Raw genomic sequence first — 57,671 nt, forward strand, 5'->3', positions numbered from 1 at the left:
AATAGGGCCTTGGGATCGATGCTTTCGTTTTCGCTGAGCATTTCCACATCGAGGCTGAAGAGCTGGCTGATGTTTTCCTGGCCGCGCAATTCACGGAAATGCAGTTCATCGCCCAATGGCGTATGGATGGTGACTCGGCGTGTCATTGTATGAACCGCCCTGGGGGCGGCCTCCCGTCTCTTGGTGAGCGGGGATCATAGACAAGCCGATGGCTATAGGGCAATCAAATGCAGGGTCAGATACATCCTGTAAATGTAAGCAATTTCCCATCTTGGATACAGGCATGTATTTGAATGGCATGCCACCCATTGATCTTCAATGCCATTCAACCCTCCATCGCGCCTTGAATTTCGCCTTGAACTGCGAATGCACTGCGCGTGCTCACACTCCCAAATACCGTTCCCACAGCGCTCTGTCCCCATCCAGCGCGGCCGAGTCTCCGCTCCATACGACCTTGCCGCGCTCCAGGATGAGGTGGCGGTCGGCCAGGCCCAGCAGGCGCTCCACGTATTTGTCGATGACCAGGATGGTCTGGCCAGCGGCGCGCAGTTGGGCCAGGCAGGACCAGATCTCTTCGCGGATGCGGGGGGCCAGGCCCTCGGTGGCTTCGTCCAGGATGAGCAGGCGCGGGTTGGTGACCAGGGCGCGGCCTATGGCCAGCATTTGCTGTTCACCACCCGACAGTTGGTTGCCCATGTTGGAGGCGCGCTCGCCCAGGCGGGGGAACAGGGCGAACACGCGCTCGGGCGACCAGGGCTGTGCCGCGCCGGGACTGCCCGAATTGCGATGTGCCACAAAGGCCGTCAGGTGCTCGCGCACCGTGAGGTTGGGAAAGCACTGGCGGCCTTCGGGCACGATGGCCACGCCGGCGCGGGCGATGCGGTCGGTGGCCCAGCCGGCGATGTCCTGCCCGGCAAACACCATGCGGCCGGCGCGCAGCGGCAGCTGGCCCAGCAGCGTGCGAAGCAGCGTGGTCTTGCCCATGCCGTTGCGGCCCAGCAGGGTGACGACCTGGCCTGCCTCGATGCGCAGGTCCACGCCGAACAGCACCTGGCTGGGTCCGTAGCCGCTTTGCACGGCCTGCATTTCGAGCATCACGCGCCCTCCTTCACTTCTTCGTCTCCCAGGTAGGCCTGGCGCACATCGGCGTTGCCACGTATCTCGCCGGGCGTGCCGGTGGCGATGATGCGGCCGTAGACCAGCACGGAGATGCGGTCGGCCAGGCGGAACACGGCCTGCATGTCGTGCTCCACCAGCAGCATGGCGGCGCGGCCGCGCAGGGATTCGATCAGCTCGGTCAGGCGCAGTGTTTCATCAGGCCCCATGCCGGCCATGGGCTCGTCCAGCAGCAGCACGCCGGGCCGCGCGGCCAGGGCCAGCGCGAACTCCAGCTTGCGCTGCTCGCCGTGCGGCAGCGTGCCTGCGGAGCGCTGCAGCAGGCTGGCGTCGATGGCGCATTCACGCGCCAGCTCGCGCGCCTGCTCGTACAGCGCAGCCTCGGCCGCGCGCGGGCGCCAGAAGCGGAAACTGCTGCCGGCATGCGCCTGCACGGCCAGCACCAGGTTGTCCAGCACGCTGGACTGCTTGAAGATGTTGGTGATCTGGAACGACCGCGACAGCCCCGCCGCCACGCGCTGGTGGGCGTTGAGTGCGCTCACGTCGCGCCCGGCCAGTGCCAGGGTGCCGGCGTCGGCCGCCAGCGTGCCCGACAGCAGATGGATGAGCGTGGACTTGCCCGCGCCATTGGGGCCGATCAGCGCATGGATCTCGCCAGGCGCCAGCGACAGCGAGACATGGTCGGTGGCCAGCAGCGCGCCAAAGCGGCGCACCAGGCCCTTGGCCTCCAGGGCCGGGGTGGGGATGGAGATAGGTGTGGCCGCGCCGCTCATGCCTGCCTCCCGCGTGCGGACCACAGGCCCGTCAGGCCGCGTGGCGCGCCGAACACCACGCACAGCAGCAGCAGGCCCAGCGGCAGGTGCCAGTACTCGGTCCACATGCGAAGCACTTCCTCCAGCGTCAGCATGACGACGGCGCCGGCCACGCCGCCCCAGCGCAGGCCCACGCCACCGACCAGCACCATGATCAGCAGGTTGGCCGACTGGGTCCAGTGCATGAGGCTGGGCGAGATGAACAGGTTGTGGTTGGCTAGCAGCGCGCCCGCCAGCCCCGCCACCGCGCCGCTGAGAACGAAGGCCACGAGCTTCAGGCGGTAGACCGGGTAGCCCAGCGACTCCATGCGCGACTCGTTCTCGCGCACGCCCTGCAGCGCCTTGCCGAAGCGCGAATCCACCAGCCGGCCGAACAAGGCCATCAGTACCGCGAACAGCGCCAGCACCACGTAGTAGAAAGAAACGTCGTGGCCCAGGTCCAGCCCGGGCAGCACGGAATGGCCGGGCAGGTTCAGCCCGTCCTCGCCGCCGTACTGGCGCAGCGAGATGAAGATATAGAACAGCATCTGCGCAAAGGCCAGCGTGATCATGATGAAGTACACGCCGCGCGTGCGCAGCGACACGGCGCCCGTGGCGGCGGCCAGCAGCCCGGCCAGCAGCGCGGCGGCAGGCCAGGCGACCAGGGCCGAGGTCACACCGTTCATGGCCAGGATGCCCACCGCATAGGCCCCCGCACCGAAGAAGGCCGCGTGCCCCAGGGCCACCATGCCGCCATAGCCCAGGATGAGGTTCAGGCTGGTGGCGGCCAGCGCGTAGATCAGCACGCGGCGCACGAAGGAGATGTAGAAGTCCAGCCCCAGTGCAGGCGCCACCAGCGGGAACACCGCCAGCGCCAGCAGGGCCAGCGCGGTCCAGGCGAATGTGCCGCGGAATCTGCTGTGTTCCATGCTCAGCCTCGCGCAGGGAAAAGGCCGGAAGGACGGTACACCAGCACCACCGCCATCAGCACGTAGATGGAAATCGCCGCCAGCGTGGGCCCCACGCTGGACGCCACGGCCGGGGAGAACACCTGGCGCAGCAGCATGGGCAGGAAGGCCCGCCCCGCCGTATCCACCATGCCCACCAGCAAGGCACCCACCAGGGCGCCGCGTATGGAGCCTATGCCGCCGATGACGATGCACACCAGCACCAGGATCAGGATGTCCTCGCCCATGCCCACCTGCACCGAGGTGATGGGTCCCAGCAGCGCGCCCGCCACCGCCGCCAGCATGGCGCCCAGCGTGAACACGCCCAGGAACAGCAGCGGCACGCGCACGCCCATCAGCGTGGCCATCTGGCGGTTGGAGGCGCCTGCCCGCACCAGCACGCCGGCGCGCGTGCGCGTCACGAACCAATACAGGCCCAACGCGGCGGCCAGGCCGAAGACGATGATCATCAGCCGGTAGGCCGGGTACATGAGATCGGGCAGCAGCTGCACGGGCCCGGACAGCGCAGCCGGCATGTTCAGCATCACGGGCGCCGGGCCCCAGACCATCTTGACCAGGTCATTGGCGATGAGGATGACCGCATAGCTGCCCAGCACCTGGGCCAGGTGGTCCCGCACGGCAAGGCGCCGTATCAGCACCAGCTCCAGCACCACACCCGCCACGCCCGTGGCCACGGCCGCCACCAGCACCGCCGCCGTGAACGAGCCCGTGCGCTGCAGGGTCTCGGCCGCCACATAGGCGCCCGCCATGTACAGCGAGCCATGGGCCAGGTTCATGATGTCCATGATGCCGAACACCAGGGTCAGCCCGGCCGCGATCAGAAACAGCATCAGCCCGAACTGCAGGCCATTGAGCAATTGCTCCAAGAGCAGCGTCCACGTCATCCACACGCCCCCTGCCGCGGGCGCATCGGCCCGCGCGCGGTCAACAAATCATCCGGCTTTGAAAATCAAGATCAAGGCACGCCGCGCCCGACGGGGGCGCGGCGGCGGGGTCACATCTTGCAGTCGTTGACGTAGACGTCCTGATATTTATCGAACACCTTGCCCACCAGCTTGTTGGTGATGCGGCCGCTGCCATCCTTCTCGATCACGCGCTGGTAGTAGGCCTGGATGGGGTAGTGGTTCTTGCCGTACGTGAAGGGGCCGCGCACCGAGGCGTAGTCGGCCTTCTCCAGCGCCTTGACGATGGCCTGGCGGTCCGAGGCCTTGCCGCCGGCCTGCTTGACCGCCGCATCCATGGCCATGATCACGTCATAGGCCTGGGCCGCGTAGACCGAGGGGTTGCGGCCCTTGTACTCCTTGCGGAAGGCCTCGACGAAGGCCTTGTTCTGCGGCACGTCCAGGTCATGCGCCCACTGCGCGGTGTTGACCATGCCCAGCATGGGCTCGCCCACGGCCTGGATCACGTCCTCGTCGGCCGAGAAGCCCGGGCCGATCAGCTTGACGCTTTGCGACAGCCCCGTGGACACGAACTGCTTGACGAAGTTGATGCCCATGCCGCCCGGCAGGAAGATGTAGACCGCATCGGGCTTGGCCGCGCGGATCTGGGCCAGCTCGGCCGCGTAGTCGATCTGGCCCAGCTTGGTGTAGACCTCTTCGCCGGGCGCGGTCTTGTAGCCGCGCTTGAAGCCGACCAGCGCATCCTTGCCGGCCGGATAGTCGGGCGCCATGATGAACATCTTCTTGAAGCCACGGTCGGCGGCCAGCTTGCCGGCTGCCTCGTGGAAGGCATCGTTCTGGTAGGACGTGCCGAACCAGAACGCATTGCACTGCGCGCCCGCGAACTGGCTGGGGCCGGGATTGTTGGACAGGTAGGGCACCTTGGCGCCGAACAGCGCCGGGCCCACGGCCAGGGCCACGTTGGAGCCGATGGGGCCGGTGAAGAAATCCACCTTGTCGCGCTGTATGTAGCGCGTGACCAGCTGGCGCGCCTGGTCGGGGTTGCCGCCCATGTCGGTCTGCAGGAACTCGGCCGGCTGGCCGCCCAGCTTGCTGCCCAGCTGCTTGATGGCGAGGTTGAAGCCATCGCGCGCCTCGGCGCCCAGCGCGGCAAACGGCCCGGAAATATCGTTGGCGATACCGACCTTGATGGTGTCCGCCTGCGCGAGCGCGGGAACAAAGGCAGGGGCCAGGGCCGCTGCGGCCAGGAAGGGGGTGAGGAAACGCATGCTGCTGTGCTCCTTGCGCGGGCCGCGCGGATGGCAATCGGTGGTGAGGCAGTCTTCCGTCACGCTGGACGGGAAACTCTGTAAGGGCTGGAACGGTTGGCGCGGGTCTTAGTTTAGGTTTAAAGTATTTTGCAGAACAAGTCTGGGACTTGTACCAATACCTGCCATACAAACCATTTCGCGCCATCTCCGTTCCAATGCCCGCACTCTACCGTCACTACGACCGCGCCGGACTCGATGTCCAGTACAACGCCCGCGCGACGGTACCCGACATCACCCCCATCATCAAGGCCTATGCCGACGACAGCCGGGCTGCGCGCCAGAGCCTGCCCTGCGCGCTGAACGTGGCCTATGGCGAGCATGCCGACGAGCTGCTGGACATTTTCCCGGCAGCAACCGGGGCGGCAGGCGCCCCTGTTCTCTTCTTCATCCATGGCGGGTACTGGCGGCTGCTGTCCAAGGACGACTCCAGCAGCATGGCGCCCACCTTCACGCGCGCCGGCGCCGTGGTGGTGGCCCTGAACTATTCGCTGGCGCCCGCCGTCACGCTGGACCGCATCGTGGACCAGACACGCCGCGCCCTGGCCTGGGTGCATGCGCACATCGCCCGCTACGGCGGCGACCCGGGCCGCATCCATGTCTGCGGCAGCTCGGCCGGCGGCCACCTGGCGGGCATGCTGCTGGCCGGCGGCTGGCATGCGGACTACGGCGTGCCCGAGGACGTGGTGCGCGGCGCCGCACCGCTGTCGGGCCTGTTCGACCTGCGCCCGCTGGTGCACACCCACATCAACGAATGGATGCGCCTGAGCGAGCAGGACGCCATTCGCAACAGCCCCGCCCTCCTGCCGCACGGCGCGGCCTGCCCGCTCATCGTCAGCTACGGCGAGAGCGAGACCGATGAATTCAAGCGCCAGAGCGACGACTACCTGGCCGCCTGGAACCAGCGCTGTGGCCCCGGTCCATCGTCAGGCCAGTACGTGGCCATGCCCGGCACCAACCATTTCGACATCGTGCTCACCCTGAACGACCCGGCCAGCCCGCTGACGCGCGCCATCCTCGCGCAGATGGGCTTGAGCGCCCCCACACCGCAGAACCAGCCATGACCCACGCTCCCGACCTGGAGTCGCGCGCCGCGCCCGACGACCACCATGCGCTGCGCCTGTGGCTGCGCATGCTCACCTGCTGCAACCTCATCGAAGGCGAGATCCGCAACCGCCTGCGCAGCGAATTCGACACCACCCTGCCCCGCTTCGACCTCATGGCCCAGCTGCAGCGCGCGCCCGAGGGTATGAAGATGGGCGAGCTGTCGCGCCACATGATGGTGACCAACGGCAACATCACCGGCATCACCGACCAGTTGGAGAAGGAGGGCCTGGTGGTGCGCACCAAGGTAGAGTCCGACCGGCGCAGCTCCGTGCTGCACCTCACCCCGCTGGGCCGCAAGACCTTTGCGCGCATGGCCAAGGCGCATGAGTCCTGGGTCATGGGCATGTTCGGCGACATGCCGCAGGCCAGCCGCAACGACCTGTACCAAGCGCTGGGCGACCTCAAGCAGCAGGTGGTGGCCCACCGCTCGCCCACGGACTGAGCGCACGCAGACCCACCCCCATTCAGCCCTGCACGCAGTTGCGCCCTGCGGCCTTGGCGCGGTACAGCGCACGGTCGGCCGCTTCCACCAGCGCCACGGCGGCACCTTGGGTGGAGCCGTGGGTAGTGCCTTGTGTAGCGCTTTGTGTAGCGCCTTGAGTCGCGCCAGCCTCACCGCACTGCGCTGTCGCCACGCCGATGCTGGCCGTCACATGGCCGAAGCGGCTGCTGCGGTGCTCCAGGCCCAGGCCCTCGATGCGCGCACGCAGCCGCTCGGCCACCTGCAGCCCGCCGGCATGGTCCGTATTGGGAAGCACCACGGCCAGCTCCTCCCCGCCGTAGCGCGCCGCCATGTCGCCGGGCCGCTGCACGGCCTGGGCCAGGGCGCGACACACTGTCTGCAGGCAGGCATCGCCCGCCACATGGCCGTAGGCGTCGTTGTAGCCCTTGAAATGGTCCAGATCGATCAGCAGCAGCGACAGCGGCGTGCCCTCGCGCACGGCGCGCCGTGCCTCGCGCTCCAGCACCTCGTCGAAGCGGCGCCGGTTGGCCAGGCCCGTGAGCTGGTCCTGGGCGGCCAGCACCTCCAGCCGGCGGTTGGCCTGCAGCAATTCCTCGCGCGCGCTGACCAGGGAGCATTCGGCACGCGAGCGCAGCCGCATCGCCGCCGTCAGCCGCCAGCCGATCAGCGCAATCGCCAGAAACAGCCCCAGCACCACGGCCAGCGTCAGCTGCGCCTGGCGCTGCCAGGAACTGAGCGCCTCGTCGCGGCCCAGGGCCACCGTGGTCACCAGCGGATAGCGCTCGCTGCGCAGGAAGGCATAGATTCTTTCCGTGCCATCCAGGCCCGAGCGGAACGACGCCGTGCCCGACATCGCCCCCGCATAGTGGCGCAGGAAATTGGGCGACTGCGAGAAGTCCCGGCCCAGGTCCTGCTCACGGAAGGGGTGGCGCACCAGCAGTTGCCCGCCCGGCGTGCTCAGTGAAATGGCGCCCTGCTCGCCGATGTCGATCTTGCCGAACAGCCGCAGGAAATTTTCCACACCCAGCGTCACCACGACCACGCCGGCAAACTGGCCCTCGCTGTCGGTATAGCGCCGGCTGATGGTGATCACCCATTCGCTTGTGGAGCGGCTGCGGATCGGCGGCCCGATGTAGATGCCTGACGACGGGTCGTCGCGGTGGTGCGTGAAGAAGTCGCGGTCCGCGCTTTGCGTTCCTGGGGGAAACGTCCCCTTGGACGACATCAGCCAGCGCCCCTGCGCGTCCACGACCAGCAGCTCGTTGAGCTGGTTCAGCAGCTGCTCCTGGCGGTTGACCAGATGCAGCACGCGCTCCAGGTGCGCGGCACCGGCGCCATCCAGCTCCAGCCTTTCGGCAATGCCCAGCAGCAGCATGGAGCTTTGGGTGATCACGCCTTCGGAATAGGTATTCAGCGTCTGCGCCAGATTGCGGTTGACGGTATCCACCTCGGCCAGCGTGCGCTGGCGTGCAGCCACCAACTGCCACACCGTGGCCGCCGACACCGACACGAACACCACGGCCAGCAGCCAGCCCACCAGGCGGGTATCGCGTTTGACGGGCCGACCGCTGCGGCTGCGGCAGGCCCTTGTCCACCAATCCCTCTTCGTCACATGCACCTGCGCCATCTCGGCGGTCTCGCCGCCGTCCGATCTTGGGGTTTTCTGCGTCCGGGTTCAACGCCAGTGCAGCTTCCTTCCGCAAGCGATTCCCGTCCTCGACCCAGGTCGAGCCGGAAAAACCCGCGAACCCGGTATTGTCCCCGGCTTCGGAAAAATCGGCCGGCAGGGTTGGGATTGGGGGGTGCTGCCGGCAGTTTCAGGCTGAATGCGGATGGCAGGCCTGTGATCACAGGCCTTATCGTCAAGGCATGGGTGATCAGCCAGGGCCGTCGCTCGCGGCAGCAAGAAGCGGCACCAAGACATCACCGATCGGGGTCGGAACCCCGCGCGCCCGGCCGCGGCGCGCGATAACGCCGTTGCGGATATCCCATTCGAGCGGGCGGCCTGCTTCGCGATCCGCCAGTATGGACGTGCCCAGGTCGGCAGGGGATGCCTGGAACTTGTCGAGGATCGCCTGCGGAACCTCATCGCCCAGTTCAGCACCTTCGGCGCGTGCCACGGCCAGGCACTCCTGCAGATAGCCCAGTGTGAGCTTGGAGATGTCGTGCCGGCCGTACATGCCCGAGCGGCGATGCGTGAGCGCCATGAGCCCGGCCGCCGCGTTCTGCAGCAGCTTTTGCCAGGCCAGAGATCTGAAATTCGAAACCAGGTCTACCAGGCACCGGGAGCCTTGCAGTGCCTGCGCAACCACGAGGGAGGCCGCTTCGTCAGGCAGGCTGATCCGAGCATCGCTGCGCAGGAGCACCGACCCATCGGATTGCGCCTGCGCAGGGAACCACACGACTGCAGGAACGACTCGCCCCTGAGGGCACAGCGCAGTGACACTCTCCAACTGCTCGACCCCGTTTTGCAGGACACACACGACGGTTTGCGGGCCGCTCAACGCCGCAAGCCATTGCGCAGTGGCAGCGGTCTGAGTCGCTTTGACCGCGAGAAAAACGAGGTCCACCGGGCGTGCAATCTGTGCTGGATCCGTTCTCACCGGCCCGGGAACAACGATGCGAACACCGCTACCTTGCAGCACCAGGCTGTCGCGCGGCGTACGGCCGCAAAGCATGGGCGTGCGGCCGACTTCGTGCAACGCAGCAGCGACGGTGGTCCCGATCGCACCGGGCCCCAGGACAGCGATTCTTGTATGGACTTGTTGATTCACTGAAGCGGATTCCTCGAAACGGATGCTCGGCGCCGGCCTCGACACCTGAAAAGGACAATTATGGAGTGCCACGGGCGCAGTGGAGGGCTGCTCTTGGCTGTGCGTGCATAGGTGCAATGCATCTTGATAGTTTCTCAGTATTCATCCCGGCAAAATACACGTCAGTGGACTTTTTCACTGGGCATGCAATATGATTTGACGAACATTGCAGTATTCCGTAACGATTGACGCATATCCGGCTTTGATATTCCGTGCCTTTTGGCGAATTGCTCGACCGCCGCTGTGTCAAAACGCGTAGTCTGGATGAAGTCCAGGGCTTCGGCATCCGTATTCAAAAACCGCGCGACCGGAGGAATGCTCAAAAGCCATTTCAGCAATCGGAGCGAAATATGATGCTTTGGGGACTTTATTCCAAGAGGTTGTGCCACCTCTGCCAGGAGTTCTCGCAAGTTGGGACTTTGGTCGTCAAGCGCCAGAAGCTCCTGACCGGCCATGGAAGGATCAAAAGCGCAAGCCGAAACCAGCTCGACCAGATAATCCACAGTGACCAATGGCAACCAGTGCTCTGCGCTACCGGGCACTGCAGCCAGTTTTCCCTGTGCCAGATTGCGTATCAGATCCACCAGAGGCTGGCTGCAAGGTATATGTCCCGTGCGGCTATGACCACAGACCGTTGCGGGGTGCACGACGGTCATTTTCCCTCCCTTGGCAGCCATGAACTCCAGGGTCGCGAAATGCGCCTCCAGTTTGCTCCCCTCGTAAGCGCCGACACGCCGATAGACGGCAGGCCAATGAGTCCTTTCCGGATGGCCGGGATCAATTCCGATGCGCTGCAGATGTTCATTGTTCTTCAGCATATAGCCGCCGATCATCACCAGCCGGCTATCTTGCTGCGCTGCCAACAACGCCACGCGCTTTGCACCTTCCACATTCACTGCACGCGAATGCTCCATTGAAAGGCCCCACGCGAAGTGGGCGCCCAGGTGGAACACAACTTCGGCCTGCCGCAAAGCCTCTCGATCGGAAAGACTCAAGCCGAGGCTCTCCTGCTCCAGATCGCCAGCCACGGCAAAGACCCGGTTTGCGACACCTCCCAGATTGTCGACCTGCTCCCGCAATTGCGCCAGGCGCTCCGGGCGACGCATCAGCACCCGAATCGTGTGACCTTTTGCGCTCAGGCATGACACCAGATGCAGGCCGATGAAGCCGGTCCCTCCCGTAACAAAGCACTCCACGCTCATTTTTCTGCTCCTTGGCACGATGAAAAATCGAGTGTAGACTGTCGACCCAACTCTATAGTCAAGCGTTTTTTCATGAATATCGGCGAACTCGAGGTCCGCAGCGGCGCCAGCCGCCATACCCTGCGCTACTACGAGAAGATCGGCCTTATCGCACCATTGCGGCGAAACAACAATTACCGTGTTTACACACCACAAACCCTGCAGGATCTTGGATTTATCCAGCGCGCACAAAGCATGGGATTTTCTCTTGCGGAAATAGGCGAAATTCTGGACGCTCAGAGAAACAAGTCAATCGATTGTGCCGAGGGTGCCAAGTTGATTGAAAAGAAAATGCTGGAAATCAGAAAGAAAATCACTGAGCTCAAAAGCATTTATCGGTATTTGGACGAGGAGCGTGCAAATCTCGAGGCCAGTGCTGCCCAGCAACTTGAGCTTCAGCGACTCAACAACGCCTTGAAGTGAGCTGTCGGCATCCAGACAACAGCGGCAATCGCTGCATGGCTGCTCCCGGCATCACCCGAGTACATCCGCGCAGCCTGGACAGAAAACGCATCTGCCGCGCCAAGGCATGGCGCAGCCATTCATCCACGGCTATGCTCAATACCTTTGCCGTTGCGCAGCCGGCGCCCGCCCTGCAACGGACCTTGACTGTTCAGGACCTCCCATGCACATCGAACCCGGCGTCGTCAGCCCCGAAAAAATCGCCCTCAGTTATGTCACCGCCGCAGCGGCCTTCGGCCTGACCGCCGCCCTGGCACGGCAAAGCCTGCGCGACAACGGCGGCTGGCTCGCGCTGCTGGCCCGCAGTGTCATCACCACCGCGCTGGTGTTCAGCTTCTTCGAGGTGTTTCCGCACGAGCCGGTCGGCGTGTCCGAGGTCCATCTGATCCTGGGCTCGACCTTGCTGCTGATGTTCGGCGCGGGAGCTGCGGCCATCGGCCTGGCGTTCGGCCTGCTGGTGCAGGGCCTGTTCTTTGCCCCCTTCGACCTGCCGCAGTACGGCATGAACGTCACCACCTTGCTGGTGCCGCTGTATGCGGTGAACCAACTGGCGGGCCGGCTGATTCCCGCCGGCACGGCCTATGTGGACATCAGCTACAGGCAGGCCCTGGCCCTGTCCACCACCTACCAGGGCGGCATTGTCCTGTGGGTCGCGTTCTGGGCCATCTACGGCCACGGTGCCAGCCTGGCAACCTTGACCGAGGTGGCAAGCTTCGGTGCTGCCTACATGTGCGTCGTGCTGGTGGAACCCCTGGTGGACCTGGCGGTGCTGTGGCTGGCCAAGCGCCTGGCGACCTTCACCCAAGGGCCGCTTTTCAATACCCGCCTGCACGCCGTTGCCGTCTGACAGGGCCGGCTCCCCCGGTCACGGTTGACGCCCCATAGGGCATCTTGCCCCGGTGCTCCCGCCTTGCCGCCCCCGGGCCACCATGGCAAAGCGGGGAGCGGCAGGTGCATGGACGGCCCCGCGCGCAGCCGTGGCCGCTTCCTTTTGGTCCAGAATGACCAGGTCCCTCTTCATCAGCCTGCCGGCAAGCAAGCTCGGCAAATCCACCGCCTTCCACAAGGCCCCGGGCTTCCAACAGAGCCCGCAGCCCAGCAGTGAAGACGGCTTCGCCATGGTCTGGAGCGGCGGGATGCCTGCGCAGTGCAAGGACCCGGCGTTCGCCTCCGCGACGTGGCCTTGGCAACGCGGCCGACGCCGGAATCGCTGCAGCCGGGTGATCGGGCAAGCCTGAAAACCCGCTTCCTGCGACAATCCGCCCCGCTCGCTTTGCTCCACTGCATCGCGACGGCACGGACCGTCGCCGCATTGCTCCTTGTCTGGCGGCTCTCACAAGGAGCGCGCCTGCGCCGATACCTCCATCGCCCATGGCTCTCGACCCCTTCACCCTGCTCGTTCTCACCACGGCCATGGCGGCCGCTTCGGCGCTGTATCTGGCTGCGGAATGGAGCAGCGTGCGCGAACGCTCGCTGCTGCTGTGGAGCGCGGGGTTCGCCATCATCGTCGTGGGCTGCGTGCTGGCCCTGCTGCGTTCCAGCGGCCATGTGCTGCTGGGCATCTGGTTTCCCAACGGCCTGCTGATCGCCGCCCACTGGCTGTTCCTGGCCGGGGTCGCCGGATTCATGCGCGTGCGGCTGTCGCACTTCTGGTGGCTGCTGGCCGTCGTCTGGCTGGCCATGCTGTTTCTGCCAGACGGGCCCTGGTGGTCCAAGGCGATGCTGGGCATCCAGTCGCTGCTGATCGCCATCACCACCTTGCGCGCCGGCCTGCTGCTGCGCCCGCATGGCGGCGCGCTGGGCATGGGCGCGGCGCAGTTGAGTTTCGTGCTGCTGGCCCACGGCCTGTTCTACCTCGCCAAGGCAGGATCGACCGTGGCGCTGGACGCCTTCGTCAACCTGGGCAGTTTCCGCGGCACGGTGATCCTGATCTCGCTGGTGGAGGGCGTGATGGCGATCATGCTGCTGGCCATGTCCATGACCGGGACGGAGCGCCATCGCCGCGAGGAGCGCATCGCGCAGATTGCCGCCCGCGATCCGCTGACCTCCCTGGACAACCGCCGCGCGCTCTATCTGCGCGCACCGGCGCTGCTGGCACAAGCCTCGCCGGCCCGCCCCGGCGCCCTGCTGCTGATCGACATCGACCACTTCAAGCAGGTCAATGACCTGCACGGCCACGATGCCGGCGACCGCCTGCTGGTGACGCTGAGCGACCTCATCCGCAGCGTGCTGCCTCGCGGCGCACTGGCCGCGCGGCTGGGCGGGGATGAGTTCGTGATCCTGCTGCACAACGTCTGCGGCACGGCCGCGCAGGCGCTGGGCCAGGACTTGCGCGAGGCGTTTGTGCAGCAGGCGCGCGCGATGTTCGCGACGCCGCAGCCCGTGTCCCTGAGCATCGGTGCGGCCTTGTTCGACCAGCCCGGAACAGAGCTGTCCCACTGGCTCAAGCAGGCCGACGAGGCCCTCTATGCATCGAAGCGCAAGGGACGGGACCGGATGGAACTCGCCCCGCTTGCGCCAGGGCGGCCCCACGGATGATCTGCTTGCCGCAGGTGGGCCGCTTGCGTGCGCTTGCAGGTCACATCTGCCGCTGATAGGGGTCCGGGCCGGTTCAGTCCGGGTCGTTTTGGCGCCTCAAGGCGTCAATGCAAAGTCCACCGCAGCCTCGGCATGCAAGGCCGTGGTGTCCAGCACGGGCACGGGGCAATGCGCCTGCTGCACCAGCAGGCTGATTTCCGTGCAGCCCAGCACCATGGCCTGGGCGCCCTGCCCGGCCAGCTGCGCCATGATGCGCTGATAGGTGCGCCGCGACTCTTCCCGTATCCGGCCTGCGCACAGTTCCTCGTAGATGATGCGGTGCACTTCGGCGCGGTCCGCCTCCTGCGGCACCATCACCTCCAGCCCCTGCTGCTGCAGGCGCTCGCGCATGAAGGGCTGCTCCATGGTGAAGCGGGTGCCCAGCAGCCCCAGCCTGCGGTGGCCTGCCGCCCGGGCCGCATCGGCCACCGGGTCGGCAATGTGCAGAAAAGGGATGCGCACCGCTGCCGCAATGCGGTCTGCCAGCTTGTGCATGGTGTTGGTGCACAGCAGCACCCCATCCGCCCCGCCATCCTGCAGCCGCCGCGCGGCATCTTCCAGCAAGGCAGCTGCGTCATCCCAGCGGCCTTCATGCTGGGCCAGCTCGATGGGGCCAAAATCCACGCTGTACATGAGCAGTTTTGCAGAGCGCAGCGGACCCAGCCGGTCGCGCACGCCCTGGTTGATGAGCCGGTAGTACTCGGCGCTGGACTCCCAGCTCATGCCCCCGATGAGACCGATGATGCGGTGAATTTCCGTGTGGTTCGCGTTCATGCCTTCAGTGTGGGCAGCGCCCGGTTTCCCGTCTATCAAGAAATTTCAGTTCAAGACACAAGGCGCCAGGGTGATGAAAGTTCAGGAACTACCGGGATTCGAGGTGCAGCTGCTGGGCCGCGCGGCCTATAGCAGCCATGACCCGACCCGCCTTCATTCGCTGGGCATTGCGCTGGAGCGCCAGCAAGGCGTGCATGCCATTGGCAGCGACCGCCGCGTGGACTTCGACACATGGCCCGGCACGGTGGCACGCACGCCACCGGGGGTGGATGTGTTTTCCGAATCGGCCACGGGCGGCGAGTACCTGGTGGTTCGCTGTACCCCTGCGCAATGGGAGCAATGGCTGGACGACGCAGTGCCTGACACCGAAGCCCGGCGCGTTGTACACCCTGGCCAGCGCGCCGCCTTGCAGATTGCGCACCAGCTGCGGCAACTGCTGCTTTGCCCCGAGACGAACACCCTGGCAATAGAGCAGGCAGCCCTGCACTTCATGGCCCGGCAATGCGTCGATGCGAGGGATGTGCCCCATGCGCCCATCCCGCGCATCGATGCATTGCGCCCGGTGTATCGGCCGGTTCTGGAGCGCATGGCGGCCGAGTTTGCACAGCCGTTGAGCATTTCCCAGCTGGCCCGGATGACCCGTCGCACCCCGCTGCGTTTTCTGCGTGAGTTTTCCCAGCTGCTTGGCATGACTCCGCATGCCTATCTTGTGGAGACCCGCATACAGGCGGCCCGCTCCATGATGCGGGCGGATGCCGATTCGCTGGCCTGTATCGCCCACGATTGCGGCTTCAGCCATCAATCGCACATGGGAGCCGCGTTTCGCAAACATCTGGGGCTGACGCCCAGCCAGTACCTGGCCCGCATTCGCCATACGGCCAGGCAGTGACCGATGGAGCACCTGGAACCGTCACGCCCGGGGCATGCGGCATGACCGGTGTTCCAGACGGTGCAATGAACTTGCAAGTTCCCGCGTTGGCTTTTCATTCCCATTGTCAATCCGAACAGACGGACTCGACCTGCGCACTTCAACCGCGCATACTTAGGGCCATTGCTCTCCCCCTGTTCTGATTTGCGATGGCGCGGCAACCCCAACCTTGCCGTGTTCCTGCCAATGGAGCGGACTACCGATAATTCATTCCCGTTATCAACGGCATATCGTGCCGCTCGGCCATACCGGGCAGAACTGAGGACCGCCAATCCGCCAGCAGCGCGTCAATTCAATGTGCGTACACATCTGATAGAGCAGATCAATGAAATGACCCCTCGAAAATCCACATTCGCACCTTTGAGCAGAATTTTTGCTTTCGCCATTGAACTGGATGGAGTGGACCGTGTGCTGTCCGTGGTCCGGCGGCATCTTGGCATGGATGTGGCCTTTGTGGCCCGATTCCGCGAAGCGGATCGGGTGCTGGAGCATGTGGACGAGAGCACTGGCGGAGTGATTTTCCGGCAGCAGAAGATTCCATTGAACGAGGGCTATTGCCAGAAGGTGGTCAATGGCGAATTGCCGCAGTTGATTCCAGACACGTCCCGTTTACCCGCTGCACAGGGAATACCGGAGACGCACACCATTCCCATCGGCTCGCACCTGAGCGTACCGATCCGCCTGGATGACAACCGTCTGTACGGCACCTTGTGCTGCTTCAGCCACCAGCCCAATCCCGCGCTGGGTGAGCACGATATGTCGCTGTTGCGGGCATTCTCCGATTTATTGGGACTGCATTTCAGTGCAACTTCTGCGGTCCAGCATGCAAGGGACAAAGCAGCCAACGAAATCCGCCTTGCCATGCAGGGCAATGCGCTGCGCCCTGTATTTCAGCCCGTATACACCATCGCGACAGGCAAGCTGCACGGTTTTGAGTGCTTGTCGCGCTTTGACCTGGAGCCATTTCGCCCGCCAGACCAATGGTTCAAGGCAGCGCACGAAGTCGGCCTGGGGCTGGAGCTGGAGCGCCATGCAATCGACACGGCGCTTGGCGCGCTCGGTCGCCTGCCAACCGATTGGCTGCTCGCAGTCAACTGCTCGCCGCAGCTGATCCAGTCGGGGCAGCTGCCCCGGCTTCTGGGTTCGGACCAGGATCTGTCGCGCGTGACGCTGGAAATCACGGAGCATGCCGCCGTGGATGACTACAGGGCTTTGGCCGATGCACTGGCTCCGCTGCGGCGCCGGGGCGCGACCTTGGCAGTCGACGATGCCGGTGCCGGCTACTCCAGCATGCGGCACATCCTGCATCTTCAACCGGACATGATCAAGCTGGACATGAGCATCACGCACGACGTCGATACCGACCGCAGCCGCCGTGCGCTCGCCAAGGGGCTCACGAGTTTCGCGCACGAAATAGGAAGCGTGGTGGTCGCCGAAGGTGTGGAGACTGCCGAGGAATTCAATGCGCTGGCAAGCCTTGGCGTGGATCTGGCCCAGGGCTACTTCTTTGCCAAGCCGATGGGGTCAGCACAGGCGCTGGCCATGGGGCTTGCCAGGGCCTAGGGCCCAGGCGTTCAAGCTTTCGAGCCTGCGTGAATGCGTGAATGCGTGAATGTGCTGTGGCGACGCAGCGTTCTCCCGCCACCTTGACCGGGATCAAGCGCACACCAGCCATGGTGCCCGAGCAAGGCGCCCGTTGCGCGAAGCCGTAGTGCACCCGGCGCATAATCGCCTGCATTCTTTCCCCAGCCCATCCGCCATTGCAGGTCTGCATGCGGCAGGCGCGTCCAGCGGCCATCGCGGCGCCCCAGCATTTCCCCAGACTTCCAGCAACAGCCTCCCGGCAGGCGGTCATGGGCATGCCTACGGTGAACCCAGATGGAAGTTTTGAAGCAACTCGAACCCCTCATGCGCGACATCATCGCGCCCCAGGCCGCGCAGATCGACGAGCAGGCACGCTACCCGCGCGCCGCGCTGGATGCACTGGCGGCAGCCGGCCTGCTGGGCCTGATCAGCGCCAGCGAGGTGGGCGGCCTGGGCAAGGGCCTGGCCGAAGCGGTGCAGGTCGTCGAGCGCATTGCCCAGGACTGCCCCTGCACGGCCATGGTGCTGACCATGCACTACTGCGGCGTGGCGCTGATCGAACCCTTTGCCGACGACCCTGTGCGCCGCGAGATCGCGGCCGGCCGCCACCTCACCACGCTGGCCGTGTCCGAAGCCGGCTCGCGCAGCCATATCTGGGCGCCGACGGGCACGGCGACCGCCGCTGAAGATGTCATCCACCTGAACGCGCTCAAGAGCATGATCACGTCGGCCGGCGAGGCCGATTCCTATGTCTGGATCTCGCGCGCCACGCAGGGCGAGGGCAATACGCTGTGGCTGGTGGACAGCCGGCTGCCGGGCCTGTCCATTCCCGGACGCTTCAACGGCATGGGGCTGCGCGGCAATGCGTCCTCGCCCATCGAGGCACGCAACGTGGGCGTTCCACGCGCCCGCATGCTGGGCGCCGACGGCGAGGGCGAGGCCGTGAAGGGCCGCTATCTGATGCCCTTCTTTCCCACGCTGATCGCCACGACGTCCATCGGCCTGATGCAGGGCGCGCTGCGCCGCGCCGTGGCCCATGTGGCGGGCACGCGCTTTGCGGAAAGCGGCAGCTCGCTGGCCGACCTGCCCACCATCCGCGCCTACCTGGCCCGTGCCCAGCTGCGCCTGGAGCAGGCCCGCCTGCTGCGCGACGATACCGTGGCCGCCGTGCAGGCGGCCCGGTCCGATGCGCGCACCCGCCTGCTGCAGAGCAAGGCCGCAGCCGCCGAGGCCGCACTGGAAGTGACTGACATTGCCATGCGCGTGTGCGGCGGCGCCGCCTTCCGCAAGGAGCTGGGCATAGAGCGCCTGTTCCGCGATGCGCGCGCCGCCTCGGTCATGGCGCCCACCACCGATGTGATCTACGACATGCTGGGCAAAGGCATGTGCGACGCCGCCGCCTGAGCCTGAACGGCAGAACCCGTCGATCGCTTCACCCCTCCTCCCCCATCCAGCAAAGGACTTCCGCATGACGACAACCGCCCCCGTGATCAAGCTCGGCGCCGTGGCCTACGCCCCCAAGGTGATCACCATCTGGGAAGGCTTCAAGGCGTATTTCATCGAGCGCGGCTACTACTTCGACTACGTTCTCTATTCCAACTACGAGTCGCTGACCGAGGCGTTGATGGCAGGCGATGTGCACCTGGCCTGGAACTCGCCGCTGGCCTTTGTGCGCGCCGACCGCATGGCCCGCGCGCGCGGCCTGCGCGTGGAGTCCATCGCCATGCGCGATACCGACCTGGACCTGCATTCGCTGCTGGTCGTGCCCGCAGACAGCCCCATCCAGAGCGTGCAGGACCTGCGCGGCAAGACCGTGGGCTTCGGTGCCGTGGATTCGCCCCAGGCCACGCTGATCCCGCTGGACCATCTGCGCCAGCAAGGGCTGGTGGCCGGGCGCGACTACACGGCGCGTCGCTTTGACGTGCTGGGCGGCAAGCATGGCGACCACATCGGCGGCGAGCGCCTGGCCGCCGCCGCCATGGTGACCGGCGAGATACAGGCTTCATGGATGGTGGGCAAGAACTACCTGGCCTTTGCGCGCGAAGGCACGCTGCCGGCCGGCGGCACGCGCGTGCTGGCCACCTCGGGCGCCTTCGACCACTGCAACATGACGGCCGGCCCGCACATCGATGCCGGGCGTGCCGCCGCCTTCCGCGACATCCTGCTGGCCATGTCCTGGGACGACGCGGCAGTGCGCCCGCTGCTGGAGCTGGAAGGCCTGAAGGTCTGGCACCCGGGCCGCGGCACGGGCTACGGCCTGCTGGAGCGCGCGGTGACGGACGAGGCCTTCTACGACGCCGAAGGCCGCATCACCGTGCAGGACTACCGTTACTGACACGCGCCATGGCCATGCCTGATTCCTCCAGCCCCGCCCAGCAGGCCGCCGATATGCAGGCTGCCGATCTGCCTGTCATCGACCTGCAGGGCCTGGGCTTCGATGCCGGCGCCCATCTGCTGGTCAAGCACGCGCTGGCCGCCCTGCCCGTGGGCGGGCAACTGCGCGTGACCGGCAGCGCGCCGGCCTGGCAGGCCCAGCTGTCGGGCTGGTGCAGCGACCAGGGCCATGGCCTGCGCTGGGAGGATGGCGTGGATGCAGCACAGGCCATGGCCATCGTGGCGCGCGGCGGCGCCCAGGCCGGGCGCTGGCGCGGCGCGGCGCAGACGGGCCGCAGCGATGCGCGCTCGGGCGACGGTGCCGTGGCCGCGCAGGCCCAGCCTTTCTGGGGCCTGGCCGCGCGTGGCGCGCAGGTGGAAGCCGGCGCGCCGGCCTTCCATTTCCGGCTCAGCGACAAGCTGCAGGTCTGGACCGACAGCGCCTCCGACCTCTACGCCCAGGCCGTGGCCGCGCAGTGGAATGCCGACACCGACATCGACTGGAACGACGCACCCGAGCTGCCCGCGCCCGTGGAGGACGCCATCGTCCAGCTCATGACCTACATGGTGGAGAACGAGAACGCGGCCCTGCTGGTGCCTGCGCGCTTTCTGGGCCAGCTGCACCCGCACTACCGCGAGCTGCAGGCGGCGCTGGCCATCCAGGTGGCCGACGAGGCGCGACATATCGATGTCTTCACGCGCCGCATCCGCCGCCACGGCCGCGAGCCCGCGCTGTCCACGGCGGGTGGACAGGCCTCGCTCAAGAGCCTGCTGGACGAGACGGATTTTTCCGTAGCGGGCTTTTTGCTGTCGGTGCTGGGCGAAGGCACCTTCGTGCACCTGCTGCAGTTCCTGCAGACCGAGGCGCCCGACCCCCTCACACGCCAGATCTGCCGCCTGGCCGCACGCGACGAGGCGCGCCATGTGGCCCTGGGCATGTCCCACCTGCTGTACCGCCTGCAGCACGAGCCCGGCTTCCAGCACCAGCTGGCCCAGGCCGTGGAGCAGCGCTTCGACAACCTGGCCGGCACCTCGGGCCTGAACGAGGAAGTCTTCGACGCCCTGATCCTCATCGCGGCCGGCACCCTCACCCCCGAGGCCCTGGCCCGTGGCGCCGCCCGCGTGCAGCAGCTCATGCGCGACATGGCAGACGGGCGTCTCTCCAAGCTGCTGCGGCTGGGCTTCGAGCGCGGGCACGCCGAGCGGCTGGCCTCGCTGCATACGCGCAATTTCATGTAGGCACGAGAAACGGACCCGGTGCGCGGTGCCCGGTGGCCATAGGACCGGCGCCGGTCAATCCACGATCAATTTGCTGTTGTTCAGCAGCTGCGTGATGATCTGCTGATCCGTGGCGGCACCGGAATACAGCGTCTGCAGATTCACGCCTTCCAGGATGATCTGCTGGGTCTCGGCCGATGCCGAATAGCTTGCACCCACCGCATGGGAGTCCGCACCGAAGCCGCCCGTGTGGCTGACATGGACCCAGGTATCACCTCCCGTGATCTCGAAGTGCAGGTAGTTGGCCAGGTTGCCTGCGGCATTGCTGGGGCCTGCGGATTCACCCTGCAGCAGGTCGCGCAGGTCCAGTACATCACCGCCTGCGCCGTTGGTTCCCGCGGCCGCCGTGGCGAAGTTCTGGATTCGGTCCAAGGCCGGTGTTCCCGCCGCCCCCTGGTCTCCCAGCGACCAGACAAAGACATCCACGAAGTTCTCGCCCGCATCACCGCCGCTCATCAGATCGTTGCCGGGGCCACCGGCCAGCAGGTCCGTGCCCGACCCCACATTGAGGGTGTCGTCGCCGCTGCCGCCCATCAGCACATCGGAGCCTGCGCCCGCCGACAGGTTGTCGTCGCCAGCGCCTCCGAAAACGATGTTGTTTCCGCTGCCGGCGTTGATGGTGTTGGCGCCGTTGCCACCGGTGATGTATTCGCTGGCCGAGTTGCCCGTATGGTTGCCGCTCTCGGTCGTGGTGATATCCACGGTCGTATATGAGGCCTTGAGCGTGACCACGGTGGATGTCGATGCCGTGAAGCCGCCGCTCACCTCCGTCGCCGTGACCTGGACCGTGAGATTGGTGGCGTTCGTGGTGTAGCTGCCAGGCAGATTCAGGATGAGATTGGGCAGGTCGGCTTCGGTGAACTGCCAGACACCACCACCCAGGTTCGTGCCCGCATTGAAGGACAGATTGGTGGGCAGTCCACTGATCCTGATCGACAGGGTTTCCGAGCCATCCGTATCCACCAGCTTCGCGGTTATCGGAAACCTGACGCTGGTCCCGCCTGTGCCGTGTGCGATGGCCAGCAGGGACTTCAGGACAACGACCGAAGAAGCGCTAGCCGCTCCAACCGACAGATTGACCGTGCCGATACTGGTACCGCCGCGCCCATCGCTGACGTCGTAGAGAAAGCTGGCCGGTCCTTCGTAGCCTGCAGCGGGCGTGAACAGCACCCCGCCCGCCTGCGATGCAAGGCTGCCATTGATCGGCGAATGAGCCAAGGTGATGGTCAGGCTGTCGCCGTCGGCATCCGTGTCATTGGCCAGCAACGTGGCAAAGCTGATGCTACGCGGGATGTCCGTGGCAACCATCCATTGATCTGCCACGGCAACCGGTGCATCGTTCACGGGAGTGACCGTGATGGAAACGGTGACGATGTTTCCCATGGCCAGCCCATCGCTGGCACGGTAGGCAAAGCTGTCGGAAACCGTCTCGCTGCCGTTGTGGATATAGGTGAAGGTGCCATTGCCGTTCAGCGTCAGGGACCCGTTCGCCGGACCCGTCACCAGCACCGCGACGAGCGGATTGCCGTCAGGGTCCGTGTCGTTGGCCAGCACGCTGGTTGCACCGCTGGCAAGGACCGTGGCCACAGCGCCCTCGGCCACCACTATCGCATCGGAGACAGACACTGGCGGTTGATTGCCGGAGGGCGCAGCAGCAACCGTCACCGACACGCTGGCCGTGGCAAAGCCGCCCCTGCCGTCGCCAATGGTGTAGGTGAAGCTGTCGCTGCCGGTGAAGTTGGCGTTCGGCGTATAGACCGGATTGCCCGTGACGGCATCCACGACCACGGAACCGTGGGTGCCCTGGGTGATGCCGGAAACGGTCAGGCTGTCCCCATCCGCATCGCTGTCGTTCCCGCGCACGGCGATGGCGACGGATGTATCGGCATCGGTGGTGGCCGTATCGTTGCCGGCCACGGGCATCCGGTTCACGAAAACACTCAGCGTGCTGGACGCGCCGGTCTGCACGGTGTAGCCGATGGCCAGCGGATGGCCGCCGCTGTAGTTCGCATCCGCCTGGAAAGTGAAGCTGCCGTCTGCCTGCAGCGCGAAGGTCCCGCGCCCCGCCACGTTCCGGGAGCTGCCGGCCGCCACGGTCTGGCCTTCATAGGTGAAGCTGGCGACCACGAGCGCCCCATCGGCATCGGAATCGTTGGACAGCACATTGCCCGTGCGCTGCCCGGCCGTGTCCACCTGCACGCTGTCGGGCGCAAGCACGCTGGCGTGGCTGCCGTGCGCGGCGGCCGCCGCGTTGGCGCACAGCTGCGCCACATCCACCCAGCAGGAGCCGCCCGCCTCCAGCGTGGCGCCGACCGCGCAGGCGCTGCCGGGACGCGCGGCCGTCGTAGGAATCCTGCCCGGCACGCCCAGCGGAAAGCAGGTGTTCCACACAGGGTCCGTGATACCGGTGATTTTCAGCCGTAGCGATGTCTGGTTGCGGTAGACCACGGGCAGGAAGCCCTGCGGCGCGCCATCGGCACCCAGCGCTGTCGCCTGCACGGGAACGGTGAGCGTCTCGCCTGCGGCCTGGTTGAAGGTTTCCTGCAATTCCTGAATCTGGGCCTGCACCCGCTCGCCCCAGACCGCCGTGGCTGCGGTCATGACAACAGCACCGCCCATGGCCCAGGCACGCAGGCCGACCAGGGAGATCCGCCCTTTTTGCACACCCCGCACAAGGCAGGCCCCCAAGGCCAACGCCAGCAGCGCAAGAGCGCCAGGGTGGTCCACAGGAATCGCCGCCGGCGCCACGGCCGCCAGCGGTGCCGCAGTGATGCTCTGGGCCTGGGCTGCCGGCACGGCACAGGCCACGGCCAAGGCGCCCAACGCCTGTGCGAGCCCCGTGCCACGGGCAAGGAATTGGAAAAGTTGCAGCATGGGTCTGGCCTGGAAGAAAAGATCCGAAGATCCGAACAGGCGGGGAGCGGTCCCCGCCACTGCCTTCAGGCAGGCCACAAATGACTGCGCTGCTGACAATTTCTTACTCTAGACGACGGCCTGCGCAGCGCATATCCCTGAAAGCAGGTAATTGGCAGCTGAGAAGCTCTCCTGGTACACACCACTTGAAGGCCGTTGGCGTATTGCGTGCGGCTGAACAGCCAGGGGGCGGTGTTGCCGGCCAGCACGGCTGCGTCGGTGTCGCTGTGCAGGGTCTGCCGGTTGTCGGCGCCGCTGATCTCGAAGCTGCGGCGGGCGTGCAGGCCGTCCCACTGGATGCGTTCATAGGCCAGCGGGCTGTAGGTGGCCGTGCGGCCTTGCGTGGCCCTGTTCAGGCCCGCGTTGCTGAGGAATTTTTCTGCACGCAGGTTGCCTGCGTTGTAGCGGTACTGGGCCAGGGTCTGCGCGCCGCTGCCTTGGTCCTGCTCCACGCGGACGAGCTGGTCCTGGGCGTTCCAGTGGTAGCTGGTGGTGGAGGTGACGACACCCTTGGTCTGCGCCTGCGTGAGGCGGTTGCCGTTGGCGTCGTAGGTGTAGCTGGTGCTGGCCGCGCCGCTGATCTGCACGAGCTGGTCACGGCCGTTGTAGTGGTAGTCCAGCGTGCCTTCAGTGCCGAGGCACCCGTTTCCAGGCCGTTGGGGCTGCCGACAGGCGGACCCGTGGCACCGACGGTGGCGACCACGTTCTGCTGGATGCGCCGGCCTCCCGCATCCAGCTGCCAGGTGGTGCGGCGCTCGGGCGTGGTGTGGCTAGTAGGGCGGTCTTGAAGACTATATGTCCAGATTCCAAAAAAATTACAAAGAATCAATCCAGAAAATCAAATTCCACACCAAGTTCTTTCGAAATCACCTTGATATCCTCAAAAAACTCTTGCCTCTGATATACATCCAATATTTTTGCAATTTTTAGATGATCACCATCTAGATACATTTTTATCAAATCGTCATAAAATACGTCTCCTTCTTTATAAAATGAAAGCACTCCCATTTTTTTTGCAGCGATAGCAATAGCGGTAAGAGCCATTACGATCTCATCTGGAAAATCCTCCATCACCAACTGAAGCTCATTATCTGCAAATCCAATGGATTCAATAATATTCAAACCCAACCTGTCACGGCCATAATTAACTGCTGAGTCCACTGCCTTTTTATACTCACCATAAGACCAATGAAAAGACATCTATTTCCCCGTGAATACATTTAGCTGAATACCAGGATAACGTTGCCTGAATTGCATAATAGCGCCGGAGCAGCTAGTGCAGGCACGCAACTCAGTAAACAAATCAACTCGCCCCATGGCCGAATAATCTTCACCCAAATTCCTAGACAAATTCTCAAGAATTTTAAATTCTCCATCAACATTTCGCAAATAGGCGTCTTTACCATCTACGATGCCACCCTTTCCAATTTTAATTGGCTCTAGAATAGTAGGTCCATCGGGCAATCTAGTATATCCAAATTCACCATCTGCAAACCGACTAAATGATTTCATGTTTCCAGAAAATCCTTCCACATTAACTTTTGCTACAGCAAGATTTCCTACTTCCTGAAATTCAGAAGGCAATGATGCTCGCAGATCAGCCGTGATTGAAATGAGTTCTCGCCGAACTTCTGGCGCAGAGCTATTTGACAAATAGTCAGCGAATCCACGAGCAGATGTAGCCTCGCTGCCCCCTACCTGCGCAGTATTAACTGCCGACTGCGTCTCACGCCCAACCACAAGCCCATCTGTTTCCGCCAGCAATTTCGGCGTTGTCTCACCCACATGAGGCCGCACTTGCGGTGCCGCTGCTGTCGGCGCCTTCGCCGCCAGCACAGGTTCCGCCGCCTGCAACTCCCTCGCCAGCGCCCTGGCAGCCACTCGCTCCTTCGCCGCAGCATTGCCCGCACCCGCCAGACCCTTGTCCGCCAGGCTCGCTGCACTCCGGGCCGCTTGGGGCAGGCCTGCAATGGCCAGGCCGATCTCACCGGCATAGTTGCCGCGCAGCATCGCTGCCGTGAAGGTGTTGCCGTTGGCGTCTTCCGCTTGCGCCTTTTCATCAATGTTGGCGATGGCTTGCCTGACTGCAGACGGCAGTTGGCCTGCGTTGTCTATGACACCATTGATCAGGTCCAGGCGCTCACTGTTTCTTCTCTGCGCTGCTTCACTGCCAAACAGGCCCAGGTAGCCGTCACCGATGAACCTGGCGGTGTCCAGCGCGCCTTCCACCGCCTTGACGGCGGTGAGCCCGATACCGCCAACCAGGCCACCGGCAATCTTGGTCCCGCAGTCACGCCAGCTGTCGCACTCCCCATTGGGGTCGGTATACCGATACGGGTTGTACCTGCCGTACTGGTAAGCACTCCAGGTGATCGGAAGCCTCGCCTCTCCCTCCACCGGGTCACGGCTGATGAACTGCCCGCTGGCCGGGTCGTAGTAGCGTGCCCTGGCGTACAGCAGACCCGTCTCGGGGTCTGCGTAGTAGCTGCCGAAGCTGTGGCCGTTGCTGCGGATTCCAGTACCCGCGTTGCCGCTGGCTTTGCTGTCCACGCTGCCGTAGGCGCCGTACAGCAGCAGGCTGTCTGCCTTGGCCGTTCCGCCTTCGCTGGCAACGGTGGCCACCAGGTTGCCGTTGCTGTCGGCATGCAGTTGCGTGGTGCTGCTGGTGCTGCCCAGGCCGTTGGCGTATTGCGTGCGGTTGAACAGCCAGGGGGCGGTGTTGCCAGCCAGCACGGCCGCGTCGGTGTCGCTGTGCAGGGTCTGGGTGCTGTCTGTCCCGCGAATCTCGAAGCTGCGGCGGGCGTGCAGGCCATCCCACTGGATACGTTCATAGACCAGTGGGCTGTAGGTGGCCGCGCTGCCCTGCGTGGCCTTGTTCAGGCCTGCGTTGCTGAGGAATTTTTCTGCGCGCAGGTTGCCTGCGTTGTAGCGGTACTGGGCCAGGGTCTGCGCACCGCTGCCGTGGTCCTGGTCCACGCGGACGAGCTGGTCCTGGGCGTTCCAGTGATAGCTGGTGGTGGAGGTGACGGCACCCTTTGTCTGCGCCTGCGTGAGGCGGTTGCCGTTGGCGTCGTAGGTGTAGCTGGCGCTGGCGCTGGCCGCGCCGCTGATCTGCACGAGCTGGTCACGGCCGTTGTAGTGGTAGTCCAGCGTGCCTTCGGGTGCCGAGGCACCAGTTTCCAGGCCGTTGGGGCTGCCGACAGGCGGACCCGTGGCACCGACAGTGGCGACCACGTTCTGCTGGATGCGCCGGCCTCCCGCATCCAGCTGCCAGGTGGTGCGGCGCTCGGGCGTGGTGTGGCTGGTCAGGCGGTCCTGGGCGTCGTAGGTCCAACTTTCCACGCGGGTGCGGTTGTGGCTGGCGCTGTTGCTGCCACCGGGCAGATGGGCGCTGAGGGCCGCGCTGCGGTTGGCGGCAGACAGGGATTCCGTTCTGCTGCTGCCGATGCGGTTGCCGTTGACGTCGTAGGTGTAGGCAACGTCCAGCAGGGTGTTGCCTGCGCCTGCCGTGGCCTGGGTGCTGCTGGTTTCGCCAGCCACGCGGCCGGCCTTGTCGTAGCGGGTGCTGGTGCTGCTGCCATCGGGGTGCAGCAACTGGATGACACGGCCGGATTTGTCGTAGCTGATGCGGGTGGTGCCGCCTGCCCCGCTCTGGCTGGTGCGGCGGTTCAGGGCGTCGTATTCGATGGTGGTGACGCTGCCGCCAGGTGCGGATGCCGTGGCGGCCGTGGTGCCGATGCGGTTGCCCTGGGGGTCGTAGCTGTGCGTGAGGCTGTTGCCCCAGGCGTCGGTGACCTTGACGGGCCGGTTGAAGGCGTCGTAGGTGGTGGTTTCGGTACGCGTGCCCTGGCTGTCGGTCTGGGCGGTGCTGGTCAGGTTGCCGTTGGCGTCATAGCCGAAGGTGGTCTGCAGCACGCTGCCCGGGCCGTTGCCCTGGCTGGCCGTGGTGACGGTCTGCGTGCGCCGTCCGCGGATGTCCAGGGTGTGGACGAAGCGGTTGCCATTGGCGTCCGTGTGTTCGGTCAGGCCGTCTGCGTTGTCGTAGCCATTGGTCTGCACGGCTTCGCCGGCCTGGGTGGCGGGCAGGGTGGTGCGGATGCGGCGGTTGCGCGCGTCGTAGGCATGGCGTGTGCTTTGGCCGTTGAGATCGCGTTGTTCAAGCAGGTTGCCGCTGGTGTCGTAGGTGATGGTGGCCTGCGCCTGGCCGCTGTCCAGGGACTGGGTGATGGTGGCCAGGCGGTTGGCCGGGTCGTAGGCGTAGCTGACGGTGGCACCGTTGGGTGCCTTGGTCTCGGTGAGGTTGCCTGCCAGGTCGAACGTGCTGTGGGTGGTGTTGCCCAGGCCGTCTGCCACGCTGATGGCGCGGCGGCGCTTGTCGTAGCCGGTGGTTGTGGTACGGCCTTCGGAGTCGGTGGCCAGGGTGACGTCGCCCATGCTGCCGCGCTGCAACAGGTCGATGGCGCCCAGGCTGCGGTTGGTTTTGACGAGCAGGCCGCGCTTGTCGTATTCGTAGCCGACCTTGTTGCCACGCGCATCGGTTTCAAACTGGATGCGACCGGCTTCGTCGTATTCGGTCTTTTGCAGCTGGATGCCGGCCCGGGTGGTGGCGATGACGCGGTGGAGCGCGTCGTACTGGTAGCTGGTGGCGTGGCCGTTGGCGTCGGTTTCGCCGGTCTTGTTGCCATGCAGGTCATATTCGACCGTGCCGACCTGGCCCAGCCCGTCGCTGGTGGCTGTGCGCAGGTTGAAGTCGTTGTACTGGTGGGTCAGCACCCTGCCCCGTCCGTCGGTCTGGGTCAGGGGGTTGCCGACCGCGTCATAGGTGGTGGCGCTGGCGATGCCCAGGTTGTCGCGGACTTCGATGGGGCGGTTTCGGCTGTCGTATTTTGTGGTGATGACGTTGCCGCCGGGCGCAGTCACGCTGACGATGTTGCCGGCTGCGTCATAAACGGTGGAGGTGACGGCATTGCCCGCAGCTGTAGGCTGGCTGCGGCTGAGCTGCCGGCCGATGGCGTCCCAGGTGAAGCTGGTGGCGTTGCCGCGCGCATCCCTCTGGCTGGTGATGTGGCCGTCGGCGTCATAAGCCGTGGTGCTGAGCAGCCCCAGGGTGTCCTCGCTGCGGATGAGCCGGTTGAGCGCGTCGTACTCGAAGTTGACGATGTTGCCGTTGGGCCAGGTTTCCGTCACGCGGTTGCCGACCTTGTCGTGGCCGTACCGGGTCTGGTGGCCTTCGCCGTCCTGCTGCGCCACGATCCAGTTGCGCGCGTTGTACTGCCATTTCTGTGTCTGGCGCAGCGGGTTGGTGACCTGCAGCTTGTTGCCCACCTTGTCGTAGTCGGTGTGGGTGACACGGCCCAGGGCATCGGTCTCCGCCACCACACGGTTGAGGGCGTCGTAGGCGAAAGCACTGGTGTTGCCGTTGGCATCCGTGCGGCTGAGGAGGTTGCCGCTTGCGTCATAGACCATGCTGCGCTTGCTGCGGCCCGCGATGGTCTGGCTGAGCAGCCGGTTCAGCGCGTCATGGACATAGGTGGTGACGCGGCCCAGCGCATCGGTCTCGCTGGTCTTGTTGCCGTTGCCGTCATGGACGGCAGTGCTGGTGGTGCCGTCGGCAAATTTGGTTGCCGTGCGCTGGTTGAGATGGTTGTAGGTATGCGTGGTCTGCCGGCCGAGCGCGTCGGTTTCCGTGGTGATGTTGCCCACGCCGTCATAGGCGTAGCCGGTGGTCTTGGGCGGGGTTGCAGGCTCGGTGCGCAGGACCAGGCGGTTGGCGTCGTCGTAGGCGTAGGTGGTCTTGTCTCCACGCAGATTGGTTTCGCTGGTCTTGTTGCCCAGCAGATCGTAGGTGGTGACGATGGCGCCCGAGGGCAGGCTCTTGCGCAGCACGCGGCCCATGGCGTCGTACTGGTAGCTGGTGGTGCGACCTTCTTCATCGGTTTCGCTGAGCTTGTTGCCCAGCGCATCCCAGGTCTGGGTGCGCTGTCCTGCGTCGGCCGTGCCTGCGGCCAGCGTGATCCGGGTCAGCTGGTCCAGGGTGTTGTATTGCATTTCGCTGGCGCGGCCTTCGGCATCAACCACGGCGATCTGCCGGCCCCGGTTGTCATGGCGCACGGCGGTGGTGCCGCCCAGGGCATCGACGACGGCGCTGCGCATGCCGCGTGCGTCATAGCGCATGTGGGTGACATTGCCGCGCACATCGGTGGTGCTTTGGCGGTCCCCGTTGGCGGCTACGCTGTGGCTGATGCGGCTACCATCGGGCATTTGCTCGCCGGTCAGGTTGCCGCGCGCATCGAAGCTGGCTGTGAAGGTCAGTCCACGGCGGTCCGTGAAACTCAGGCGCTTGTTCTTGATGAAGGGCGGCGCGGTCTGAGCCAGCCAGGTCTGCGATGTGGAGACGGCCTGGGTGCCGCCGCTACCACCCACCTGCTCGCTGGTCTGGTTGCCGTTGGCGTCATAGGTGTAGCTGGTGACGACGCCGTTGGCATCGGTCTTGCTCAGCATGAGCACGTCGTTCACGGCCCAGGTCATGGACGTGGTGCCCGCTGGGCCGGCTATGGTGAGCGGGTTGCCGTATTTGTTGAAGGCGTAGCGGGTCAGCTTGCCACGGGCGTCCGTGACATCGGTGGCCGGCTCCTCCGGCTTGGCGTTGTAGGCGAAGGCGGTGTGGGCACCATCGGCGGCGGTGACGCCGATGAGGGTGGATTCGAACGAAGGGATCTGGCCATTGCCGAATTGGCGCAGGACGGGACCGGAGTGGTATTTGAACTGCGTGGCCTGGCCCAGCGCGTTGGTGTGGCTGAGCAGCAGGTTGGACATGCCCAACGGGCCGGTGTGGTCGCTGTAGCTGTAGCTCTCGGTGGCCTCCGGCGCGTCGGTGCGGGTGATCTTGACAAGGTTGCCTGCGGCGTCGTACTCGAACGCCAGCCCCATGTCCTCGGGGCCCTGCACTTTTTGCAGGACGTTGACCGCAGCGCCCGAGCCCACGAAGGCCCGGGTCTGGTAGAAGAATTGCAGGGACTGCCCATAGGCGTTCTGTACCTGCAACAAGGGCGCATCCACGCCGATGTCATAGGTGAGGGTCAGCGCGTTGCCGTTGGTGTCGGTGATGGACTGCAGGGCCCACTGGCGCTTGCCGCCGATGAAGCCGAAGTGGTAGCGCGTGCCGTCCTTGGAATAGAAGTCGTAGCTGCGGTCGCCGTTGTTGGCGATCAGAGTGCCGTGGTAGCCCTTGGCCGGTGTGAGCGTGCCGTTGCCCTGGGGCAGGAAGCGGATGAAGCCGCCGTCTCCAGCATTGACCAGGATGTCGCCGCAGGCCGTGGTGGACAGGGAGGCATCGAAGTTGTGCCCCCAGTTCACGCCCAGCACGCCGACACTGCCCGAGCCCCCGGAAGAGTAGGACGGGCGCAGCGCCAGCTGCGGCCCGCGCGCGGCCACGCCCATTCCCATGCCGGACAGGTTGATGCGGCCGGATTTGACATTGACGCCCTGAATGAGGATGTTGCCCACCGGCAAGGCATCGTTGAGCATCAGTTTGGAGATGACCATGCCCTGGTTGGGCTCGACCGATCCATCCTTGTCGCTGACGGCGGTGAGGGTGAAGGCGTAGCCGTTCCTGGCCGGCAGCAGCGCATCGGGCGCCAGGGTGATGCTGTTGGGACCCAGGGCAAAGGGCTGGCCATCGACCAGGCGCACGGGGCTGCCCGTGGGCACAGGGTTGTCGTCGTCGCTGAGGCGGGTGGCCTCCAGGGTGATCCTGGCGTTCTGGCTCAGGATGAAGTTGAGCGCACTGCCCTGGGCGCAGAAGCGGTCATTGGCAATATCCACGTCGCGCATCAGGCGCAGCACGCGGTCGTAGCTGGTGACGATGCGCTGCCTGAAGGGCAGCTCCATCTTCTCGGAGATGATGTCGTCATCGATGTAGGCGTCGGCCTGGTAGGTTTTGGCGATGTCGAAGCGGTTGCCGCGTTCGATCTGTGCATTGCCTTGTTTCTGCCGGCTCTCGGAAGGGCGAACAGCCACAAGCTGCCCGTCCTCGAACACGCGCACCTGAACCGCTGGGGCAACATAGTCGTCAGGCTCCACCTGGAAGCCGACCTGTATGGGGTAGACGTTCAGGCCCGCATCCGACAGATAAAGGCGCCCGGGGTCCACACCTTGATCGGTATTGGCAGACGTAATCACGCTGATGGCGGCCCGTACGCCAAACACGGCCCCGCCTGCCGAGGCCATGGTCAATGGCTCGCTCCTCGGCACGGGGTTGCAGCCCGTCCCCATCACATCAAGGGTGTAAGTTCCCCCCAGATTCCAGAGCAAATCGTTGCTGGCGGGACTGGCACCCGTGATGACATGGCTTTGCCACTCGGCAGCGCCCACCTGTGAAAAATTCACCGCCCGACCACCGGCGGACACTTGCAGTGAGGCCGTGGCGCCCACGGTGGGCTCGAAAGTGCGTGTTCCGGTGAAGACACAACGGCCGCTGGAGTCCGTACCCGTGCTGGCGCGCTCCTGAAAAAGCGTCAGTCCGAAGGGCCTTGCAAAGCGCTTGCCCGCACCCGTCGCGGCACTGGGCCGGCCATCCTTGTCCCAGTAGGCCTTTGCCAGACTGAGCAATCTTGGCCATGCCGAACAGCTCGTTTCCACCTGGACCTCGACCGTGGTGGACAGGCCGCCTGCGGATATCTGTACCGGTGACCGGGTGGCATTGGTCGGTCCTGGAGTGATTTCCAGGAACGCCACTCCGTCGGTGTTGGTGTCATGGGGACCATCCGCCGTGGCGGGAACAGGTCTGACAGCAGGGTCGCAATTTGCGGAGGGTGCGAGGCCCGTGCCCGTGACGCGGACGTTGGCCACAGGATTGGCGAATTTGTCCAGGACCTCGACGGAAAAGCTGCTTTGCAAACTGCCCAGTCCAGGCACTGGACTGCCTTGCCCAAGCCGCTTGGTGTTGAGGGTGGCCGCAACGCCCGGAAGCGCCAGCACCCGCAAAGGCTGCGGGGGCTTGAGAGTTCCCGCCGCAGAGGCTACGGAGGCATCGAAGATGTTCAGGCCGGCCTGCGTGACATGCTTGTCTCCAGGCTTGACCAGAACATAGACCGACGACGCAAGGGTGGACTGGCCAAGCGTGACCGTGGTGCTGGCAACGCCCAATGCGTTCGTCGTGCCGGTCGCCGGGCTGACACTTCCGCCGCCGCGAACAGCCATGAAGCTGACGCTGGCCCCCTTCACTGGCCGCCCGTCGCGGTCACGTACGCGCACGCTCATCGACTGCCCCGCCAGCGGCTGACCGACCGTGCCTTCAAGGTCCGTTCCGGCATTGAGCATCTCGACGCTGGCACCCGAAGACGGGTCGTTGTTGGCCGCATCGGTATGGGCGCCCGCCAGGGCGTCGGCCAGGAACTGTAGGGTCCAGGGGCTCTGCGCCGTGGCACCGCCGGCAATGCCGCCCGTGAGGAAGTAGCCGCTGGCGCCCGTGGCGGGATCGCTGACGATCCAGCCCATGCCGCTCCATGCGCCATGGGCAACGCTTTGCGCGGTGATCTCGACACTGTGGCCCGACTGCAGCCAGGATCGCAGCTCGGCCCTTGTGCCCTGCGCCACCGGCAGCGTGGCCAGTTCAGGCGCGTTGGGGGAGGTGAGCGTGAGCACGGTGGCGTTGCGGGACCGTGCCAACGCAATGAGCTTGTCTGCGGACACGGACTCGGCGCCGAACTGCGACTGGAAGACGCTGTGCTCCAGCGAAGAACCAGCCAGTCCTATGGCGGCCTGCAGCCTGCGCGCACCAACCGCGTCGGCGGCGATGACCTCGGTGGGGCGTGCTGCGGCGTCGATGGTCACGCCCTTCCACTCCAGCGTGTAGGGCACGCCATTGACGCCGTAGGCGTTCAGGGCATTGCTGACGATGGTCACGGACGGCGCGGGATGCACGACGGCCGCTCCGTTCAACGCAGCAGCCCCTGCTTCGAAGGCATTCCACTGCGATTCGTAGCGCTGGATGATGCCGTCCAGCAATCGGGCAGCATCGTATTCGCCGTCTCGTGCCGAAGGCGTGGCACTGCGGGCCACACCGGACTGCCCCACGCCAATGGCGTGGTAGGCGCCGACGAGGAAGCTCTGCTCCACGGTCTGTGTGTTCGCCGGGTTCTGGATGTCCAGACGGAACTTGACCTGGCTGCCACCTGCCAGAGGAGCCAGGCCCACCTTGCGCTGGTATCCATCCAGCCGCAGTTCCGGACGCAGCTGGTAGAGATACAGCGGCGCCAGGTCAAGACCGCCCGCCAGCAAAATGGCGCGGTGGTCGGCCAGTTCGGCCGGAATGTAGTTGATGGTGGCGCGCTGGTTGAACAGCTCGTGCACGGGCAGGCTGATGTCCAGGCCGGCCTCCCCGGCGCCGCTCGCGTCGTTGAACAGGCGCAGGCGGGCCGTGGATCGCACTGCATCAGGCAGTGCCGCTGATTCCGCCGTGGCTGCCACGACGGTGAAGGCCAGGGTGTTGGGCAGCAACCCCAAAGCCTGCGCCCTTATGGGCATGGGTGCCACGGCCCCTTCGTAGCTGGAGGATTTCGGCTGCAAGGCCGCATCGACCTGCTCGCGCACGAAGCTGCCGAAGTCCACCGACTGCACCTTGGAGCGGTACTGCGTGGCAAGCTGCTGCAGATCCAGTCCAAGGTCCGCCAGGCCGGCACCGGCGGGCCTGGGCTGCAGGGTCTTGTGGAACACGTCCAGCGGCAGCCAGGTCTTGCCAGAGGCATCGAGCACGATGCCGCGATAGTTGGTGTAAGGAACCTGCACGGCCACCCAGGTGTGTTCCATGCGGACCAGGGCGACGCGTCCGCCCTGGACAACGGGCGAGTAGGCAATGCCGGCCTTGGCCAGCATTTCCGGCACCAGGCCGGGATCGCCCAGGCCGGCAGCGCTGGCAATGCCGTCCACGCCGATTTCGGCCACGCCGTGAACATAGCGGGCAGGCGCACCCGCGGCGCGCAGCATGGCGACCAGCAGCGAGGCCTGGTCCACCGCATTGCCTGCGCCCGTGCGCAAGGTGCCCAGGGCACCCTTGGTGCTGCCGCTGTACCACTCGCTGCGGATGCCGTTGCGCACGTACTCGTAGATGCGCACATAGTCGTAGTCGAGTTCCTTGGCCTTGGCGACAATTTCCTCGTTCAGCGGTGCCTCCGGTGCGTCGGCCACGTCTTGCGGCATGGCTGCAATCTCCTGCCCTGCTTCGTAGCTGGGCAGGATGACCGGAGCGCTCACTGGCGCGCGCACGGCCAGGCCCAGAGGCCGTACGGGCAGCATCGCGGCACGCAGCACCGGTGCATTGCCCTGCGCCTGGCCAGTGGCCTGAAGCGCTTCACGCAACGCCCCCACGGCCTGGGCCTTTTGCTGGCTGTCTCCATCCATCCCCGGCATGGCGGCGGCCAGCTTCTGCAGCAGCTGGTCGATCTGCACCTGGACCGCGGCACGGCGCGCTTCAAAGGCTGCGGGCAGCGAAGGATCGGCAAGCCGGCCCTTGAGATCCAAGCTGTCTTCCTGAGCCAGCATGGCACTCGCACGAACGCGCTCATGGGCCTGCCGGATGCGGGGCACATCCCCGGTGGCCACGGCTTCGGCCATGGCCTCAAAGGCCTGGGCCAGTTGCTTGCCCGTGGTGTTGCGCGCGGCAATGCCGCCGCCTGACCGGTTGTCCACGCTGCGCAGCAGGGCCGAGGCATCGCGGCCTGCCGAGATGGCGTTGATCACGTCCTCCTGCGTCACGGGCGCAGGAGTCGATGGCTGCTCAGCCCGAGCCGGCGCGCTCTCCACGAGCAAGGTGGCCAGCACCATGGCAACCCAAAGATGGCGCAGCCAGGCCGAGGTATTGACACGGGCGGGGAAGAAGACTGGAGACATCATTTTTTTCGTGTTTTTACGAGAGCGCGATGGGCAACGAATGCCATGGCCAGGCACATCAGGACCAGCATGGCCCGATCGGAGGGCCAAGCAGGCACCGCAACGGGTTCCTGCACGGCGGTGCCGAGGACCGTGAAGATGACAGTCCGCTGCGCCTGGTTGCCTGCACGGTCGCGGGCGGTAATCTGCAGCACATGGGAGCCAGGGCTGCCCACGCGCTGGCCCTGGCTGAATGGCTGCCCATCCAGGGTGCTGGCGACGCTTTCCAGGTGCGCGTCGATGACCTTGAACGAGATGGCCTGGCCGGCGGGATAGCTGCCGCCATCGGCAACGCTGAGTTGCTCGATGGCAGGCGGCGTGTTGTCCACCGTCACCGTGCGGACCACGTCGGGATGGCTGACCCACTGGCTGTCAACAGCACGCACGCGCAGCAGGACAGGGCCATCGGCCAGTTGGGCAAGAATTGCCTCATGGGCTCCACTGCCACGCGATGCCATGGCGGTGTAGGAGGCACCAGCAGCAACGGCCATCTCCAGGCGGCTGATATTCTCGGCAGGCACGACCCTGGCCAGCACAGGCACGCCGGATCGGACAACGGCATTGGCCTCAGGCGCCGTGATGGTGACGACGGGCGTGCCGCTGCTGCCCGCGGTCACCCGGAACCTGACCGCCACGACGGTTTCATTGCCCGCGATATCGCGCGCCGCAGCCGTCAGGACGTAGGTGCCTGGCGTGGCGATGGACTGACCAGAGACATAAGGCTGACCATTGAGCATGATGGAGCTGCTGGCCAAGTGGGTGTCGCTGAGCGCAATGGAGGCGCTGGCGGAGCCGGCATACACCCCGTCTTCGGCCACGCCCGTGATCACCACCTGGGGTGCCGTGTTGTCCACGATGAAGCGGCGCAACTGCACATCCGAGACATTGCCGGCGTTGTCGGCGGCGCGCACCGATACGGCGTGCGCGCCATCCGGCAGTCCGCCCACGTCCAGCACGTACCTGCCGGTGGTGGCCGACAGGGCCAGGCTGCTCCATTGCGGTTGCCCATCCAGGCTGTGCTCCACCGAAGACACGCCGGAGCCGGTATCCGTGGCCGCAACGCTCAGCACGGCCGCACGGCGCACATGTGCACCTTCGACCGGTTGCTCGATGAAAGCGGCAGGCGGTGTGGTGTCGGCCACGGGCAGACGGATGGAGAACTGCAGCGTGGATGCCGCGCTGTTGCCGGCCTTGTCCACGGCATCGACGCTCAGGACGTAGTCGCCACTGGCGGTCACAGGCGTTGCACTGACATAGGCAGCACCGTTGAGCGTGATGGAGCTGCCGAGCAACGCCATGTCGGTCACGCTGATCACAGGGGTCACCGCCGCAACGTACTGCCCCGCGGCGACACCGGAGATGGTGATCACGGGAGGCGTGTTGTCCACGGTGAAGCTGCGTGCATCGGTGATGGCCTCGTTGCCCTGAGTGTCCCTGGCGCGAACGACGACGCTGTGCGCGCCATCGGTCAACGTGTCCAGTGAGGCGGCATACAGGCTGGCGTCGTTTTGGGTGGCGTCCATGGCCAGGGGCGCAAAGGCGCCGCTGTCGATGCTGAACTGCGCCTCGGCCACGGCAGATTCCGCGTCCACGATGGTGGCGGTCAGGCCGCTGGTGGCTCGCCGCAGGTAGGCGCCGGCCGCTGGCGTTCTGATGTCGATCACGGGCGCCGTGATATCGCCTGCCGTGGACTGGATGCTGAAGCGCACCGTGCGGCTGGCGGTGTTGCCAGCCAGGTCGATGGCGTCCACCTGGAGCACATGGGAGCCCGGGTCGCTGATGCGCGTGCCCGATGCAAAGGGGGAACCATCGAGACCGATCTGCGACACGGACAGGTTCGGATCGGTCACCACGATGGAGGGCGTCACGGGGTTCGCATACGCGTTTTCCGCAACGCCGGAAATGGCGATGACCGGAGGCTGGCTGTCCAGAACAAAGCTGCGCTGCACGGGCTGCGATACGTTGCCGGAATGGTCGGTGGCACGCGCTGCGAGCTGGTGTGCTCCGTCTGCCAGGGATGGCAATACCCCCACATAGCTAGAGCTGACCGGGTCCGACAGTGTCGCTGCCTGCCAGCCGCCACCATCGACCTGGAACTCGACCGTGCGCACACCGGACAGCAGATCCGTTGCCGCAACCTGCACCGACTGCGCCGCACGCAGATGGACCCCCTGCACGGGCTGCCTGATCACAACCGTCGGTGGATCCAGCTCGAACACCGCCACTTCACGTTGCCTGAGTAAATTCGGCTGCGGTGCGCTGGCGATGGACATCCGCCCCGCTCCAGGCGGAGATGTCAGCGAGGTGCGCAACTGGATCCACAGCGCGCCGATGGGCATGCCCTGCGCGGAAAAACTGAAAGCCGACCGCGTTTCTGTACCACGCGCCAAGGAGGCAATGCCGTGCGACGAGCGCGCCAGCACCGTGTTCGAGCGGGGCTCCAGCACCACCACCTCATACTGCAGGTCGCTCAGATCGGTCTGCCCGCTGTTTGTCAGGATGGCCGTGCCGGCAATGCTGCCCGTGTAGGGCAGGCTGCTACGGTCCAGCACGATGTCGCCCGTCAGCGATGCCACTGGATTGGTGTCAGCCACGATGTCGAATGTGGTGCTGTTTCGGGCGACTTCCCTGCCCTCGAACACAACCCACAGATCGGCCGTGTAGGCGCCCTGGGCCAGGCCGGCCGTGTCCATCGTCCTGGCCATCTGGGTGACGGCGACAAGCCCGACCTCGTCCGTAGCCTCCAGCACGGCCTTGCCGGCAGGGTCGAGTACTCGGACGAAGGACTGCGCCTTGCCAAGGGTCGGGGAGGAGCCCGCAGGATCGACCTGCGCCACGATGCGCGCCACGGTGCCTGGCGCATACGAGGCGCTGTCGCTGCGGACCCTGGCATCGATCTGGACATGGGGTTTGACCAGGAAGGACGCCGTTGCCTGCGCCAGCACGACCGAGCCATCCACCCAGGATGCTCGCACCTTGTACGGGCCGTCGAAGATGGCCGGAACGCTCCAGTTGAAGTCCACGCTCCGGCTTTGTCCGTACGGCAGCAGGGGTTGGCTTTGCGACGGCAGCGTGGCAACGGCATCCCCCTGGGCATCTTCGATGCGCAACCGAAGCTGCCCCGATATGTCAGCGCCGCCATTGAAGAGCGTGACACTGCCGCTCAGCATGGCCCCCACGGGATAGGAAGGACTGGCGACGCCGGCCGCCAGAGTCCGCACGGCAGTCGCCCCCACAACGCGCACGGGCAACACCAGCACGTTGTTGTCCTCGGAGACTTCCTGTACCTCATCGTCGGCATCGACCGCGATGCTCAGCTGCCAATCGCCTGCCGTGTCGAAAACGGCATCGGTTCGCAGTATCTGGCTGCCGCCCGCCGCCATGGCCGTGGTGCGGGTGCTCAGCAGCTCGACGCGCGCTCCGCCAGGCGAGGTGGCCAGCATGCGCACACGGGCACCAGGCGCGTCGGCGATGCCCACGTTGTTCACCACCACAGTGACACGGCTTGCCTCGCCCGCCCTGGGGATCTGGGGCAGCACCGTGACATCGGCGCCCCGCACGGAAAAATCGGGCAAGGCGGCTGCCTGGGCGTCATAGGTCACGCTGATGGCAGCGGACTGCGCTCCGGCATTTCCCTCAAGGTCCGTGGCCTGCGCGACCAGCAGATTCCTGCCGGCTCGCAGTGCGATGGGCGGGAACAGGGCCGTTCCAGGCAATGCCAGGGATGTGACGCCATCCGAGTCCGTGACGAACAGCAGCCCCGAGCGGGCCCACGCCATGCTTTCGGGATGGATGCCCATGTCGATGGACCGCGGTGCCGCACCAGCGGCGTCCACGATATGAAGCTGAGTGCCACGCACAAAGGCAAGCGCATCGGTGGGCGACAGGGAGAAGTGGTCCACCCCCTCTTCATGGGCCGTCGCCACGACAGGCGCCGCCTGCCCCACGTGCTGGAGATGCACCTGGTAGGCCTGCGCATCGCCTTGCCTGGCAAGGAAATAGACAGACTGCCCATCCGATGACCATTGCAGCGGCTCGTAGTCGTCTGCTCCCGGCTGGGACTGCGCAAGGACATGCCCGTCCGGCAGTGACAGCAGGACGAGTTGCCCGCCATCGACGGCCGCCACATGCTGCCCGTCGGGAGCGATCGCGAAATTGCTGAACCATCGGGTTGCACGCGCCACGGTACGGCTGGCTGCGCCGTCCACCGGCACCTCTACCAGCGCTTCGCCACCGTTCGTAACACCCAGCCAGCGCTTGCCGTCAGGATGCCAATCCAGCATCTGGACAAAGCCATCCAGCTCCGGCTCGGACACACTGCCGTCCGCCACACGCACAAGCCTGACCGAGCCTCCACCGCTTTGCAACAGCAGTTGAGAGGCATCGGGCGACCACACTGGAATGCCTCCAATGCCGGCGCCCGACACCTTGCGCAAAGTGGCAGGTGCTGCGCTGCCATCAAGCAGCGGCGGCACATGGAGGATGCTCAGTCCGTCGAAGGATATCGTTGCCACAAGGTCGGCCCTGGAAGCCAGCGTCATGGCCTGCTGGCGATCGAACACGCGTGTCTTGCGCAGGCCTGCCAGGGCATTGGCCGATGCCACCGCGACACCATCGCGGCTCAACTGCACGCGGGCAGAAGGCTCGCTGAAGACACGAACGGCCGTGCTGGGCTGCGACACCACAAGAGGATGTGCGCTGTCGGTGGGATGAAAGATCAGGGGGGCAGAAGGCCCCATGCGATCGAGCGCCACGCCATCCACTTCGTTGGAGGCATCCCCCTCGTTGCCTGCTGCATCCCGCGACCGCACCACGTAGTAGTACCGCACTCCGTTGACCACCTCTTGGTCGGAATACGCCAGGGTCCGGGCATCCGTCATGGCGATGGCGCTGTAGGGCCCTCCCACCGCTGTGGCGCGGTACAGCACGTAGGATGCCGTGCCGTCCGCCGACGCTGGCGCCTGCCAGGACAACCGCAGTTCACTGCCAGCAGCAGGCGCCACCAGTGCAAGTTGCAAGGGAGCACCTGGACGCACGGAGGCAATCTGCGCCACGGCCTCATTGGACAGCTCGCCCGCATTGCCAGCGACATCCACCGGACGCACGGTATAGGCATAAGAGCCATTGGCCAGGGGGCCATCCACATGCAGCCTTGGCTTGGTGGCCGCCACCGTGGCAATCACCACGCCGTCGCGCAGCACCTCATACGAGGCCAGGTCATCAGCGGCGCTTTCCGTCCAGCTCACCGTGGCCATGGTCCCGTCCACTTCGACACGGGTCTGCACCGGAGGCGGAGGCGTGATGTCGCCGATACCTGCAGGGCTGGCACTGGCCGCAGTCCCCAGCAGGCCAAGCTGGCTCAATGCCTGCACGGAAACCGTGTGCCGACCGCCGGGCACCGCGATATCGGCCTCTGTGCCGCCCAGCACGGCCAGCGACCTGCCTCGCACCTCGCCGACCCGCCCCGCCGCAACCCCGTCGGCAGCTGCACCCAGGGATATGCGAATGCGATCCGTGAAATAGGGCGGATCCAGCGCAAGCCGCAGACTCTGCTCTGCATTGGCGTTGTCCTGCTTGAGCGGCACCCAGACAAAACCATCCCAGGCCTCGACTGCATAGCTGGTCGGAGGCTCCATGTAGGTGCTCCACACAATGGACAGCTCCTGCACAAGCTCCTTGCGTGCCGCCGAAAGCTCAATCCAGGGTGCCGGGTCTTGCTCGTCGGGCAGCCAGGCCGTGTCGTCATTGCCATCGATGGCCCGGCCGGCCCGGGCGTAGCTGCCTTCCTCGGTACTGGCCACAGCGGCGACGAAATCAAACGGCCTGGGATCGGGCTTGCCGTCCACACGAACCACATAGCCCGTCACGTCAGCGCTGCTGCTGGCGGACCAGGTGGCGCGCAGCACGCCGCCGGACGCCACGGCCTGCAACTGTTCGGGCGCTGCCGGCGGATCTCCTCGCGCCACACGCACCTGACCGGCCCGGCTGCGATTGCCGGCTTCGTCGGTCTGGCGCGCCGTGATGATGTTGGCGCCCGTGGCCAGGGGCACGGCGTCGGCCTGGAATCCTCCCTCGGCATCTGGGGAAAGAGACAGCGTCGCGGGTGCGCCGGTCTCCGGCGCGCTTGTCACCGCGACGGCGTGCACGGCATCAGGACCATGGCCTCGCAGGGGGGTCGCCGCCAATGCCAGCGGAGTGTATGGCTGCTTGAGCGCGGTGGTGTAGACCCAGGCCTTCGCCTCGGGCGAGGGATCGGACTCGTTGTCCTCCTGGTCCACGGCCAGCACCTGGTAGCCATGCCGGCCATCTGGGCGGCCTGCGTCCACCAGTTGCGTGGCCACCACAGGAGCGGTCGTCACACGGGTGATATCGCCCGCCGCATCGATGCGCTGGACATGGTAGCCCTGCACGCTGCTGCTCGGGCTGGCCGTCCAGCGCAGGGATACATCGCCACCGTCCACTTGTGCAATGAGGTCGGTGGCCGGCTTGGGTCGCTGCAAATTCTTGCGGACCACGCTGATGGCTGCAGGTGCGGGATCGGTGCGGCCGCCAAGGTCCGTGGCCACGGCACGCAACTGGTAACTGCCAGGCGTCAGCGCCTTGGTGTCCCAGTTCACGCTGTAGGGGGCCTTGGTGCTGGCGGTGCCGATCAAGGTCCAGTCGGCATCGGCTGCGGCCTTGTACTCGAACCGCACGGAGGCGATGTCCAAATCCGGGCTTTCTGCGCGCACATAGGTCACGCCATCGACGCCTGCGCCATTGGACGGCTGAACGATGACCGCCTTGGGCGGCCGGTTATCCACCGTCACGCTGGCGGGATCGGAGCGGCCGCTCAGGTTGTCCGCCTTGTCGGCGGCCACCACGGTGTAGACGAAGGTGCCATCGGGCAAGGCCTTGTCCAGATAGCTCGTTGCATTGATCAGATAGGGACGGATGGCGTTGTCGCCAGGGTCGGACTGGTTCACCAGTTGCCCGTTGCGGTACAGCAGGTAGCCAGCAAGATCAGGCTCCGTGCTGGCCGTCCAGTCAAGGCTCACATCCTGCGTGCCGGACAGCTGCGCGCGCAGCCCCAAGGGCTTGGTCGGCGGGAGGTTGTCCACGAGCACCCGCACCTGGGCGCTTGACAGGCCGCCTTCGGTGTCCTGGGCCTCGAGCCGGATGGTGTAGACGGCGCCCTCCGGCAAGCCGGCAGTGGGCCAGTTGGCCAGCACATCGCCTTGCACCGGCAGTGCGGAGGTGCGCAGTACTTTCCATTCCTTGGGCGATGCCCCCTCCCCGACCGAGACCTGGTATGCCAGGAAGTTGGTCAGCGCATAGGCGCTGCCCTCGATGGACAGCAGCCCACCCACTGCCGATTCGGTCGCAGGCTTGCTGATATGCGCCAATGGGCCCGAAGCCTTGATGCGGACCTGGACCACATTGGAGTGCGCGCTTTCCACGCCGCTGCGGGAAAGCGCGGTCACGGTGTAGGCATGGTCTCCGTCGATCAGGCCGACATCCAGATACTCGGTGCCCAGCCAAGGTTGCCCATTGAGCTTCTGGCCATTGCGATAGATGCGGTAGCCCACGATTCGCTCCACATCGTTGTTCGGCAGCCAGGCCAAGCGGACGTCGCTGCGCTGTTCGCGCCGTGCCGACAATACCGGCGGCCGGGGCGGTGTGGCATCGATCTGCAGCGGCACATCGAACCTGGAGGCATTGCCGGCCTTGTCCAGCACCGTCAGACGCAAAGTGGCCGGTCCGTCGGGCGGCAGGCCCACCAATCTGGCAAGTTCCCCATTGACCACATTGGCCGTCCCGCGGCCTATGACTGTGAGAGCGTCCAGCGTCTCGCCAACACCGCTGCCCAGCTCCACCGTCCACGAGTCCATATGATCATCGCTGGCCGTACCCACCACCGGCACCATCGTGCCGATGGCGGCATGGGCCACGGGCGCGGTGATCTGCGCCACAGGCGGCGTCTGGTCGACATTGATACTGACGGTGGCCTGGCCCACATTGCCGGCCTTGTCGGCGCCTACCAGCTGCATGCTGTAGCGGCCGTCCTGCAAGGCCGCACCATCGAAGGCCAGGGACAGGGCTGCCGGCGAGGACACGACGGGCACCGCTTGAACGGCGTGGCCATTGATCATCAGTTGCGCACTCGACAGATTGTGGTCGGCCACCAGGCCGGCCACATCTGCCGGCCGCACCCGGCTGACAAAGGTGCCCGGTGCCGGACTGGAAAACGAGACATCGGGGAGCTTCGAGTCCAGCTCGAATTCCGCAGACTGGTAGCTGGAGGCATTCTCTGCCTCGTCGCTGGCGATGACCTTGAGGCGATAGCGGGCGTCATCCAGACCCAGTTGCTGAAGGCTGCCCAGCGCAGACTTGACCAGGACCTCGGACCCCTCGGCCATCAATACCCGCTTGGTCGATGGCAGCGGGCCCTCGACGAAGATCTGATAGTCACGCAGCATCCTGTCGGACACGGAGCCCACGAGTCCGGCATTTCCAGGCATGAATTCGCCCAGTACCGAATCCAGCGTGAACAGCGGTGGCGTGGCGTCCAGCAGCACCGCACTTTCCTCCTTCTGAACGTTGGTCTGGTCAGCGCGGGAAGTGGCCCGGATCTCCACCGTGTACTCCGCGTCGGGAGCGGGTGCGAGCGCGTCATTGAGACCATCCCAAGTCACCACGGTTTCGCCGGGAGATGCCAGGGACTGGGACACCAGACGGCGCACGACCAAAGCACCTCGCCGGATTGTCAGATCGACAAACGCCGGCTGCAGCACGTCATAGGTCACGCGCACGCTGTCCAGCCGGCCATCTCCATTGGGGGAGAAGGTGTCGGGTGTCACGGAGAACTTGCGAAGCAGTGCCACGGGGGCCTTGAGCTTCAGGTCGCGGGTGAGCTCAGAGCTCAGCTCCGCTCGGTCGAAAGCCCGCAAGCGCAGCGTGACCACGCCCTCCAGCGAACTGGCATCCAGCGCTGCAAGCTTGCGCAGATCGACTCCCGAGGTCTGCGAGGCCAGCGCGGTCCAAGCGTCGCCCTGGCTGTAGTCCAGAATCCACTGCAGCAGGTTCTTGTCCGTGGCACTGCCGACAATGTCCAGGAACGACTGCGTGACCTCTCCGGCCAATGGCTTGTCCAGCAGCAGCGCGGGCGCCGTCCTGTCCACCTCGACCTGCAGTCTGCTGCGCAGCAGATTCAATTCGTTGTCGGGATCCGGGGCTTTCAGGTTGCCACAGCCATCCTCGTAAGTGACATCAAAGGTGTAGTAGCCATCTTCCACGTACTGGCCCGCATCGTTGCGCCCATCCCAAACAAGGTCACGGGTACCTGCGGACACCGACAGCCTGTTGGTCAGTTGCCGCACCAGCCCCCCGCTCTCGACGGGCACCAGCTTGCCCTGCACCACACGACGTACCACGACAGTCACCGCCATGGGCTCCAGAGGCTGGATGGTCAGGATCACCGAATCCAGGGTGCTGGCAGTGCCTGGCGAAAACAGCCGCCTGTCCACGGAGGCCGGTCCGGCCTCCAGCGTTCCGTCAAGGTAGAACCTGACCTGCCGGCAAGACTGCGCGCCAGACCAGTCAAATACAGTTATCCGGCTGGTCACCTGACCGGAAATATTCACGATCGGACCCAGCGGGCCTGCAAGGCGCTTCGCACTCATGTATGGACGCGAGAGGATCTTGGGTGAAGTGGCAAATTCGTTCGAGACATACGGCGTGCTTGCCGACGCACCTGTTTCATCACGAGGGTCCGGCCCATGGATGCTGGGCAGTGCTCCATTAACAGGCTGCCAGGGTGCGTACTCATCATCACCCAGACGGAACTCCTGCAGGTAGTCAAAACCGGCGGCATCTTCGATTTCCACTTCGGGCCGCAGGGCGTTGACTATCTTGTCCTCCCTGTCCCTGCCGGCCTTGTGCAATTCAGGAATCGCGCACACACGCTGGTTTTCCTGCGGATAGGTAATGCGCCATGCGGGAGGCGAATGGTCCACAGGGGCCTTGAACGAGCCATGGCGCTTCACGCCATCGCGGTCCGTCGTGATCCCCGTGAAGACCCCCTCTCCCTCCGGCAGGCCACGGTGGTCAAAGGTGAATTCATAGTCCTGGTACCGCGGATTGACCACGTTGAAAACCAGTTGCCGCCCGCCGGTGGGAACGTCGGCAAAGACCTCCAATGACAGCAAGGGGGTTGTAACCAACTCCGCAGGAATGGGTCTCACCACGCCATGCAACTGGTGCGGGGCATCTGCCTCGCAGGAAGCGGCGAAATTCGGTCTGATCTGGAAATCGACACCACCACAATCCTGGATGCTGTCTTCCGCCTGCATCGTGCTGCCATTGTCGAATGTGACCAGCGCACGCACCCTATACCCGGCACAGGACACGTAGCGGCCGCTTTGCTGGAATCCGAAGGTGGTGTCAGGCGGAACAATGGAGTTGAGTTGTTGCAGCAGGATGCGTCGTTCGATGGCGTGATAGGCATCGGTCGGGCTGGAGACAAAGACCTCCAGCTTTTTGGCCACCCGGCTTGTTGTCAGATCGACAACACCACCCAGCATGGTCTCACCCAGACCGGTGGCATTGATTGACAGCTTGTTGCCGGATCTCGTCACGATCTCATTCGTGAAGTACTGAGTACCGCTTTTGCCGGTGAGCTTCAGACGCATGCTCACACCCTTGTCCGCAGCAATGCTGGAGTTGTAGAAACCTACAAGACCGTAATTCTTAGGAATGGGTGCATCACCCTCAAGGGACGAGCGTTCTGGCATCCATATCGGATGGACCTGGTTGGCCAGGCCGCGCGTCTCCACCAGCACATCCTGGCCATCCCCTATGGGATACACCTGCAGATGGGGTTGCTCAAGCCACTCGCCTTTTTTCGCGAGCTGTTCTTCATTGAACTGCAAGGACACGGACACCACCGGATCATCAAGCGTTTCCGCAAAAATCAGTGCGATGCCCGAAGCAGGACGCAGCGCCACCTCCCGCCCTTCAAACATTTTTCCGTGGTGGTTCGGCGGCGCAGGCACCTCCTCCTCCTCCAAGTCCCGCTCGAGAATCTGTCCGGCCAGAATCAAACGCAATTCCTGCTGGGCAGGCGCAAACTGCGCAACCGTACGATTACCGGCCAGATCAACAACAGTCAGCCGATAACGCTTTCCTGCATAGTCCGCCAGCGACAGAAGATTCACATGGCGTTGCCTCTTGCTCTCATCGGCGCGCAGTCCATAGGGGCTCCAGCGGCCGGGATTGCTGCCATCACTTACCTCCAGCTGCACTGAATCGAAATGGGCGTCCGATACGTCCCAGCTCAATTGCGTCCTCCGACAGATGCTTCCCAGACAGTCAGAGAACGGTGTCTCGTTCTTCAATTCATTGATGACAGGTGCCGAGTTGTCCAGATGGACAAAGAAATCAAAGCCCACCACGTGGATTCTGTATTCGCCATCCACCACGATCTGCCCGTTGTCGTCGCGGCCATCCCAGACAATGGAGGCATCCACATTGCCGGCCGGATGGTTGCGTAAAAACGTCCGAACCAGGCCACCCTGTCGATTGAAGACACTGAACTCCAGGTTCACGGGCTCCAGGACCCGGTAGGTGAGACTCATCACGTCCTTGGTGCCATCGCCATTGGGCGAGATATGGGACGGCTCGCGCACCACATTGGTAATCGGCGGGCCTGCCTGGGCAATGGCAACACGGCGCAGCTTCTGTCGGCGGTTGCCGGCACGGTCCTCCGCCATCAGCCGCACGGTGTAGCGGCCCACGCCTGGCGAAACCCACATGGCAAGATCCTTGTCCCACAGGGGCGTGGAGCTGGGCGGGGCGATGGGATGCCAAGTCTCAGGCGCATCATCGCTGGCATAGTCAAGCCAATAGCGAGCGAAGTTCCTGTCCGCCACGCCCCCGTGCACCTTGACAGACACACCATCGGCGCGGCGCGACAAAGCGAGATCGGTCTGCAGGTTGGCAAGGGTACGGAAAACATAGGTGTCCCGCGGCTGGCGATCACCAAAGGGAACACACGAGGACAACTGCCCCGGGTTGTCCCAGGCTTCGTACTGTATCCCGCGGCCATATTCGATGAATCGGCTCACGCCACTGCGGTCGAGTCCCTCATATCCCGGCTGGACGAAGGGCGGCGCTTCGCCGAAAGCCAGGGAGGAAACCGCATGGGGGCTTCGCAGATAGATCAGGCGGTAGCGGGGAGCGTCCTGGCCGCTTTGCGCACGCACGACGGCCCCACTGGCGGTGACTGGTACAGCACTTCGAGACGCACCGATGTCCCCTCCCATGCTCACGCTGGCAAGCACTTCATGGCGACCGGGTACAGCCACCAAATGCACGATCGGCGAGCCCGGGCGGCCATTGGCCATGTCAAAGGTTTCGAAGAACGGCGGGATATCGGTCACACGGCCGGACACGATTTCAATGCGGCGAATCGTGATGGCACAGCGCCTGGAAGCGCCATCCTCCGAAACAGTGCAGTCCGGCGCGACGGGAAGGTAGAGCTCTGCAGAATCCTCGGACCATGCCTCCTGCCCCACCACGTTTTCCAGGCTGACCTGACGCAACTCGTTGCCGTCGGCATTCAGCACCAGCAGTTCGGTCGGCGTCTGCCCCACCACCAGGCGCCCATCGGGCGACCAATAGTATCGGTGGTCATTCGGCAATGCCCTCACATGGCCGTTCACCAGGTTGACCAACAGCGTGCCGATAGCGCTGGCCTCGGCAAGCAATCGTGTCCTGTCGGGCGAAAGTCGTACGTCGTAAACAGATTCCGCCCCCAGTGCACGCACGGCTCCCGTGCCGATGTGGATTGCGCCCAGGTTGCCGTCGCCCAAATGGACGAACACCTCGCTGCCGTCATGGGACAGACCGATCAGGGAGCGCAGAGCCTGGGTGGAAATGAGTTTGCGCCCCTCCCCCTCCCCGCCGGACACAACCAAATGCTCCAAGTCAGAGTTGTATGCCACAAGGCGCGTACCCTGCTCGTCCGCAACAAAGGAGCGCCACCCGGAGGGAGCGCCGGAAACATCGCCTGGCAGGGACAGGCCACCCAGCACCAGATGCATTCCCCGACCCCAGTCGTCCTGACGGTAGATGCCGGCGGGCAGGTCGATGGCGACATCCTGCGCGGTGGGCACGTTCAGATAGAAACCCGAGCCTTCGCGTATCGACTCCACGGGAACATTTCTGGGCAGGGAACAGGTCAGGCCTGCGTTGATGCCCAGCGGTGTCCCCATGACCGACAGCAGGGAGCTGCGGTTGGTGTCGATCTCGACCGTGGCGCCACCCAGAACCAGACCGTCCGCATTGCGCACCGCCAGCTCGTACCGGCCATCCGGCACCAGCCGGCCCTCATCGTCGAGCCCATCCCAGGACCACGAGCCGGAGGCACCGGAGCCGGCCGGTCGGCCCGTGCGCACCAGTTGGAACTGGTCATCCGATACCTGGATGGTCACGGCCATGGCCGCTGGCAGACGGTAGCTGAGCACCGTGCTGTCCTTGACGCCATCCCCATTGGGCGAGATGAATGCTTCCGACACAGCATAGTCGCCAGCCTGGGTGGCCAGAGAAATGGTCGCCGTATTGTTGTCCTTCACACGCTCCTTGATGGCAGCGTCGGGGTTCACGACCACCGTGATGGAGGACAGGCCTGCACCAGCCGGAGCATCGAACGAGAAATGCACCGTCGCGCCAGCCTTTCCTGCCAGTACGGGCACCGTCACATCGGGCGCCAGCCGGATGCCTGCGGCCGGGCTTCCGTTGAAGGCGCTGACCACCAAATTGCGGGCGCCCTGGTCGCCCAGATTTGCAACCGTGACGGCAAGGGTGGCGGCCTCGCCCGGCTTGGGCAACGGCGGCGCCAGGCTCAATGCGCCCTGAGAAACCGCAAAGTCCGGCAGCGTCAACACCCTCAGCGACGCAAAGGCCACGTTGTCGTCGAGCGTGATCTCCTCCGGCTGGGAGCGCTTCGGATCGACCACGGCAAAAATCAGGCGTTCGCTGGCATTTGGAACTTCCCAGTTCACGGTCGCCGTGGTACTGGAGCCGGCAGCCAGGGAAGCCACGCGCGTGGCGCCGAGGGAGATACCTCCGGCAGCCGGGTCGCCGTCGAAAAACTCCACATCAAAGGCGGTGGCGTCCACATCGCCCACATTGCGCACGAGCGCACTCAGCGTCATGACCGAGCCTTCGAGCGCAGGGCTGGGTGAGAACGCCAAGTCCCTGTAGCTGACCGCCAGGTTCAGACCTGCCTTCGCAGCCACCTTGAAGGCCAGCGCCGCAGCGTTGTCCGAAGTGTCGCCATCACCGCTCGCCTTCTCCGGGTCCATCTCGACGATGAAGCTGTAGTCGCCGCCCGGTCCCGCGCGCCAGGGAATCTGCTGCTCCACGGTGCTGCCCGCTGCGATCTGCACCACATTGGTCAGCAACACCGCGGTGCCCGCGCCCGATTGGATGCCGTAGCGCACATTGAAGGATGACGAGTCCTGCGTGCCGGAGTTGCGCAGGCGCGCGGTGAACATCACGTCCGCACCGGGCCGTGGCGCGTCGGGGTTCAAGGAGATATCGGCCTTGCTCACCGCCAGGGAAACCCCGCCGGCCGTCCTGACCGTCACGGAACTGCTGTTGTTGGCGCGCGTGGCTTCCTTGACAAATCCATCAGGGTCCAGCTCCACGGTATAGACCGTTACCCCCGGCTCGGACAGCGTGGGTTTGAACTGCAGCGCCGTCGTGGCGCGCGCGGCCAGGTCGAAGGCGGTCTCTGCAAGGCGCACGCGGTCGGCTCCGGTGCCGCTCCACAGCACGGCCTTGGCCTGTTTCACGGCGGCCATGCCGGCATTGCTGACGAGTGCGTCGATCTGGAGGGTCGCCGGCAGGTTTTTCACCGTCGAGGGCGTGGCCAGCACATCGCCATCGCCCAGCAGCAGGTCCGCCAGCGGATTGGCGCTCTCCACCACCAGCGACAGCGAGGTGACGTTGTCCTGCCGGCTCAAGTCGGCGGTCGCCTGTTCGAAATCCACAACGGCGAAGACCGTGCGCGAGCCGGCGCGCGACGTCGTGTTCCAAGTGGCTTGAACAGTGGTGCCGTCTCCACCTACCAAGGCCGCGATGGGAATGGGAGAGCCGATGGCGATACCTCCTGCGGCGGGGTCCCCATCAAAGAAGCGGACCGTGCTGGCCTCTGACTGGAGGGAACCTGCATTGACGACCCTGGCAGACAGGGTTACCCGCTGCCCATCGAAAATCGGGAGCGAAGAGGCCTGCAGATTGCCGATCGCGAGGTTGGCGCTGGCGGCGCTGCGCAGCATTTGCAGTGCCAGCACGGTGTTGTAGACGCTACCCTGCCAGCTCCCGTCCATCCGCTGGCTCTCGGCAACGAAGCGCTGCGCTGCGGGCAGACTGATCTCGGAGCCGAAGCCTGCAGCGGCCATGGCCATGGAGGCATGGGCCGTGTCGTGAATGGAGCTGGCACCGTCGCCAAAGCCGCCGTCGGTGTTTTGCCTGCTCTTGAGAAAAGGCTGCACGCTGGCGATCGGCGCCTGGGCACTGGTCAGGCCCGCCAGGGCCTTGAGCACCTGGGCCGAAACATGGACACGGCTGGGACTTGTGGCCGCGTTGCCCCATCCGCCGTCCGGGTTCTGCCAAGACACCAGCAATTGCACGGCAGGCCTGAGAACGCTTTCATCGGCGTTGACCAAGCGCAGGGCCTGGACCGCCAACGCAGTGTCCAGCGGATTGCTGCGCAGGCGTTCGCCCAGGCCCCACCCGCCGTCGTGGTTGCGGGTGGCCAGCAGGGCCGAGACATCTTCGGCACGGCGCTCACCGGCCGTGCTCTCGATCAGCCTGCGGGCCAGAAAATCGGTGTTGCCCGGTGGCCGGGCCGCTATCCAGGCGCCGGCCGGCCCCAGCCCCCTGTAGACGGGGTCTGAGGCACGCAAAAACGAACGGGCCAGCAGTGTGTCACGCGGCGCAAGTCCGGCTGCATCCATGAAGGAGCCGTCGGACCGTTGCTGCGCTTTCAGCCAAGAAAGTCCGGCTGCACTGTTGCCAGGGTTGGCGGGGCCCGGCACATCGAGAGGCAAGGTGGTGCCGGGGACACCCGGAGAGGTGGTCTGCGGCGGCTCGGCAAAGACATTGGCCACGCCCAGGCCATGGGTCAGAGCGTTGTAACGCAGGCCGACCTGCCGGCGAGCCTGAGCCACCACATCCAGGTCTGCGGGATCGATGGTTTCCCCAGGCCGTACCAGATAGATGAAGCCGAATCGGAACGTCTTCTGAGATACGTCGGCAGAAGGGATGCGCGGGCCTTCAGCGGCAATGACGTCGTCTATCGTGACGATTCGCTTGGTGCCCCGAATGGTGGTTCCCAACGGGGCGGGCAGGGCGTTGCCATCGACGTCGGGCGCTTCGATGAGGAAGAAGGGAGGAACCTTGTCCTTGCCGATCAATCCAGCCAGGTACAAGTCCAGCGGGCTGTACCTGCTCTGGGTGTCAATCGCTGTGAAGGAGCCCTCACCGTTGTCACGCCAGCTCGCGCCATAAAGCACCGAGCCCTGGCTGTCCAGCAGATAGCTCCAGTGGGAGCCATCCTTTCCTACCAAGGCAGAGCTGATCTGCCCATTCCAATCGCGGAATTTGACGTGGCTACCCCAGCGATGCTGCAACTCATGCGCAAAGGTGGAGAGCATGGATTCATAGTCAGCACTGGACGTTGCGCTTGCCCAGCGGGAAGCCGCTGCCATGTCGATATAGCTTTGCAACACGCCCTTGCTGCCATACGCGTGTGAGTTATCAAATTGCTTGATGCCTATGCCGGCCGTGTCGTTGCGCACGCCCCGGTGAAAAGCCAACGCGTTCTCTCCGTCGGCTGAGGCAGTGGGGTATTCGAAGCTCGAAAACACCACAAGGAAGTCATAGACATCGGCATGTGTGCGAAAGAACTCCTTGCCTACCGTTTCCGAGGGTGCCACCAGATCGATGCCATATTCACCGGAAAACTCGATGATGCTGACGCCTTTCTCGTCGCGGATAAAGCGGGCCAGACCGGGAGCATCGCCAGACGCTCTTCGCACGCCAGACGATGCTGGATGTAATTGCGAAGATGCGGCAGCGCTTTGCACAAAATCCGGAAGCGACATAAGAGCAAGGAGCGCAACGACATTGCACACCAACCCCATCAGCCACATGCAAACGGGCCAGTACGGAGAAGCGCTTTTCAGCGCTGTCAACGAATGCCTGCCATGCGCCATCGAAGTGCGGGCCGCGCCCATCCCTGCCCTGTGAATCCGGGTCTTGCAGAGATCAATCAAAAAACCGCGCACCGCCGCCCGCATCATGGCGACACGACCATCCATCCGTCCTTCATTGAACGAGCGGGGGCTTGAAACCGAATCAACCGTGTCGTCTGAAGGCCATCCACCAAAGCGATCTCGATTCTTTCGACAGCCTCCCGCCCAGGCAGATTCACAGGCAGGAACACTGCCAAATTGCCGGAAACCTCTTCCAAAGCCACAGCCAACCCGGGGACCTGCATTCCTCTTCGGAGTACGGTCAGATCGTTCGCACCCCACTTGACCACCACCTGCTGCCGCCTGACATCCAGGGCGACCACGCGCAATTCAGTCTGATCGGCGACTGCCCAGCGCCAACGATTGATGGCAATCCCGGATTCGCCTGGCTGTGCAAGCTGGGCCGATGCCATCGACGGCAGCACACACGCAGCAAACACCAACAATGTCAGTGCAGCACAAGCAGATGCTGAAGCGCCCGATAGGTTGACTGGCCAAACAGCGAACACCACCGAGCGCCTGGCGGCAAACGTCGCAACCAGCCAGAATTTTTTCAGAATCCCTCTCCAAAGCATTGCCAGCAACACAAAGGCTGGAATACCCCTCTCGATACTTTTCATCTTCTCCTCCGCGATGCCACGTACCTTTTTGCTTGCTCCCTAAGCAAAAAGCTGGCAACTGTCCACTATTTTTTTCAGGGTCCTGATCGAAGGATCCGCCCGGCAACATGCCTGTTGACTTATCGACTCAAAATGCCCCACACCCCAGGAACAATCCATGACATGGATCCATGGACTGCCAAACACGGGCATCGTGACAACACGCTTTATACGTAACGTTTTGTGCGAAGCATATCACTGAATTGTGCAATGCAGCAGCCGCCCATGAATCAAGGCAGCGTCGACTGACAAAAGGCAATCAATGCAGCACATCGCTCCAGACTCTCGATTTCACCGCATTGCTGCGATCGACAGAATCAACTGGAGTATGTGGAAACAGAGGAATTGCCGGAGCTTGGCTAGCAAGAATGCCGACGCGCTCACCGTAGCCTCGCCAAACCACACCCGCCCTGCTCCCAATGCCGCGCCGCAGCACCCGCCACGTACCCTGCATCGCTTGCCATGTCCTGCCCCATCGCTGCCCCAGCCAAAGCCAACCGACGCTGATAGCGGGACTCCCGCAACGGCCTGGGCTTCAGCTTGCCCCGGGCACGGCGGGGCAAGTGGAGAAGGCACGATACTCAGGCTAAGGTCATCAGCGCCAGCATGTTGACAAACTGGCTGGCCTCGTGGCTCATCAAGGCTGGAGGGGGCTCGCATCCGGATGCAGGTCACCGCTGCGATCACGCAGTGCACGCCTGCGTATTGCGCAAAGCCCTCAAAGGGTTCGTGCGTTGCCGCCTTCGACAACAGTGATCGCCCAGGCCGGCCACCAGCTCGGCCAACGACGCCCTTGTTTGGCAGGTACCGGCCCAGATCCAGATCCACCCCGCCCACATGCGGGCCGCATATCACTCGACTTGTGACAACCCTAGAAAACCCAGGGATTTTCTCGCGGGCCTTTGTGATTTTTCCCATCAGAAAAACCGAGCCGCATCAGCGAATTAAGTCAATGGAGCCGGAGAAAGTTTCGCAAAAAGACAAACGCCTGCGCAATCTGACAAGAGAAAGCTTTTCCAAATGTAAACAATTGTTTATTCAGCCTGTAAGATTCCTCCAGTCAATCAGTGTTTCCCATGGGACATGGCCTGCGCCACCCCACAGATGCATTCATCATGAAAATGCATCAATCGAGCCGGATCATTGATTTTTTCATGCAAGAATTCTTACTCAATCCATCTTTTGACGCACAACATCCACGGCCACCCAGATGAGAGCGCATCCAGATTGTGGAGAATAATATCCGACCATCACCAGCGCACTGATCAGGGAAACAATAAAATCAGCCGGGCCGAGCAATTGCTGCAGGCCTGCAAATGGCCGGAGCCGCCGATATATCCATCATTGGTACTCAGGCATATTCAGGAAGCGCAGGCGATTTTCGAATTGCACCGCATGCCTGACCGCGCGGTGTCGTCGCGCATCGCAGCGGCCTTCATCCATTGCCAGCTGGGTGAGGAGCGCAATGCCATTTCACTGGCCACGGCGGCCATGGCCAATCCCGCGCTGCTGCCGCCCGAGGCCCTGGTGCGCGCCACCTATGTGCTGGCGCTGGCGCATGGCCGGCTGGGCGAGCTCGATACCGCCCTGCAATTGATCGAAGGCAAGGACCATGATTTTGCGCAAATGGTGCCCGGAGACAGCCCCTGGCTCCCCGCCCTGATCACCTGGGCCAGGGCGCAAATCCTCTGGAAGGTCTTTCTTTATAAAAACCACCAGGACCTGTGGTGCGGGCCGCCGCCCGATTCAGGCCTGGTCCAGCTGGGTGCCGCTGCGCCCGACAGCGCTGCCTTGCAGGACCTGCTGGGGAATGTGGGCCGCCAGCTGCCAGCGGGCCTGGCCTGGCCGTACAGCGAGCTGCTGCGGCTGTCGCTCAAGGGGCTGGAGTCGGGCCGGCGCGAGGCTGCCGCCGTGGTCCGCGCCATTGAGCGCATCGGCATCCACTACCAGGCCAAGAACCCGCCCATTGCAGGCTGGGCCTGGCTCAGCAGTGCGCTGGTGCATTGCAGCAAGCGCCAGTACGGACAGGCGCTGCAGGCCGCCGTACTGGCCAAGTCCACGGCGCAGACCTACCAGTTGGAGGGCCTGTACCGCAATGCGCTGGTCTATGAGTACCACATACAGGAAACGCAGGGCGATTTCGCGGGCGCACTGTCCACGCTGAAGGCGCTGAACATCATGCGACTCAAGAGCATGGCCATCAGTCCTTATCTGGAGAAATCACGATTCACGGCCATGGACGAGGCGCGGTTGCATGACCTGGAACCTGCCTATGTGAAACGCGCCCTTCAATACATAGAAGACAACCTGGACAAGAAACTGCTGGTGCAGTCCATTGCCGACCATTGCCGCGTCAGCCGCCGCACGCTGGAAGTTTCATTTCGCCATAGCCGATCATGCAGCATTGGTGAATATATAAGACAAAGCCGTATCCACCTGGCTGCGGAATCCTTGCTGACCACGGATCAAAGCATAGGACAGATTTCCTCCCGGCTTGGATATTCCTCCCTCTCCACATTTTCCAGGGATTTTTCCGGCCATTATGGGATACCGCCATCGGCCTGGGTTCGGCACCACCGGCTGAACTGATTTGAAAAATCCTGGAATGCATATGACGGGCGTGTATTCAGGCCCTACCGATCACCCGAAGCAACACGCAAAGTAGGACGCAAAGGAAGACGCATGAAATATCTGAAGAATATGAAAACGGGCTCCATGCTGGGTCTGGGTTTCTCGGTTCTCATCCTCATCGCGCTGTCGATTGCGCTGCTGGGCCGAGCGCGGCTGATCCAGGCCTCGGACGATGTCTCCTACCTGGCCGACACGCGCATCACCAGCCTGCTCAGGCTGGTGGAGGTCAAGAGCTCGGTGGAGTTCATCTTCCGCGGCGTGCGCAGTCTGGCGCTGATCGAAGACCCTGCGGAAAAGGCCTTGGCCAAGGCCACGCTGGACACGCAGCGCCAGAAGATAGGCCAGCTCATGGAGCAGTTCCGCGAGGGACTGAGCACGCCGCAGGGCATCGCCCTGTACGACCGCATGAGGAATGCGCGCACCGCCTACCTGCCGCTGCTGGACCAGTTCATGGCCGCGGCCATGCGGCATGACCTGCCCACCGTCTCGGCCATGCTGGGCAGCAGCGGAGAGTTCCGCAGGCAGCAGGACGCGTTCTTTGCCGCCATCAACGACATGCTGGCCCACCAGCAGGTGCGTGCCACGGAAACGGCCCAGGCCACCGAAGGCAAATCGCTGGCCGCCGGCCGGCAGATGCTGTCGCTGGCCCTGGCCTCGCTGTTGCTGGGTGCGCTGGTGGCCTGGGCCATCACCCGCCGCATCAAGGGCCTGCTCGGTGGCGAGCCGGCCTACGCGGCCCAGGTCACGCAGGAAGTGGCCAAGGGCAATCTGGCGGTGAACGTGCAGCTGCGCCGGGGCGATACCACCAGCCTGCTGGCCAGCCTGGAGGCCATGCGCGCCAGCCTGGCAGACATCGTCAGCCAGGTGCGCCACAGCAGCGAATCGATTGCCACGGGCGCCAGCCAGATCGCCTCGGGCAACGCCGACCTGAGCGCGCGCACGGAAGAGCAGGCCGCCAACCTGGAGGAAACGGCTGCCTCCATGGAGCAGATGACCGCCACCATTCAGCAGAACGTGGACACGGTGCGCAGTGCCTCGGGCCTGGCCCAGTCGGCCAGCGCCACGGCCGTGCACGGCGGCGAGGTGGTGCATGGCGTGGTCAGCACCATGGAGGACATCACGCACAGCTCGCGCAAGATCGGGGAAATCATCGGCGTGATCGACGCCATTGCGTTCCAGACCAACATCCTCGCGCTCAATGCCGCCGTGGAGGCCGCGCGTGCCGGGGAACAGGGCAAGGGCTTTGCGGTGGTCGCCTCGGAGGTGCGCTCCCTGGCCCAGCGCTGCGCCAATGCGGCCAAGGAGATCAAGGGCCTGATCAGCGAGAGCGTGGGCAAGGTCGCCGCCGGCTCCCGCCAGGTGGCCGAGGCCGGCAGCACCATGAACGACATCGTCACCCAGACGCACCGCGTGGCCGAACTGATCTCCGACATCGGTGCCGCCACGCAGGAGCAGTCCCAGGGCGTGACCCAGGTCAGCGACGCGGTGCAGCAGCTCGACCAGGTGACGCAGCACAACGCATCCCTGGTGGAGGAGTCTGCCGCTGCTGCCGA

At 64.6% G+C, this 57,671-nt stretch carries 27 protein-coding genes (1 of these 27 running past the window's edge); 12 read left to right on the forward strand and 15 right to left on the reverse strand.

Features of this window, described 5'->3' with window-relative positions; all coding sequences use genetic code 11:
* Positions 1 to 381: 381 nt before the first annotated feature.
* The 5 genes from GRX31_RS20380 to GRX31_RS20400 all read right to left on the reverse strand — a co-directional run bounded on the left by GRX31_RS20380 (position 382) and on the right by GRX31_RS20400 (position 5,045).
* The gene (locus tag GRX31_RS20380; protein WP_016450644.1) at positions 382 to 1,095 is read right to left on the reverse strand and encodes an ABC transporter ATP-binding protein; all 714 of its coding nucleotides are present in this window, start codon (positions 1,093 to 1,095) and stop codon (positions 382 to 384) included.
* Positions 1,095 to 1,889: an ABC transporter ATP-binding protein gene (locus GRX31_RS20385; protein WP_160854481.1), complete on the reverse strand. Its 795-nt coding sequence runs from the start codon at positions 1,887 to 1,889 to the stop codon at positions 1,095 to 1,097. The genes GRX31_RS20380 and GRX31_RS20385 overlap by 1 nt, the downstream gene beginning before the upstream one ends.
* The gene (locus tag GRX31_RS20390) at positions 1,886 to 2,836 is read right to left on the reverse strand and encodes a branched-chain amino acid ABC transporter permease (RefSeq protein ID WP_160854483.1); all 951 of its coding nucleotides are present in this window, start codon (positions 2,834 to 2,836) and stop codon (positions 1,886 to 1,888) included. The genes GRX31_RS20385 and GRX31_RS20390 overlap by 4 nt, the downstream gene beginning before the upstream one ends.
* Before the next feature lie 2 nt (positions 2,837 to 2,838).
* A complete protein-coding gene (locus GRX31_RS20395) occupies positions 2,839 to 3,759 on the reverse strand; it encodes a branched-chain amino acid ABC transporter permease (protein ID WP_047326908.1) in 921 nt (306 codons plus the stop codon).
* A 110-nt stretch (positions 3,760 to 3,869) separates the two neighbouring features.
* A complete protein-coding gene (locus tag GRX31_RS20400) occupies positions 3,870 to 5,045 on the reverse strand; it encodes an ABC transporter substrate-binding protein (protein WP_013801786.1) in 1,176 nt (391 codons plus the stop codon).
* A gap of 197 nt (positions 5,046 to 5,242) precedes the next feature.
* Between GRX31_RS20400 and GRX31_RS20405 the strand changes: the two genes are divergently transcribed.
* Both GRX31_RS20405 and GRX31_RS20410 read left to right on the forward strand, forming a co-directional pair.
* The gene (locus GRX31_RS20405) at positions 5,243 to 6,148 is read left to right on the forward strand and encodes an alpha/beta hydrolase (protein ID WP_016453223.1); all 906 of its coding nucleotides are present in this window, start codon (positions 5,243 to 5,245) and stop codon (positions 6,146 to 6,148) included.
* Complete coding sequence (locus GRX31_RS20410) at positions 6,145 to 6,633, forward strand: MarR family winged helix-turn-helix transcriptional regulator (protein ID WP_012206289.1); 489 nt, start codon at positions 6,145 to 6,147, stop codon at positions 6,631 to 6,633. The genes GRX31_RS20405 and GRX31_RS20410 overlap by 4 nt, the downstream gene beginning before the upstream one ends.
* Positions 6,634 to 6,655: 22 nt before the next feature.
* Here GRX31_RS20410 and GRX31_RS20415 read toward each other — a convergent pair whose 3' ends face one another.
* The 3 genes from GRX31_RS20415 to GRX31_RS20425 all read right to left on the reverse strand — a co-directional run bounded on the left by GRX31_RS20415 (position 6,656) and on the right by GRX31_RS20425 (position 10,669).
* Positions 6,656 to 8,281: a sensor domain-containing diguanylate cyclase gene (locus tag GRX31_RS20415; protein WP_151019497.1), complete on the reverse strand. Its 1,626-nt coding sequence runs from the start codon at positions 8,279 to 8,281 to the stop codon at positions 6,656 to 6,658.
* A 250-nt stretch (positions 8,282 to 8,531) separates the two neighbouring features.
* Positions 8,532 to 9,428, reverse strand: a complete 897-nt coding sequence (locus GRX31_RS20420; RefSeq protein ID WP_160854485.1) for an oxidoreductase — start codon at positions 9,426 to 9,428, stop codon at positions 8,532 to 8,534.
* Between the two features lie 161 nt (positions 9,429 to 9,589).
* Positions 9,590 to 10,669 carry an SDR family oxidoreductase gene (locus GRX31_RS20425; RefSeq protein WP_160854487.1) on the reverse strand — a complete coding sequence of 360 codons (1,080 nt, stop codon included), beginning with the start codon at positions 10,667 to 10,669 and terminating at the stop codon, positions 9,590 to 9,592.
* 72 nt (positions 10,670 to 10,741) lie between these two features.
* On the opposite strand from GRX31_RS20425, the gene GRX31_RS20430 reads away from it, so the two are divergent.
* The 3 genes from GRX31_RS20430 (at position 10,742) to GRX31_RS20440 (ending at position 13,708) form a co-directional block, all read left to right on the forward strand.
* Positions 10,742 to 11,131 (forward strand): MerR family transcriptional regulator, encoded by a 390-nt coding sequence (locus GRX31_RS20430; RefSeq protein ID WP_043790259.1) that lies wholly within the window; start codon positions 10,742 to 10,744, stop codon positions 11,129 to 11,131.
* A gap of 202 nt (positions 11,132 to 11,333) precedes the next feature.
* Positions 11,334 to 12,017: an energy-coupling factor ABC transporter permease gene (locus GRX31_RS20435; RefSeq protein ID WP_160854489.1), complete on the forward strand. Its 684-nt coding sequence runs from the start codon at positions 11,334 to 11,336 to the stop codon at positions 12,015 to 12,017.
* A 524-nt stretch (positions 12,018 to 12,541) separates the two neighbouring features.
* The gene (locus tag GRX31_RS20440) at positions 12,542 to 13,708 is read left to right on the forward strand and encodes a GGDEF domain-containing protein (protein ID WP_017406008.1); all 1,167 of its coding nucleotides are present in this window, start codon (positions 12,542 to 12,544) and stop codon (positions 13,706 to 13,708) included.
* 96 nt (positions 13,709 to 13,804) lie between these two features.
* On the opposite strand, the gene GRX31_RS20445 is transcribed toward GRX31_RS20440, so the two are convergent.
* Positions 13,805 to 14,521, reverse strand: a complete 717-nt coding sequence (locus tag GRX31_RS20445; RefSeq protein WP_016450656.1) for an aspartate/glutamate racemase family protein — start codon at positions 14,519 to 14,521, stop codon at positions 13,805 to 13,807.
* Positions 14,522 to 14,594: 73 nt separating this feature from the next.
* Between GRX31_RS20445 and GRX31_RS20450 the strand changes: the two genes are divergently transcribed.
* From GRX31_RS20450 to GRX31_RS20470, 5 genes are all read left to right on the forward strand, one after another.
* Entirely contained in the window at positions 14,595 to 15,410 is an 816-nt protein-coding gene (locus GRX31_RS20450) for a helix-turn-helix domain-containing protein (RefSeq protein WP_160854491.1), read from the forward strand.
* Between the two features lie 369 nt (positions 15,411 to 15,779).
* Positions 15,780 to 17,012: a sensor domain-containing phosphodiesterase gene (locus tag GRX31_RS20455; RefSeq protein WP_034367634.1), complete on the forward strand. Its 1,233-nt coding sequence runs from the start codon at positions 15,780 to 15,782 to the stop codon at positions 17,010 to 17,012.
* 315 nt (positions 17,013 to 17,327) lie between these two features.
* Positions 17,328 to 18,437: an acyl-CoA dehydrogenase family protein gene (locus GRX31_RS20460; RefSeq protein WP_160854493.1), complete on the forward strand. Its 1,110-nt coding sequence runs from the start codon at positions 17,328 to 17,330 to the stop codon at positions 18,435 to 18,437.
* 64 nt (positions 18,438 to 18,501) lie between these two features.
* Entirely contained in the window at positions 18,502 to 19,368 is an 867-nt protein-coding gene (locus tag GRX31_RS20465) for a phosphate/phosphite/phosphonate ABC transporter substrate-binding protein (RefSeq protein ID WP_160854495.1), read from the forward strand.
* A gap of 8 nt (positions 19,369 to 19,376) precedes the next feature.
* The gene (locus GRX31_RS20470) at positions 19,377 to 20,645 is read left to right on the forward strand and encodes a ferritin-like domain-containing protein (RefSeq protein ID WP_160854497.1); all 1,269 of its coding nucleotides are present in this window, start codon (positions 19,377 to 19,379) and stop codon (positions 20,643 to 20,645) included.
* Between the two features lie 54 nt (positions 20,646 to 20,699).
* Here GRX31_RS20470 and GRX31_RS20475 read toward each other — a convergent pair whose 3' ends face one another.
* From GRX31_RS20475 to GRX31_RS20500, 6 genes are all read right to left on the reverse strand, one after another.
* Positions 20,700 to 23,558 carry a midcut-by-XrtH protein gene (locus GRX31_RS20475; protein ID WP_160854499.1) on the reverse strand — a complete coding sequence of 953 codons (2,859 nt, stop codon included), beginning with the start codon at positions 23,556 to 23,558 and terminating at the stop codon, positions 20,700 to 20,702.
* Between the two features lie 65 nt (positions 23,559 to 23,623).
* Entirely contained in the window at positions 23,624 to 24,184 is a 561-nt protein-coding gene (locus tag GRX31_RS20480; RefSeq protein WP_160854501.1) for a hypothetical protein, read from the reverse strand.
* Between the two features lie 238 nt (positions 24,185 to 24,422).
* Complete coding sequence (locus GRX31_RS20485) at positions 24,423 to 24,797, reverse strand: hypothetical protein (RefSeq protein ID WP_160854503.1); 375 nt, start codon at positions 24,795 to 24,797, stop codon at positions 24,423 to 24,425.
* A complete protein-coding gene (locus GRX31_RS20490) occupies positions 24,798 to 35,486 on the reverse strand; it encodes a deaminase domain-containing protein (RefSeq protein WP_160854505.1) in 10,689 nt (3,562 codons plus the stop codon).
* Positions 35,486 to 52,894 (reverse strand): CARDB domain-containing protein, encoded by a 17,409-nt coding sequence (locus GRX31_RS20495; protein WP_160854507.1) that lies wholly within the window; start codon positions 52,892 to 52,894, stop codon positions 35,486 to 35,488. The genes GRX31_RS20490 and GRX31_RS20495 overlap by 1 nt, the downstream gene beginning before the upstream one ends.
* Positions 52,873 to 53,448 carry a hypothetical protein gene (locus GRX31_RS20500; RefSeq protein ID WP_160854509.1) on the reverse strand — a complete coding sequence of 192 codons (576 nt, stop codon included), beginning with the start codon at positions 53,446 to 53,448 and terminating at the stop codon, positions 52,873 to 52,875. Before GRX31_RS20500 ends, GRX31_RS20495 begins: the two co-directional genes overlap by 22 nt.
* A 1,434-nt stretch (positions 53,449 to 54,882) precedes the next feature.
* Here GRX31_RS20500 and GRX31_RS20505 point away from each other — a divergent pair.
* Both GRX31_RS20505 and GRX31_RS20510 read left to right on the forward strand, forming a co-directional pair.
* Positions 54,883 to 56,076: a helix-turn-helix domain-containing protein gene (locus tag GRX31_RS20505; protein ID WP_160854511.1), complete on the forward strand. Its 1,194-nt coding sequence runs from the start codon at positions 54,883 to 54,885 to the stop codon at positions 56,074 to 56,076.
* 93 nt (positions 56,077 to 56,169) lie between these two features.
* Positions 56,170 to 57,671 carry the 5' portion of a methyl-accepting chemotaxis protein gene (locus GRX31_RS20510; RefSeq protein ID WP_160854513.1) on the forward strand. Its footprint extends 316 nt past the window's final position, so the window shows 1,502 of its 1,818 coding nt (coding positions 1-1,502); the start codon lies at positions 56,170 to 56,172; its stop codon lies beyond the right edge, outside the window.

Origin of the sequence: Delftia sp. CH05 (assembly GCF_009827015.1) — a bacterium.
GTDB lineage: Bacteria > Pseudomonadota > Gammaproteobacteria > Burkholderiales > Burkholderiaceae_C > Comamonas > Comamonas tsuruhatensis.

What these genes read in the sequence shown, in the direction of transcription:
- GRX31_RS20500 (WP_160854509.1), bottom strand. Translation starts at nt 53,448, where the DNA reads ATGAAAAGTATCGAGAGGGGTATTCCAGCCTTTGTGTTGCTGGCAATG.
- GRX31_RS20450 (WP_160854491.1), top strand. Translation starts at nt 14,595, where the DNA reads ATGAAAGTTCAGGAACTACCGGGATTCGAGGTGCAGCTGCTGGGCCGC.
- GRX31_RS20440 (WP_017406008.1), top strand. Translation starts at nt 12,542, where the DNA reads ATGGCTCTCGACCCCTTCACCCTGCTCGTTCTCACCACGGCCATGGCG.
- GRX31_RS20470 (WP_160854497.1), top strand. Translation starts at nt 19,377, where the DNA reads ATGGCCATGCCTGATTCCTCCAGCCCCGCCCAGCAGGCCGCCGATATG.
- GRX31_RS20460 (WP_160854493.1), top strand. Translation starts at nt 17,328, where the DNA reads ATGGAAGTTTTGAAGCAACTCGAACCCCTCATGCGCGACATCATCGCG.
- GRX31_RS20475 (WP_160854499.1), bottom strand. Translation starts at nt 23,558, where the DNA reads ATGCTGCAACTTTTCCAATTCCTTGCCCGTGGCACGGGGCTCGCACAG.
- GRX31_RS20385 (WP_160854481.1), bottom strand. Translation starts at nt 1,889, where the DNA reads ATGAGCGGCGCGGCCACACCTATCTCCATCCCCACCCCGGCCCTGGAG.
- GRX31_RS20395 (WP_047326908.1), bottom strand. Translation starts at nt 3,759, where the DNA reads ATGACGTGGACGCTGCTCTTGGAGCAATTGCTCAATGGCCTGCAGTTC.
- GRX31_RS20400 (WP_013801786.1), bottom strand. Translation starts at nt 5,045, where the DNA reads ATGCGTTTCCTCACCCCCTTCCTGGCCGCAGCGGCCCTGGCCCCTGCC.
- GRX31_RS20505 (WP_160854511.1), top strand. Translation starts at nt 54,883, where the DNA reads ATGCCTGACCGCGCGGTGTCGTCGCGCATCGCAGCGGCCTTCATCCAT.
- GRX31_RS20495 (WP_160854507.1), bottom strand. Translation starts at nt 52,894, where the DNA reads ATGGATGGTCGTGTCGCCATGATGCGGGCGGCGGTGCGCGGTTTTTTG.
- GRX31_RS20485 (WP_160854503.1), bottom strand. Translation starts at nt 24,797, where the DNA reads ATGTCTTTTCATTGGTCTTATGGTGAGTATAAAAAGGCAGTGGACTCA.
- GRX31_RS20465 (WP_160854495.1), top strand. Translation starts at nt 18,502, where the DNA reads ATGACGACAACCGCCCCCGTGATCAAGCTCGGCGCCGTGGCCTACGCC.
- GRX31_RS20405 (WP_016453223.1), top strand. Translation starts at nt 5,243, where the DNA reads ATGCCCGCACTCTACCGTCACTACGACCGCGCCGGACTCGATGTCCAG.
- GRX31_RS20425 (WP_160854487.1), bottom strand. Translation starts at nt 10,669, where the DNA reads ATGAGCGTGGAGTGCTTTGTTACGGGAGGGACCGGCTTCATCGGCCTG.
- GRX31_RS20380 (WP_016450644.1), bottom strand. Translation starts at nt 1,095, where the DNA reads ATGCTCGAAATGCAGGCCGTGCAAAGCGGCTACGGACCCAGCCAGGTG.
- GRX31_RS20435 (WP_160854489.1), top strand. Translation starts at nt 11,334, where the DNA reads ATGCACATCGAACCCGGCGTCGTCAGCCCCGAAAAAATCGCCCTCAGT.
- GRX31_RS20430 (WP_043790259.1), top strand. Translation starts at nt 10,742, where the DNA reads ATGAATATCGGCGAACTCGAGGTCCGCAGCGGCGCCAGCCGCCATACC.
- GRX31_RS20415 (WP_151019497.1), bottom strand. Translation starts at nt 8,281, where the DNA reads ATGGCGCAGGTGCATGTGACGAAGAGGGATTGGTGGACAAGGGCCTGC.
- GRX31_RS20490 (WP_160854505.1), bottom strand. Translation starts at nt 35,486, where the DNA reads ATGTCTCCAGTCTTCTTCCCCGCCCGTGTCAATACCTCGGCCTGGCTG.
- GRX31_RS20455 (WP_034367634.1), top strand. Translation starts at nt 15,780, where the DNA reads ATGACCCCTCGAAAATCCACATTCGCACCTTTGAGCAGAATTTTTGCT.
- GRX31_RS20390 (WP_160854483.1), bottom strand. Translation starts at nt 2,836, where the DNA reads ATGGAACACAGCAGATTCCGCGGCACATTCGCCTGGACCGCGCTGGCC.
- GRX31_RS20410 (WP_012206289.1), top strand. Translation starts at nt 6,145, where the DNA reads ATGACCCACGCTCCCGACCTGGAGTCGCGCGCCGCGCCCGACGACCAC.
- GRX31_RS20445 (WP_016450656.1), bottom strand. Translation starts at nt 14,521, where the DNA reads ATGAACGCGAACCACACGGAAATTCACCGCATCATCGGTCTCATCGGG.